The following is a 57,671-nucleotide window of genomic DNA, read 5'->3' on the forward strand; positions in this document are numbered from 1 at the left end:
GGCAGGGCTATGTGCAAGCGATGCAGGAACTCGGACAGCAGGGCGTCATCGATAGCAAGGCCGCACAGTACGGCCATGCCCACAATGAATTTATAGATGCTTTTGCCAAGCGAGGCGTGCTGGGGTTGCTCGTATTATTGGCGCTTTATCTCATTCCCATGCGCCTTTTTGCCAATCAGTTGCAGGCACAAAACCTAGCCACGCGTGCGCTTGCCACTGCAGGCGTATTGCTACCGGTTACCTATATTGACTTTGGTTTGAGTCAGGCGTTTCTGACTCATAACAGTGGAGTGATGATGTATGCATTCCTACTGGTTGTGTTGTGGGGAAGCTACGTAAATCAAAGGCATATAGACCAACGGTAGGGTGCGGCTTACCAGTGGAACAACAACCAAGAACCGGCAGAGTAGCCGGTTCTTTGGTTTTCGATTCCTGCGGTCATCTTGTGATAAAAATGAGTCAGCGCTGGGAGTACCGTCGATGTAGAGGCCCGGCGGGTAATCCCTTACAATGACGCGTGCTTTTTTACAGCGCAGATCGAGAAATTTCATCCGCACAGCGTAGGGCAAGGGAATACGCCCGTTACAATCCCTGGGCGGTAGCGTGCCTTTTTTTGGAATTTATCATGTCAAATACCCCCTTTTTGATAGCGCGGCCAGCTCGCATGCTGCTAGCTGCGCTAGGCGTTGCCTTGGTAGCTGGTTGCTCCTCCTACCCCAGGAGCCACGTACAAGAAGCCCAATACGTATTGAATAACGACCCGGCCACGCTGCTTCAGGATGAAAGCCTCAACGACTTTCTTTCCAAATCCCCAGCCGGTGCCGTGCTGAACGTAGGCCGCAGCCCCTGGGGCCACAACGTCGAAATCGTGGCTGATGCACCGTACCTGGCGGCCAGCGGGCGTGAATGCCGCAAGCTGCGGGTCGTGGAAATGGGGGCTAACGCACGCACAGCGCTGGTGTGCCAAACGCCTAACGGCTGGGTGAACCAGCGCGTGGTGGCCCAGATGGATTCAACCGCAATGCAAGGGCGCTACTAATGAACGTGTTACGCATACTCAAACGCCCGCTTGCGGTAGGTGCTTTAGCAATCGCAGGCTTCAGCGCTGCCAGCACGGCATGGGCGCAAAGCATCAGCTTGCCCAACAGCATCGTGCCCGCTCAGCAACAAAGCCAACTGCAGAGCCAGTCTCAGGATGAAATCAACGACAGGCCCCGAGCAGATTGGCGCAGCGGCACCTACGGCCCCGTCAGCCAGCCCCCGCGCGACCCGGATGCGCTGCCACCGTTTGGCGCCAACCTGTTCACCGGCGGCTTTCGCGGTGCCATGGGCGATGGCCTGAACTCCGATTACCAGGTAAAGCCCGGCGACCAGGTTACCGTTCGCGCCTGGGGCGCCTTCGAGCTCGACCGAGTTCTCCCGGTCGATGCTCAGGGCAACATCTTCATTCCCGGCTCGGGCCCGCTCAATATCGAAGGCCAGAACAGCCAGCAGGTAGACAACAGCGTGCGCCGCGCCATTACCTCCGTCTACCCGGATAACGTCGAAGTCTACACCAACCTGCAGGGCGTGCAGCCCGTGGCCGTCTTCGTGACCGGCTATGTGGAAAACCCTGGCCGTTATGCAGGCACTCCCAATGACTCCTTGCTTTACTTCCTGGACCAGGCTGGCGGCATCGACCAGGATCTGGGTAGCTACCGTCAGATTCATGTGCTGCGCAATAACCAAACCGTGGCCACGGTGGATCTCTACGACTTCCTGATCAACGGCAGCATTGCGCGTCCGCAGTTCCAGGATGGCGATACCATCGTCGTGGAAGAGCGCGGCCCGGCAATTGCCGTAGGTGGCGATGTACACCGCGAACACCGCTACGAACTACTCGGCAACCAGCTAAGTGGTGCTGAATTGGTGAATCTGGCACGTCTAAAAAGTGGCGTTTCCCATGTGCTGTTGCGCGGTAGCCGTGAAGAAGGGCCCATCGCCCAGTATTACCCCCTCGACATGTTCTACGGACAGACCATTCGCAGTGGCGATGAAGTGCTGTTCAGCGCCGACAAACGTAGTGAAACCATCGTGGTAGAAGTGGAGGGCAGTTACTACGGCCCCTCGCGCTACGCGTTACCCCGCGATGCCCGCCTGAGCGAGCTGCTGGACGCCATTGCCGTTCCTGAAAACATGACCGCCGTCGAAAGCATTTCGCTGCAGCGTGAAAGCGTCAAGGAACAGCAGCGCCAGTCCATGGAAGACAGCCTGCGCCGCCTGGAAACCACCTACCTGAGCGCCTCTTCGAGCACCAACGAAGAAGCCCAGGTGCGTGCCCAGGAAGCCGAGCTGATCCAGAACTTCGTAGAGCGCGCCCGCGAACTCGAGCCCAGTGGCCGCATGGTCGTGGCTTACGATGGCCGCATTTCCGATATCCGCCTGCAGGATGGCGATGTGATCACCATCCCCGAAATCAGCGACTCCATGCTGATCAGCGGTGAGGTACTCGTTCCCCAGGCTGCCGTCTATCGCCCTGGCATGAACGTGATCGACTACATCGAAAGCGCTGGCGGCTTTACCAATCGGGCTGACGAAGATCATATCCTGATCGTTCGTCAGAACGGCGCCGTTGAAAACGCCCGCCGAGTGAACCTGCGCCCGGGTGATGAAATCCTCGTCATGCCCGCCGCTCCCACCCACAACCTGCAACTGGCCGCCACGCTCACGCAGATCCTCTACCAGGTGGCCGTTGCCACCCGCGTAGCGGTTGATCTTTAATCGCTGCGAGTCGTGAATAGTAAATGGTAAGCGCGAGGCCTTGTAGCGCGTGGTAACGAGCAAAGCGAGGCACCCGCGAGAGGGCGGCGCCAGCCGCCCCAGCCTGCACAAGCAAAAAACGTAGGACAACCCCAATGGCCGATAACCCAACGGCACCCCGCGGCGCCCGCACCCCCTGGCAGGTAACCCGCAGCGTGTGGTACGCCATGTTCATGCGCGAAGCCATTTCGCGCACCATGGCCGACCGCATGGGCTGGTTCTGGATGATTTTCGAGCCTTTTGCGCTTGTTGCTATCATGGTAGGTATTCGCAGCTTTATTCGCGGTGACAGGCTTATAGTCAACGCGCCCTTTATTCCTTGGATGATTGCGGGAATGATGGGGTTCTTTCTAGTTCGGGAAGGAATGCTGCGTGGCATGGGGGCTATTGAAGGTAACAGCGCCCTGTTTGCCTACCGCCAAGTACAACCTGTCGACCCGGTACTCGTACGTAACTTTTTAGAAGGCATGTTACGCACGTTCGTTTTTCTGCTGTTCATCGTTGGCGGTTTGATGCTGGGCCTTGAGATGTACCCCGATAATGCCATACGCGCCATGGCGGCTTGGCTGTCGCTATGGAGCCTGGGGCTTGGGCTTGGCCTGTTTACGTCGGTTGCTGCAACTCTTGTGCCTGAAATAGGCCGCGTCATTCGTATGCTTTCACTACCCTTGCTGATTATCTCCGGCGTTATTTTTCCGCTCAATCAAATGCCCCACTGGCTTTTGGAGTATCTAATGCTCAACCCCATTCCCCATGCATTGGAAACTCTACGTCTTGGTTTTTTCGAAAACTACAAGGTGATTCACGGCACCAGCATGCTCTATTTCTGGCTGGTCACGCTCTCGCTCAATGCAATGGGGCTACTGATGCACTTACGTTTTGTTGATCGATTAAAGGCTAAATAATTCATGCAAGGCTCAATCACTCGGTTTTTCAGAAAGTCGCCTCAATGGGCAATAGCCTTGATCGCCATCGTGCTAGTGAGTTTTTATTGGTTCGTATGGGCGCAAGATCGTTATGTTTCCCGCGCAACGGTCGTGCTGGAAAGCCCTCAAGTTGCCACGCCAGAATTTAACCTTTCATCCTTGATGGGCGGTGGGGCTGGTAACACGGCTGACTTGCTTCTTCTTCGAGAGCACTTGCTGTCCGTCGATATGCTGCGCCTGCTGGATGAGCAACTCGGCTTTCGCCAGCATTACAGTGAACATGGCGATTTTTTTGCCAAGCTGCGTAATCCCGATGTCCCCATCGAAGAGCTACATAAATACTATCTTCGCCGTGTAGAGGTAGAGCTGGACGAATACGCAGGTGTGCTCAACATTCAAGTTCAAGGCTACACGCCCGAGTTTGCCCACGACATGGCCTCGCTGCTTCTGGAGGCAGGCGAAAACCATATGAATGAAATGGGGCACCGCCTGGCCGATGAGCAGGTGCATTTCCTGGAAAGGCAGATGGTGAACCTGGAGGAGCGCTTTAGAGAAACCCGCTCTCAGCTGCTGGAATTCCAGAACGAGTATGGCTTGGTATCACCCACCGCAACGGTAGAAAGTATTAACCAGGTCGTCGCGACACTGGAAGGTGATTTGGCGCGTCTTCAAGCACAGCGTAACGCGTTGGCAAGCTTTCAAAGCACCCAGTCCGCCGAGTTACGCCAAGTAGAAAGAAATATTACGGCGCTACGTGACCAAATCGAAGAGCAGCGTGACCGCCTGGCGCAAGCCACGGGGAACTCACTCAATCGTGTTTCCTCGGAATATCAAACGCTAGAACTACAGGCCCAGTTCGCCCAGGAAACTTACTCGAATGCGCTAGCCGTACTCGAAAACACGCGATTGGAAGCCGCCCGGCAGCTCAAGCAGGTAAGCGTATTGCAAAGCCCGTTAATGCCTGAGTACCCAACCGAGCCCAACCGCCTCTACAACAGTAGCGTCTTTGCCATCATCACCATCTTTCTGGCCTTCATCCTCAGCATGATCATCATGATCGTGAAAGACCACCGGGATTGATCAGGCACAAATGGTAAGGCGTAAGCCTGCGCGTTACGGTCAATCAATGAAGTACGTAAGGTATGCCTATCCCTATCACACGCTCTGTTGAGGTATGAATCAAAGCGCGTGATAACGTTTTGCGAGGCACGAGCAAATAAGGCGCCCGCGAATGGCGGCTGCAAGCCGCCCCGGCCAAGGCACCCAAGGCATGCTTTTGCATCACATCGGCAGCGCTCGCCGCGCTGCTCCCGCGGGTGCGCCTGGCGGCTTACCACGCGCTACGGTTTGCTCCTCATCAAGTGCCGGCGACAACCCCGTAGCGCGTGGTAACGAATCTCGCGAGGCACGAGCGAATGAGGCACCCGCGGATGGCGGCTGCCAAGCCGCCCCAGCCAAGGCACCCAAGGCATGCTTTTGCATCACATCGGCAGCGCTCGCCGCGCTGCTCCCGCGGGTGCGCCTGGCGGCTTACCACGCGCTACGGTTTGCCCCTCATCAAGTGCCGGCAACCACCCCGTAGCGCGTGGTAACGAATCTCGCGAGGCACGAGCGAATGAGGCACCCGCGGAAGGCGGCTGCCAAGCCGCTCGAACAAGCCACTGCGACCAATTCGCCACCAAATTGAAGGCACGCTAAACGCACCAAAATCGGAGAACGGTATGCTCGATATCATTCACCACGGTGGCGCCACCGGGGTAACCGGCAGCTGCCATCAACTGATATTGAACACCGCGCACTCGTTACTGATCGACTGCGGCCTGTTCCAGGGCGAAGATGCCGCGGAAGACTCCTTCGAGCAGTTGCAGATCGAATTCGATATCAGCACCGTTCAGGCGCTCATCATCACCCACGTACACATCGACCACGTAGGGCGGCTGCCGTACCTGCTGGCTGCTGGCTTCAAAGGCCCCATCATCTGCTCGGAGCCGTCTGCCAAGCTGCTGCCGCTCGTAATCGAAGACGCGCTTAAAATCGGCTTCACCCGTAACGCCCAACTGATCGAACGCTTTCAGGATCAACTAAAGCAGCAGATCATCAGCGTGCCTTACGGCAAGTGGCATCGCGTGGCCCATAACACTATCGGCACTACTCGCATAAAGCTTAAGCGCGCTGGGCACATTCTAGGTTCCAGCTACGTAGAAATCGCATACCAGGCCACCGGCCGCGGCGAAAACGAGTGCGTAGTGTTCTCGGGCGACCTGGGCGCACCCCATGCACCGCTACTACCCGCACCCAAATCGCCCAGCGGCTGCCACCAGCTGGTGCTCGAAAGCACCTACGGCAACCGCACCCACCCAGACCGCCGCCAGCGTCGCGCCGTGCTCAAGCGGGCTATCGAACAAGCGCTCGCCAATGGCGGCACGGTCATGGTGCCGGCCTTCAGCATTGGCCGCACCCAGGAGCTGCTTTATGAGCTGGAAGGCATCATTCACGATGCTAAAAGCACCCAGTGGAAGAAGCTCGAAATCATCGTCGATTCGCCTTTGGCCGCCCGTTTCACCCAGGTATATCGCGAACTGAAACCCTTCTGGGACAAAGGAGCCCAGCGCCGCCTGAAAAAAGGCCGCCACCCGCTGAATTTTGCCAATCTCTACACGGTAGATACCCATGAAGAACATCAGCAAACCGTAGAGTACCTGGCCAGCACTGGCAGGCCCGCCGTAGTGATTGCTGCCAGCGGCATGTGCGCCGGCGGGCGCATCATGAACTACCTCAAGGCCATGCTGAATGATGCCCGCCACCAGGTGCTGTTCGTAGGTTATCAGGGTGCCGGCACCCCAGGCCGCGCCATACAGCAATATGGCCCCCAGGGCGGCTGGGTAGAACTCGATGGCCAGCGCATCGATATCAAGGCCGGCATTACCAGCATCAGCGGCTACTCTGCTCACGCCGGCCAAGTGGATCTGATCAATTTTGTAAAGCGCATGCGCCGCTGGCCGCACACCATTCATCTAGTACACGGCGAACAAACCGCGCGCGATGTGCTCAAAGGTAAGCTGGAAGCCCTGTATCAGCGAAAGGGTAAGCACGTCAGCATTCGTAGCGCAGGCCAAGGAACGCCGACTGCTGCTCCTTATCTTCGTCATTCAAACAGTGATCTCGAGTTCTCATGAAAAATATAGCGGTAGCAGGTACGGGGTATGTAGGCCTATCGAACGCCATGCTGTTGGCCCAGCATAACCGCGTTGTGGCGGTAGATATCGTTCAAGACAAGGTCGACAAGCTAAACGCAGGGCGTTCGCCTATCGTGGATGCCGAAATCAGCAGCTTCCTGGCGCGTGACGATATCAACTTCACGGCCACCTGCGATGCCAGCAAGGCCTACCGCGAAGCCGATATCGTCATCATCGCCACACCCACTGACTACGACCCGAACACCAATACGTTCAATACTCAAAGCGTAGAAGCGGTCATCCGCCTGGTGATGGAGAGTAACCCAAACGCGCTGATGGTCATCAAATCGACCGTACCAGTAGGTTACACCCAAGAAGCTCGCAAGCGCTTCATGACGGATAACCTGATCTTTTCACCGGAGTTCCTGCGTGAAGGCAAAGCCCTTTATGACAACCTGCATCCCTCGCGTATTATCGTAGGCGAGTGTTCCGAACGAGCAGAAGCGTTTGCCGGGTTGCTCCAGCAAGGTGCCATCAAGCAGGATGTGCCCGTTCTGCTGACCCACAGCACGGAAGCCGAAGCCATCAAGCTGTTTGCCAACACCTATCTGGCCATGCGTGTGGCCTACTTCAACGAGCTGGACACCTACGCTGAAAGCAATGGCCTGGATACCCGCCAGATTATCGAAGGGGTAGGGCTCGACCCGCGCATAGGGCAGCACTACAACAACCCAAGCTTTGGTTATGGCGGCTACTGCCTGCCAAAGGATACCAAGCAGTTGTTGGCCAACTACCAGGACGTGCCCAGCAACATTATTCAAGCCATTGTGGATGCCAACCGCACCCGCAAGGACTTCATCGCCGAATCCGTATTGAAGCACAAGCCCAGGATAGTCGGTATTTACCGGCTGATAATGAAGTCTGGCTCCGATAACTTCCGCGCCAGTGCCATGCAGGGCGTGATGAAACGGCTCAAGGCGAAAGGGATCGAGGTCATCGTGTATGAGCCCACCTTGAAAGAAGAGCGCTTCTTCAATTCAGAAGTGTTCACGGAACTCTCCGCCTTCAAACAAAAGGCGGATCTCATACTCAGTAACCGCATGTCGCTAGAGCTCGAGGACGTTGCCAACAAGGTATACACCCGCGATCTGTTTGGCAGCGATTGAAAGACGAATAGACACCATCACTCCTCATGTGCAAGAGCCGTTGACGCAACCTGACATCAAGATCGAACGACCATGATCGAAATCAAGAACCTCTACAAGCGCTACCACAACCATCACGGTAGCGACTGGGTGCTGAAAGACATCAACCTGACTATTCCCGCCGGGATCAGTGTGGGATTGATTGGCGCTAACGGGGCGGGTAAATCCACGCTGTTGCGTCTTATCGCCGGTATGGACTCGCCAGAGCGTGGAGAAGTCATTCGCCATAGCCGTGTTTCCTGGCCTGTCGGGCTTTCGGGCGGCATGCAAAGCAATATGACAGGTCGCCAAAACACCAAATTTGTAGCACGCACCCAAGGGCGTGGAAAAGACATCAAAGAAATTATCAAGTTTGTAGAAGACTTCGCTGAAATAGGAGAAGCCTTTGATGAACCGATACGTACTTATTCATCAGGTATGAAGTCACGCCTATCTTTTGGGTTATCTCTTGCATTTGATTTTGATGTGTATATCTCTGATGAGGCTACAGCCGTTGGTGATCGTGCCTTTAAAGCAAAGGCACAAGAGCTATTCAAAGAGCGAGTAGGTAAGGCCTCATTAATTATGGTGTCTCATGGCGAAGGTATTCTTCGCGATTTATGTCAAGCAGGCATTTACCTCAAAAATGGCAGTGCGACTTGGTATAACGATATCAACGAAGCTATTGCTGACTACCATCAAGATACCGATGATAAATCGCTATTACATGAACTAAATGAGAAATCGTTTGATATCGATCCAGCTACTTTAAGTAAAGCGCAGATTAATGCAATTCAGCAAGAGTTGAGAAATACTAGACCTAGAGCAAACGGTCTGCATATACTAATTCAACAGGCTAAAGAGCTCAAGTGGGAAAAAGAAGAGTTAGATGTGCTACGTAAGGCTCATAAACACGCAAAAGCGCGAGTTGATGAGCTAGTAAATATCATTAATGCAACGCCTGATGGTATTCGAAAAGCAGCCAAAGGCGAGGTGAATAAGTTTGACCGCACCGTGATAGGCATAGAGTATGGGCTTAGTTTAGCATTACAAGAGAAATGGTCGGAAACAGAACAAATAACATTAGAGAAAGCTAAAAAACTTGCTTATCTTCGTAAAAGTGAAAAGGAAGCGGCTCTTGAAGTTATTGATGGCGACGATTAATAATCAATCTACTTAGGTTTAAAATACCGTTATGCAGCAGCAAGCGTCTATTATTATTCCAGTTCGTGCAAATATGGCAAGCTCACGTGAACTAGCTCGTCTGGAAACTCTGCTAACCTGCATTCCTGGCGGATATGAAGCAATTATCGTTAATGATGGTAGCCCACGTGCAGTAGGAAAGTGGATAGATAGGTTAGTAGAGAAGCAACATCGGGTTTCACGCCCTATCACAAGCTTGCACCTACGTACCCGTTTCAAAAAATTCTCATTAGCACGTGCACGCAATCGTGGTGCTGAAGCAGCAAATACACCAGTAGTGCTATTTCATGATGTTGATTTTTTGGCGGTAACAACGGTGTATCAACGTTTGCTGGTGTACATTGCCCAGCAAGAGCTGGCTACGAAACCAGAGAACTTCTTCTGCGTCCCTGTAGCGTTTTTAACTGAACCTGCGACACAGCACTTTATGCACGCGTTTAACCAAGGTAATGAGGCGTGGTGCTTTCGTAACCGCCAGCAATTGCCCAAAGAGAGCCTGCAATTTTTAGTGCAAGGTAGCTCTTGCATTGTGATGAACAGAGAAGACTTGCTAAGTATAGGCGGCCATGATGAGGGGTTTAAAGGCCATGGAGCCGAGGACTTTGAACTGCTACACCGACTTTCCTGCCGCTTTCCTATTGCAGAGAAACCACCGGAATACGAGCGCAATATGGGCAGTGGCATGGCTAACGAATACCGCGGTTTCAGGGCCTACTTTGCGCTTTACGGAGAGCAGTGCCGTCAGGCAGGTTGTACGCTTGTTCATCTTTGGCATCCTAAGCGCAAAGGCTTTGGTTACTATCGCCATAAACAAAATTTCAAGCGGTTACAGCAGGTAATGGTCACTCATCCGCCCGTAGAGCGCCTACCCTCCAGCCAAGTTTCTCCTACCGTGTTATTGGTTGATAACGAACATGGCTGATCTTTCAATTACTTACTTAGTATTAGCTCATGAAAGCGTCTCACGCGTTACTCGCTTGGTGGACAAGCTGCTGCTAGAAGATACTAATGGTCAAGTTATTGTTCATTATGATAAAAAATCCGGTAAGGCACCTTATGAACGGCTAAGCGATTACTATGCAAACGAGCCACGCTGCCATGTGCTTTTAAACAGGGTGCGTTGCGGCTGGGGGCAATGGAGTTTGGTGGAAGCAACCTTACGAATGTTGCGCTATGCTCAAGCGTCCTATAAAACCGATTACTACTATTTACTTAGCGAGTATTGCTATCCTACACAACCTCTAAGCGCACTCAAAGAGCACTTGAAAAAGCATCGAGGTACCAATTTCATCGAGTGTGAGAACAGTAGATGGATTAAAGGTGGTATTCGCGAAGATAGATACCTTTATCGGCACTTCCTCAATAAACGAAAATACCCGCGCCTACATCGCTGGACGTACAAATGGCAAAAATGGTTAGGACTGAAGCGCAAATTACCCGACGGATTAACTATCAGATTCGGCAGCCAGTGGTGGTGCTTAACGCAAGAAGTGATTGAGCATGTACTAGTATTAGAGCCTTATTACCAGAGTTTTTTTCGATGGGTATGGATACCAGATGAATGCTTTTTTAGTAGTTTGGTGTTTAGTAAATCAGAAGTGAATTCTAATTTACTAACCTTTTATCAGTTCAATGTTTCAGGCGCTGCTGTTTACTTAGATTCTATTGTTTCAAATAAGTATTTTTTCTATAGAAAAAGGAGGTAAAATTTATGAATAATATTACAAAAGATAAGCTGAGTCCCTTTTTTAAAGAAGTGGTAAGTTTCCAGAATGATATGAATCACAAATCCTTGATTAGTTTAGTTAATGGTTTTCTATCCAATAATAAAGTTGAATTATACCACCCATTTATTGATTGTGTTAATACAACGCTTTTTTTCTAAAAGAATACGAATGTCTAATTGTCTTTTTTTTGCTGATGATAATGGTGAGAATAGATGGTGTTTAATCCAGATTAGTCATTTCTTTAATGCAGTTTTTAACAAAGATATTATTTTTGTTTATAATAAATTTGGTAAAGTGGTCGAGTTGGTTGTTAAAGAAATTTTAGAATTACAAGTTTTAAACTTCTTTCCAAAGCGTCCAAATTCTTTTGGCGGGGTAGTAGTTGATCAAAATAGGCCTTTCCATTATTTTTACGATCAATTTATAAATTTGCCTGATTTATGTTTGTCAGAAGTGTATATAAAAGACGGCTGCTACTTAAGTCCCGAAATTTTAGGTTTTAATGTTTATAAATGCAATGAAAATAATAGTTATATTTTCCCATGTTCAGTAGGTACCCGTTTCCAGTTTGGAGATTCGATAGACTTAAACAGACCCGAAGCTTTCCGAATGGAGAATAAAATAAAAAGTAGTATTAGTCCTATTAATCAAGTTGATAAAGAAGTATTTAGTTTATGGTATGGAATTACGGGAACTAAGAGAAGTTTAGTTGAGCAGGTGGAGTTAATAGAGCTAGTGTCAGAAAAACTTGCTGAAAAATATGATGAAATTGTTTTGTATATAGATGGAATGACATCTCATGAAGCCCGAAAAGAATTATTTCCTGAAGATATGGAAGTTTATAGGAAAATCAAAAAACGTATAAAGTCAAAAAAAATAAAAATAATAAATATGATTTCTGAGGATTATAAAATAAAGATTAAAGAATGCATGAAATGTAATGCATTTATAGCAAATGGTGGTTTTGGATGCTTTGTTCCTCTACGCATATGCGGTATTCCAGGGGTAGTTCATAGCAACCTTCAATTGTTTAATTTCCCAGGAGAATACAATAAGAAAAAAATTGTTTTTCCTTCATGCGAATATGTTAGAGAACTCGGTAATGGAAAGAGAGCCGATTATACAAGTTACAGTATTGATTGGCGTTATTTGTTTAACTTGTTCTCTTATATTGTAAAGATTAATTATAATGTGGATTTGGGGGCTAAGTGTTTCCCCCATCCGATACATGATAAGTTTTTTTTAGCTAAAAGCGAAGCTACCAGTGCTGTGATTGATGGTATAAGAGATATGGCATATGAATTTTATGAGAAGGGTGACCGAAATGTGGCATTAAAGATGTTGAATCAAGCCTATATTTATAGACCCGCTGGCGATAAAATTAAAAGCACTATAATGAAAATTGAGAGAGAGGAAGGTTTTTAATGATTTCTTTAAAACTACTAGATTGTACTTTGCGCGATGGCGGTTACTATAACGCGTGGGATTTTACAGAGGAGCTCATTAATGAATATTTAAATGCCATGCAAGCTGCCGGTATTGATATTGTGGAGCTAGGACTTCGTTCTCTGCAAAATGAAGGATTTAAAGGCCCTTGTGCATTCACTACGGATGAGTTTATTCGCGGACTGACTATTCCCGATTGTTTAACAGTCGGAGTAATGGTTAATGGTAGTGAGCTAGTGGGTAAGTTGCCTCAAAAGGAAATGCTTGAAAGACTCTTCCCTAACGATGCAACTAACTCCCCAGTGGAATTGGTACGCATTGCCTGTCACGTTCACGAGTTTAGTGCGGCGTTACCAGCGGTTACTTGGCTGAAAGAACGCGGTTTTAAGGTTGGTTTCAACCTGATGCAAATCGCTGACCGGACCGAAGAAGAAGTAAAAGCGCTTGCCCGTGAAGCCAAGGCTTATCCACTGGATGCACTCTATTTCGCAGACAGCTTGGGTAGTATGAATCCAGATCAGGCAGCACGCATTATTCATTGGATACGCACGGAATGGGAAGGACCAATGGGTATCCATACCCATGATAATTTGGGCCTTGCACTTTCTAATACGTTACGTGCGATTGATGAAGGCGTTACTTGGGTAGATGCTACAGTAACAGGTATGGGACGTGGCCCCGGAAATGCTCGTACTGAAGAGCTAGCGATTGAATTAGCTGAGCGTCGTGATAAGCAGGTAAGTATGGTACCGCTAATGGCACTACTGCGTAAGCATTTCAAGCCAATGCAGGAACAATATGGTTGGGGAACTAATCCGTATTACTATTTGGCTGGTAAATACGGTATTCACCCCACATATATTCAACAAATGCTTAGCGACTCTCGTTATGACGAAGAAGATGTACTGGCAGTAATTGAGCACCTTCGTGTTGAAGGTGGGAAGAAATTCAGCGTTGATATTCTTGATTCCGCTCGTGATTTTTACCGTGCAGAAGCTCAAGGTCGATGGTCACCTAAGCAAGTATTTAATGGGCGAGATGTATTATTGCTAGGCACAGGGCCAGGTGTTGAGCAACACCGCAAGGCATTAGAACGGTATATACGTCAAACACAGCCGCTTGTAGTGGCATTAAATACGCAAAGCGCCCTAGAGGCTAATCTAATTGACCTTCGAGTTGCATGCCATCCCGTTCGACTGCTTGCTGATTGTGAAGAGCATACCCGCTTAAACCAGCCTTTAATTACACCCTACTCAATGCTACCTGAAGAATTGCAACGAGCTCTTGCTAACAAAGAAATACTCGATTTTGGATTGAATATAACCCAAGGAAAATTTGTATTTGGGGCTGTACATTGCACTTTACCTACCTCATTGGTTGTTGCTTATGCACTAGCAGTAGCTAATAGCGGTCAAGCTAATAAAATAATCATGGCTGGTTTTGATGGTTATGGAGCAGATGATCCACGTAGCCAAGAAATGCATCAACTATTTGAGCTATATCAAGCAACGGAAAAAGCGATCGATCTTGTAGCGATTACGCCTACACGTTATGGACTTCACACTGAATCCGTTTACGCTCTCTAAGCACTCAAAAGGAAAATGCAATGCGCAGTGTTGTAATGATACCTGCTCGCTACGCTTCGAGCCGTTACCCAGGCAAGCCACTTGTGAATCTACTTGGAAAACCAATGGTGCTTTGGGTAGCAGAATTATCGGCTAAAGCAGTCGGTAAAGAAAATGTATATGTAGCGACAGAAAGCGAGCGAATTTATGAAGTGGTAGAAAGTGCGGGTTTTAATGCAGTAATGACTACAGATGATGCGCTGACAGGCACGGACCGTCTTGCACAAGCAGCTGAAAAAGTCCAAGCAGATATTTATATTAACGTACAGGGCGATGAAGCACTTGTCGACCCAGCTGATATTTTAAAAGTACGTGATGCAAAACTAGATAACATGAACGATGTGATTAATGGCTTTAGCTGGATATCCGATGATGAAGATCCATATAATATAAATATTCCTAAAGTTATTAGTACCGAAGATAATAAGCTAATTTATATGTCCCGCGCTGCTCTTCCTGGCTTTAAAGATCCAAAATGCGCGCCTATACGCTATAAAAAACAGGTATGTATTTATGCATTTACCCGAGAAGAGCTGAGCTCTTTTAGGGCTTTTGGACGTAAAAGTAAGCTAGAATTCAGCGAGGATATTGAAATACTACGCTTCCTTGAAATAGGTAAAACCATTCGCTTGATTGAAACAAAATCAGGAAGCTTGGCGGTTGACGTGCCTGAAGATGTGATTAAGGTAGAGTCAGCAATGCGAAAGGTAGGAATGAGATGAAGCATGCTCTTAGTGATTATAAAACTCTAGTATTCGATTGTGATGGTGTTGTTTTAAACTCTAATCGTGTCAAGACTAATGCTTTTTACAAAGCAGCTTTGCCTTACGGAGAGGCCGCTGCTGAAGCTTTAGTTGAGTATCATGTTCGACACGGCGGTATTTCACGCTACAGAAAATTTGCTCATTTTCTTGAAAGTATTGTTAAGCCAGAACAATCTGGACCCACCCTAGAGGAGCTTCTTAAACGTTACGCAGATAATGTATGTGATGGTTTGATGAGTTGTAAAATTTCACCTGATTTGGAGCGTTTAAAAGAGGCAACAGCTAGCTCTCGTTGGTTAATTGTATCTGGGGGAGATCAGACCGAGCTTCGGCGAGTATTTACTGCAAGAGGTATTGATCATTTCTTCGATGGTGGTATTTTCGGTAGCCCTAATAGTAAGGATGAAATTCTTAATAGGGAGCTTACAACTGGTAATATTCAGCAACCAGCGCTTTTCTTAGGTGATAGTAAATATGATTACCAAGCTTCGTCTGCTGCAGGCCTGGATTTTGTATTTCTAACTGGTTGGACTGAAATGGTTAATTATGACACTTGGGTAAGTAATGAGAATCTTACTTCAGCTATAAATTTAGGTGTTTTTACTGATTTATATTCTTAATTAGCATAAAAAGTTAATTTTAATTGGATTGTTATGAAAAAAAAATTAATTGTTCATTTTGGAATGCAGCGAACAGGTACTACCACTATTCAGGCAGTATTAAATAAAAATAAGGGTATATTAAGGAGTCATGGGATTTGCTATCCGAAACTGTTTGGTTTAAATGATCATGTGAAAATCCCTTGGTGGTTAAAAAATAACAAGATACTACCGGGAGACCTTGTTAAGGAAATATTGAAAAACGATGAAAATATTATTAATACGTTTGTTTTGTCAGCAGAAGACTTTTGTCTTTTAAAAAATTACAATTTTTTAAATATATTAAAAGAAATTTTTGATTTGCATGTAGTTGTCTATCTTAAAGAGCAGTCAAGTTGGCTTGAGTCTTGGTATAATCAGCATATTAAATGGCCTTGGGATAAAAAGTTTTCAACAGCAACTCCGCAGTTCTTCGTTGATAATATAGATGATTTTTACTGGATCGACTACTTAAGTTTCTTAAATAATATTCAGGGTAAAATTGGAAGCGAGCGACTTCATGTGAAAGCTGTTGCGCCTGGCTATGTTAACGATACTGTTAAAGATTTAATTGAAGAGTTAGGTTTAAATGTAGAAGCCTTGCATTCCTATAAGCATACTAATGAATCGCTGAGTGCAGGTCAGCTAGAAGTATTACGAAGAGTTGATCTCTTTGATAGTTCTGGTAGAGAGAGAGCAAATATTCTAGAAGCATTGAAGAGTATTGATATTGAGGGAGATATATACGGAAAAGCAGTATTTACACAAAAACAAATTGAAAGCATAATTGATCGCTACCGTGTAAGTAATAAAAAACTATTTGATGAGTTTTTTGATTCAAATCAAGTCTTTGATATTTCGTCTTCACGCGATATTACTCCAATTGTAATAAGTGATGATAAAGTTTTTAAAGAGTATATTCCTGCTTTGTGCAAAGTACTAGCGTCGCGCTAAGTTTTCTATGTTGATATTTAGAGTGAACCTATGACTAGAAATATTTCATGGATTAAAGAACTAACACCCTTTTTTCGAGCTGCTTACCGAAAAGGGCAGGAACTAACTATACAGAAAGATAGTAAGTATAGAGTTAAAAAGAGCGATGTTTTGCTTTTTACTACTATGAAAAACGAAGGACATCGACTTCTTTACTTTTTAGACTATTATCGAAACCTTGGGGTTGATCATTTTTTTATTGTTGATAATAGTTCTGATGATAATACGGCTGCGTTGCTTGCTGACTGTGCTGATGTGACTCACTACTATACTGAAGGAAGTTATAAAGACTCTAATTTTGGTATGCATTGGCTTAACTATTTATTATTTAAATATGGGCGTGGGCATTGGTGCTTTACTTGTGATCCTGATGAGTTCTTCATATACCCGCATATGGAAAATCGGGATCTTAAAGATCTAACACAGTATATGGAGTCTATAAAGCAAGACTCTTTTTTTACGTTGATGTTAGATATGTATAGCGAAAAGCCCGTAGCTGAAACTTACTATGAAGAAGGAACCAATCCTTTAGATGTTTGCCCTTATTTTGATGGATACGGGTATACAAAACAATACAATCCAAACTATCGAAATCTTTATGTTCAAGGGGGCGTTCGCCGTCGCGTTTTCTCGAAAGATAAGCCAGCCCAAGCTCCTGCGTTAAATAAAGTGCCTTTAGTTAAGTGGAAATGGAATTATATGTATATTTCATCTATGCACATGATGCTTCCACGGCGCTTGAATCGATGTATTGATGAACGTAAGGTAACAGGTGCACTGCTTCACTATAAATTTATTAGCCAGCTTGATGAAAAGGTTAAGCAAGAAATGCTTGCTAAGCAACACTACAATGATTCAGCGGAATATAAGCAGTACGGTTCTATTATTGATAAAAAAGGTGTGCTTTATAACGAGAAAATTTCAGTTCCCTTCAAAGGATGGAAAGATCTGGCGAAACGTGGGTTAATAAATCTTGGAGGTTGGTAATAGTGAAAGTGTCGTTTGTTTTGCTCGCCCACGAGAAGCCCGAACAGTTAAAGGATTTGCTTGGCTCATTATTAAATGCAGGTAGCAACGTGTATGTACATCATGATGCTACCACATCAGGAGATTTACCCGCCGCGGTAGCCCGCTGGGGGTATGATCAACTGCCTGGGAAGATTTACTTTTCCAAGCGTGTAAAAGTAGTGTGGGGAGAGTGGTCTATCGTTCAGGCGACTCTTAACTGCATGGAAGCAATACAGCAGCATGACACTGATAGCGATTACTTCATGCTAATTTCTGGCTCCTGCATGCCGATAAAGCCCATACATCTGCTCGAACAGTACTTAGCTAAAACTGCGAAGGACCATATTGAAGCCGTTAATGCGGAAAAACATACTTGGGTAACGGCAGGCTTGCAAAAACAACGCTGGTCAAAATACCACTTTTTTAACTGGCGTTATCAGACATTTCTTTTTGATACCTCTTTAAAGATTCAGCGTAAACTTAAAATCAAGCGTGTATTACCCTTAAAGCATACCGCCCATATGGGCTCGCAGTGGTGGTGTTTGCGTCGTAGCACGTTGGATAAGATATGGTCACTTTACCGTAATAAGCCCATTTTAAAGCGTTTTTATCGACGTACATGGGTGCCAGATGAGCTTTTTTTCCAGACCATAGTGGCTAATTTGGTGCCTGAAGCTGAGCGCAGTTCCGAGCTGATGACCCGGTACACTTTTAACGGCTGGGGAGTCCCACGTGTTTACTACGACAATGACTACGCAGAACTGCTGGGTGAGAACCGTTTTTTTATACGTAAGGTAAGCCATCGGGCAGCTAAACTGCGGGCAAAACTGACGGCAATTGCGCCTATGCAAGTTGATGAGTTTGCCACGCTGCTTGAAGCGGCCGAGCCCGAGCGTTTACAGCTGCAAGCAGATGCCATGTTGGCCAAGCATATTGAGCTTAACCGTTGGCATAGTTTAGCAGCGAGTCTTGAAAACCCTTACGACTACATTAAAAGCATCCCTAACCCCATGCTTGTGTTAATTGGCTCTGATCGCGAAGCAAAGGCCCAGGCACTTTCTGAGCTAGACCGCCTAGACCAAACCATAGTTTACGGCGATCTTTTTGATAAGTATGAAGTTGGAGCCGGCTACGCTAATCGCCAGGGTTTGATTGCTGAGAGAGGCGATGTAGAGCTCATTCGACACAGATGGTACCTGCAACTAGGTGATATTGCGCATAATAACCCTGGGAAAACACTCGTGTTTTCATTAGGGGCCAATGCGCTTGAATATCTTGAAGTACTGCGCTGGAATAGTGCTTGCCATATGGTTATGGTTGACCGTAACCCTGGGTGCGTTATTAATATTGATCTGATGTCTGATCTCTACCTTAAAAGCAAGGTATTACACTTGCTGCTTGATCGCCATTGCGAACTCAGCAGGGTATCAACACTTTGGGTTGAAGAGTTGACCAGTATCTTACAAGAGCAGCAGTGGAGTATACGCTCATTTAACCGGATGCTAATTAATTATCAAGAAGGTGTGCGCTGGCCAAGCCTTCTTACAAAAAATCATAACTATTTAGATTTTTTGGAATCTGTTTATTCAAAGGTTATCGTGCTCGTTTACGTAGATAAAAGTGCGCTAAAGGAGGTTGAATACTACCTTAACAATGCGCTGTCTACGCCCCTCTATCATGATCTATTCTCTGTCATTCCAGATAATGATAACACGTTAGATTGGCATTATTATCTTGCTGATGTAGCTCATTTAAACGCCCGTTTGCATACGGGAGTTTTAGCTATGGCGATTGATATATCTTCCATTAAACATTTGGAAACTTTGCGATGGAAGAAAAATCTTTTAGTCATTTCTTTAGAAGATGAAAATGCGCAGTTTGCAATTGAGAGTGATTTGAAATTCAGTGTTTATGGCAAGAAAGATAAGTTTTCGGCGTCAGCTATGTTGGCATTCCGCGATGTTGATATCTTGATGAAAAACAGGTCATGTGACTATATAGCATTGCCGTCTTCGGAACAGGGTTGGATCGAAGCGGAAATCAACGAATTCCTTCAGTTTATGCCTTTAAAGGGATGCTCAAGCGCGCTAGATTATCTTTAAAGTCTTTTAATGGTAGGTATGATATGAAATTACTAGTAGTAGGTGGGGCCGGATATATTGGCTCACATATGGTGAAGCAGCTTAACCGCCAAGGACATGAGGTTATTGTACTGGATAACTTAAGCACCGGCTTTCGCGAGTTGGCGCGTTATGGCGAGCTGGTCGTTGGGGATCTGTCTGATACACCACTCCTGGAAGATCTATTTGCCTCACACTGCTTCGAAGGTGTCATGCATTTTGCAGCATGTAGTTTGGTGGGTGAATCCGTCAATAAGCCGGGCAAATACTATCGTAATAACGTTGCCAATACGTTAAACCTGCTGGACGTTATGGTTCGTCATAACGTTTACCATTTCATTTTTTCTTCTACTGCAGCGACATTTGGTGAGCCGGAGTACATACCTATTGATGAGGCGCACCCCCAGCAGCCGATTAACCCATATGGCGCCGGTAAGTTGATGGTTGAGCGTATATTAAAGGATTACGCCAGCGCTTACGGCCTTAATTCAGTGTGCTTACGCTATTTCAATGCCTGCGGTGCTGACCCAGAAGGGGAGATTGGGGAGTGCCATGACCCCGAAACGCACCTGATTCCCTTAATTTTGCAAGCGGCATCTGGACGTCGCAAGTCAATTACTGTGTATGGTCGAGATTATGCAACTGAAGACGGCACCTGTATTCGCGATTACATCCATATCGAAGATCTCTGTTCGGCGCATGCTTTGGCTTTACAAGCGCTTGTAAATGGATATCAGACCGGCGCTTTGGGCTTTAACCTTGGCAACGGTTTAGGTTATTCGGTGCAGCAGGTTATTGATGCTGTCCAACAAGTGGTAGCAGAGGATGGCTACAGCTTGAAGGTAGAAGAGGGCGAACGGCGCGCTGGAGACCCTGCACGATTGGTAGCAGACGCGGCATTGGCCAAACTTGAGCTGGGTTGGCAGCCAAAATATGCAGACCTGTCCATTATAATCCGTCATGCCTGGGCGTGGGAAAAGAAGTTGTCGCGTATTGACTAAAATTAAATTGTGCTTTGTCATTATTTAAAAAGGAAATACCAGCGGCGTGATGATTAATACCGCCGCTGAATAGACCACGCTGACAGGTAAGCCAATTCTTAAAAAGTCAGTGATGCGGTAACGGCCGGGCGAGTAGACCATTAAATGAGTTTGGTAGCCAAACGGAATGAAAAAGCAGGCACTGGCACCATAAGCGACTGCCATGACGAATGGTAGTGGATCGGCACCAAATGCTTGTGCAGTACTCCAGGCAATGGGAAAGGCCAAAGCGGCAGCGGCGTTGTTGGTGACCGTTTCCGTGAGGACTAACGTCAATAAGTAGCAGCCGATAAAGGCTGCATACATGCCATAGCCGCTGAACACGGCCTCCATGCCATGAGCCAATAGCGCAGCGGCACCGGAATTTTCTAATGCTTGCGCAATGGCCAGAGCAGAGCCAATGATTAACCACAGCTCGAAAGGGAATCGTCTGCGAAGTTCAGCCATGCTGATCACTTTCAGCAGCAGCAGCGCTCCTAGCAGCATCAGTAAGCCGTGGAAAAGCGGCAGCCAGTTGGCTGCTGCTAAGCCAATTACCCCAGCAAAGCCGCCCAAAGTGACCAGGCTCTCATTGCGGTTGAGCTGTGGGCGTGTAAAACTGCCGCTTAATAGGTGGAAGTTGCGGTCCAGGTTGCGGTGCTGACGAAAATCCGCGCTTACCGCTAATAGCAAGCAGTCACCCACCCTCAGAAAAATTTTGCCTAGTTGCCCCTCTAAACGCTTATCACCTCGCCGAATACCCACTACACCTGCGCTGAACATGCTGCGAAAATCGACGTCTTGCAGTGTTTTACCCGCTAACTCCGACTCATGCGAGATCACCACCTCGACCAGATTGGTGGCGAGCAGGTTGTCGGCTTGGTGCCCAAACAGGTTGAGACCGGGAAAGCGCTGCAGTGCCTGTACTTTGCTCACTTCGCCGGTGAACACCAGCGTGTCATCAGCCTGTAGCTGTTCATCTGGTGCGACTGGGCTTATCAATCGACCTTTTCGCTCTATTTCCAGCAGGTACAGGCCGTCCAGACTACGTAAACCGTTTTCTTCGATGCTTTTTCCAACCATGGGTGATTCGGTTTCTACATCGGCAGCAAGAAAATAGGAAAGCTTCTCTTCAGTATCTTCCGAGCGGTGATGGGGAAGCGCATTGGCTCGCCATAGCAGTACGGTCAGGGTCACCAAGGCGACAGGGATTCCCACCAAGCTAAACTGAAACATGCCCAGTTCGCTGCCGCTGGCATTCAAATGAAAAGAGTTCACGACGAGATTGGTTGAGGTGCCTACTAGCGTGGTAATGCCGCCGAGGATCGAAGCGTAAGAAAGTGGAATCAATAGCCTGGAAGGGGCAATCCTTTGTTGGCGTGTGATGGCCCCCAAAAAAGCAGCCACCACTGCAGTGTTGTTCAAAAATGCGGATAGCAAGGCGGTGCTACACATCAGCCGTGCGGTTGCCAATTTTGGGTGGCCCTTCAACAGGTGCTGAGACAGCCAGTCCAATAGCGGCGAACGCTCCAGCGCGAGCGATACCAGCAACAGCAGCAGTAAGGTGGCTAGTGCTGGGTTAGTGTACTGCACCAGTAGGGTGCTCGTGTCGATGAACCCTGCCAACAGGTAAACGCCTGCCAATGCTACGAATGCAATGGCAGGCTTTACCTTGCCGCTAATCAAAAGAACTAATAATAACGTAATAGATAACAGTACGGCCCAAGGGGTCATGAGGAGTCCTTATCAATCAAGAAGCCTTCCACGCTTGCTGGATTTTACGCAGGCTTTTATGATGGTGTCTAATAATTACCTCAAAGAGTGTTATTTGTTGTTTGTTTTTTTTATTTAAAACATAGGTTTGAGTAAATTTTTGAGCACTAAACATTTGTCGCCTGAGGTATTGAGCGAGCGTCGTAAAAAAGCCGTTAGGCTACGTTTGGATGGCCATACAGTCGCGGTGGCGAGCCAACAAACGGGGCTTTCTGCACCTACGGTATCGGCGGCTTGGAAAGCTTTCCGTGAAGGCGGGTGGGCAGCCGTACCCGTGAAGCCGCGCGGCCGCTCTAAAGGACAAGGCAATACGTTGAGCGCTGCAGCACAAGCCTTGCTGTGGGATGGGCTGTATGCTCCAGCGCCTAGGAGAATGCCAGGGTGGAGCAGCGCTGCGCTGGCTGATTTAGCAAATGAGCGTTTAGGACTTCGTTTGACCCAGCGTGCTATCGAACACTGGTGGGAAACTGAGGAGTTGAAGCACTATCCTTGGGCGTTGGCTGCATTAGCTAAAAAACGCACTCTCGCAGGGCGGTGGTTCGATAAAGCGGTGGCGCCGGCATTTTTGCGTTGCCAAAACGCTGAGCAGCGTTGGCAAGGAGGTGTGCGGCGTGTCGCTCACGCTCATCGTGCGCTTTATCAGATTTATTTGCATGGAGTGCGCGGAAAACTCTACATGCGCTGTTTTGAGCATCCGCCCACTGCCTGTGATTACCAGACGATGCTGAGTAGGCTTACTCAGCCAGCTGTTGTCGTGTTTCATGGCGCAATGTTTTCGGCTAACCAGGAACTTGCGGAGTGGTTGGCTAGCCAGACGAGTCTTACGGTTGTAGCGGTGCCCGCGGATTTAGGCCTGGAGCACCGCTAGGGCTTGCTTTGTATCGATAGGTTTTTAAGGCAGCGCCGTTAAAGGCTTCTTGAAAACGGTTTTTTCACACAACGTTGGGAAAGATGATGACGTCACTCACCCATTTACAGCGGCTGGAAGCGGAGAGCATCCAGATCATGCGTGAAGTGGTCGCCGAGACCGAAAATCCGGTGATGCTCTACTCCGTCGGTAAAGATTCAGCGGTGATGCTGCATCTGGCGCGTAAGGCCTTTGCTCCTTCTCCGCCGCCTTTTCCGCTGCTGCATGTGGATACGCGCTGGAAATTCCAGGCGATGTACGATTTCCGTGACAAGATGGCAGAAGATATTGGAATGGATTTGATCGTACATATCAATCCGGAAGGGGTGGAGAAAGACATCAATCCCTTTACTCATGGCTCGGCCATTCATACGGATGTGATGAAAACCGAAGGCCTGAAGCAAGCGTTGGACAAGTACGGCTTCGATGCGGCATTTGGCGGCGCACGGCGCGATGAAGAGAAGTCGCGTGCTAAAGAGCGTGTATTTTCTTTCCGCACCGCGCAGCATCGTTGGGACCCAAAAAACCAGCGTCCTGAGCTTTGGAAACTTTATAACACTCGTAAGCATCCCAAAGAGTCCATTCGGGTGTTTCCGCTGTCGAACTGGACTGAGCTTGACATTTGGCAATACATCCACCTGCAAAATATTCCCATCGTACCGCTTTACTACGCTGCCGAGCGCCCAGTGGTGGAACGTGATGGCGCGCTGATCATGGTCGATGATGACCGTATGCCGTTGGAGCCGGGTGAAGTACCCATGATGCGCAAGGTGCGTTTCCGTACCTTGGGCTGCTACCCGCTGACCGGCGCTGTCGAGTCTGAAGCCGACACGCTGCCCGCGATCATTCAAGAAATGCTGTTGACCAAAACATCCGAGCGCCAGGGCCGTGTGATTGACCATGACAGTTCGGCCTCCATGGAGAAGAAGAAGCAAGAGGGATACTTCTAATGTCGCACTCATCCGGTTTGATTGCAGAAGATATTGAGGGCTACCTGAAGTCCCACGAGCATAAAGGCTTGCTGCGCTTTATTACCTGCGGAAGCGTGGACGACGGTAAAAGTACGCTGATTGGTCGTTTGCTGTTCGAATCCAAGCTACTATTCGAAGATCAGCTTGCCGCCATTGAAGCCGATTCCAAGAAGTACGGAACTCAAGGCGGCGATATGGATTTTGCGCTGTTGGTCGATGGCTTGGCCGCCGAGCGTGAGCAGGGCATTACCATCGATGTAGCATACCGCTTCTTCTCTACTGAAAAACGCAAGTTCATCGTAGCAGACACCCCAGGGCACGAGCAGTATACCCGTAACATGGTGACAGGGGCTTCCACTGCCGATGCGGCAATTCTGATGGTGGATGCGCGCCATGGTATTCTGACCCAAACCCGCCGCCATAGCTTTTTGATGTCGTTGATGGGAATGCGCCACATCATCGTCGCCATCAATAAGATGGACTTGGTGGATTACTCCAAAGCGCGTTACGACCAAATTGTCGATGAGTACCGCGGGTTCGCCAAGCAGTTAGGGCTAGAAAACATCACCTTCATTCCGATGTCGGCATTGAAGGGTGATAACGTCATTGAGCACAGCGCGAAGATGCCTTGGTATCACGGCACCACACTGATGGGCTACCTGGAAACCGTCGAGGTGGACGACGAGCGCTTGCAGCGTTCACCGTTCCGAATGCCCGTACAGTGGGTCAACCGCCCGAATCTCGATTTCCGGGGTTTTACCGGCATGATCGCCAGCGGCGTCGTTCGCCCTGGTGATCAAATTCGCGTCCAGCCCTCGGGTAAAACCAGCACGGTATCGCGCATCTATACGTTCGATGGCGATTTGGATGAGGCGGTTGCTGGACAGTCTATCACGCTGCTGCTTGACGATGAGATCGATATCTCCCGTGGCGATATCATTTCTGGCATCGATCAGCCTGCACACACTGCCGACCAGTTCGAAACCACGCTGGTGTGGATGCATGACGCGCCGCTGCTGCCGGGCCGTCCTTACTTGATGAAACTGGGTACGCAAACGGTGACCGCCACCGTGACCGATATCAAGTATCAGGTAAACGTCAATACGCTGGAGCATACGGCAGGTAAGCAACTGGACTTGAATGGTATCGGCGTGTGCACGATCAGCTTGAGCCGTGCCGTCGCGTTCGATGCATATAAAGATAATCAGGATACTGGCGGCTTCATCCTCATCGACCGTATGACGAACAATACGGTGGGTGCTGGAATGCTGCACTTTGCGCTGCGCCGTAGTCAGAATATTCATATGCAGCATGTGGACATCGACAAACAAGCACGCGCTCTAGCCAAAGGTCAAAAGCCTGCGGTGCTATGGTTCACGGGGCTCTCTGGCGCGGGTAAATCGACCATTGCCAACTTGGTCGAGAAAAAGCTGTTTGGTAGTGGTCAGCACACTTACCTGCTGGATGGTGATAACGTTCGTCATGGTTTGAACCGTGACCTGGGCTTTACCGATGCCGACCGTGTGGAGAACGTGCGCCGCGTGGCGGAGACCGCCAAGCTGATGGTCGATGCAGGCTTAATCGTCATGTCGGCTTTCATCTCCCCTTTCCGCAGCGAACGTCAATTGGCTCGCGACCTTTTGGAAGAAGGTGAGTTCATCGAGATCTATGTTGATGCGCCGTTGGACGTGGTGGAAGCGCGAGATCCAAAGGGCCTCTACAAAAAGGCGCGCCGAGGTGAGTTGAAAAACTTTACGGGCATCGATTCCGCTTATGAAGCGCCTCAAGCACCGGATGTCCACCTTAAGACGGCCGAGATGAACGCAGAAGAAGCCGCCGATGCGGTGATTGATGCGCTGCGTGAACGCGGTCTAATCAGCTAAGTAGTCATGGTTGTCAGGAAATAATTTATTTAGTCATACCGCCAACGACCTAACTCTTCTGTTGTTGGCGGTTTTTTTATAACGGTTTGAAAGGGTGAGTAAGATGATCAATCAAGCGCTGCTGGATGCGGTGGAGCGTATTGCTCACAAGGCGGGTGATGCCATCATGAACATTTATGCTCAAGATTTCAGCATCGAAGAGAAGGAGGACAAAAGCCCGTTGACCGAAGCCGATCAAGCGGCTCATCACATCATCGTGCGAGGTTTGAAGGCGCTGCCAGTGCAATTGCCCATTCTTTCCGAAGAAGACATGGAAGGCTTTACGGGCGTAGATGACGAAGGTCGTTATTGGCTGGTCGACCCGTTGGATGGAACCAAAGAATTCATCAAGCGTAATGGTGAATTCACCGTGAATATTGCGCTGATCGAAAACGGTAAGCCAGTCCTTGGTGTGGTCACTGCTCCTGCGTTGGGGACTGCTTATGTGGCGGCTGAAGGTGTTGGCGCGTTCAGGATTGATAAAGACGGCCAGCGTCATGCTATTAGGGTGGCTGGCAAACCTACTAGTGGAGCAGCGTGGCGAGTCGTGGGTAGCCGCTCTCACCCAAGCCCCGAATTGGCAGTATGGTTAGAAAAACTGGGTAAGCATGAGATGCTATCTATGGGAAGTTCACTAAAGTTATGTTTAGTAGCAGAAGGTAGGGCCGATGTTTATCCTCGCCTAGGCCCCACTTGTTTATGGGATACTGGTGCTGCCCACGCTGTGTTGCTTGAAGCGGGTGGTCGCATAGAAACATTGAACGGAACTCCATTAAATTACTCTAACCCTCACGAAAAGCTTAATCCCTTTTTTTTAGTATGGGGTTTCAAATAATTATATGTTAGCAGTCTAGATATTTTTTATTATATTATTGATTTTTTGATGTAAATTTTTTAGATATTTATCACGTCTAAAAATCTATAATTAGATGCAGTTAAAAAAAATTAAAAGGTGATCTTTGTTACTCAAAGAAAAACTATTCCTGGCCAACTGCGATTCAGTGCGCCAATTGAATGAACAGGAAGTCAGCGCACGCTTCATGGCCGGGGTTCTCTTTGCCGATGGCGTCGTGCTTTCGCCAAATTTGCTGTTGGATAATCCAGCCATTATGTCGATGCTGGCCTCGCCTGCGGTGCAGCGGTGGTTCAAAAGCGATAAGCACGGCGAAAGCAAGCTGATGATTCGAGGCTTCAATCTGGAAGAGGGGTTGTCGCTGGTCGATTACTTTGATCACCTGGGCGATAGCTATGTAATCTCTCAGTTGGGGGGTGTACATAAATCCCACCTTACCGGTGAGCAACGGTCTCGGATACAGCGCCACCTCGAAAAGGCCGATACCGTTCTTCGCAGCTACGAGCCGGACATCGTCTCCTTGCCCAAGCGCCCCGGTGCATTAACGGAGCAAATTCGCTCTCGCCTGGCTGTACCTGCAGAATCCGCTGAACCCGAGCATCAACGTATGGCTCATCAGCAGGTACTGGCGCTGGTGGAGCAGGGTGGTTTGCCTCTTGGGTCGCGTTCGGAATGGTACCGGGCGTTGGGCGAACTGGAACTCCCTACCGAGCAGTGTGATCGTTTTCGGCTTGAGGTAGTGGATGCCAGTTATAACGCACTATTCGTCGATACGGGCGAAGCTTTTGTCATGGACCGTATGGTAGGGCTTTCCAGGTTGCCGAACTGGCTTTTGCAAACGGGTGTTTCCATTACCAGCCGCCGTGAAGAAATACGCACCCTGAAAGCGGGTTATGAGCTGTTTAACTTGATTTCCACCTTGGGTAGCGAAGAAATTATCAAGGTAGTGGCAGACAAGGCCCTGGAGTACGCCGAAGACAAGGCGAAGAAGCATGGTATTTCCTGGTGCGAGCGGCGCAACTGGTTTGGCCTGTATCCCAAGCTTACCCGAGTAATGGGTGTGGAGCTGAAATCGTGACTGAGTATGAAAACCCCTGGTTCAGGGTGCAGCGGGAAGGTAGCTTCTTTTTTGTCGACGAACCGGGTGCGCATGCTGGTGCCGCTGTCTTACCCCTGGTGGGCGATACTTTCTGGTTGCTCGAAATGGGTCGTCCTGCACAGGCAGGAGCCGTTACGTGGGAAATTCCGCGGGGTTATGGTGAAGCCTCTGAAACGTCACTTGAGTGCGCGCTCCGTGAGCTCGAAGAAGAAACGGGCCTGGTGGCCGAGCCATCCCAATTGGAGCTATTGGGTAAAATGCGCCCCAATACGGCTATTCTTACCTCCTGTATCGATATTTACATTGCCCGGTTACCAGCCGATACCGTGCCAACCAAGCGAGACGAGGAGGCCAGAGGGGTCATCGAAATTCCCATGGAACTGATGCCTTTACAGCTTGCTCGAGGCAAACTCGAGGATAGCTTTACGTTGGCTGCTTTAACTTATTACTGGGCAGCGCTGAAATAAAGGTATGTTAGGATATCTGGCTATTTATCTAACTGCTTGTGATGGGAGTATTGCGCTCGCGAACGGATATATCGCAGCAGTCAAAGGAGAAGCACATGGAGTCTATCGTAGCGGCATTTGTTGACGAAAAACCAGATGCCAGCGTTCCCAGGGAACGGGTTGCCTTCGGCACCTCCGGCCACCGCGGTCGCGCCACCGAGCGTACGTTCAACGCCGCTCACATCTACGCCATTACCCAGGCGGTTGTGGATTACCGGCAGCAAGCAGGCTACCAGGGGCCGCTGTTTCTGGGGTTCGATACCCACGCACTTTCCCGCCCTGCCTGGGAGTGCGCGCTGCAGGTGCTGGCCGCCAACAAGGTGCCGGTGCTGGTGGAAAAGGATGAAGGCTACACTGCTACACCGCTGGTCAGCCACGCGATTCTGCAGCACAACCACTCTGAAGGGCAGCCGCTGGCTGATGCGGCACTGGCCGATGGCTTGATCATTACGCCTTCGCACAACCCGCCGGAAGATGGCGGTATCAAGTATAACCCCCATCACGGCGGCCCGGCGGATACCGAGGCCACCACCTGGATCGAACAGCGCGCCAATACCTACCTGCTGCGCCAGCTGCAGGATGTGCCGCTGGTCTCGCTGGAACAAGCCAAGGCCCACGCCCAGGAGTACGACTTCACCGCGCACTACGTGGCCCAGCTTGGCAAGGTGGTGGATATCGCCGCCATCCAGAAGGCCAACCTGACGCTAGGGGCGGACCCCATGGGGGGGACGGCCTTGCCGGTGTGGCAGGGGGTGGCCAGTCATTACGGCTTGAACCTCGACGTGGTCAACACCCAGGTAGATATGGGCTTTGCCTTCATGCCGCCGGATCACGATGGCAAGATTCGCATGGATTGCTCGAGCTCCGCGGCCATGGCGAACCTGCTCAATATAAAAGACCGCTTCGATGTGGCCTTTGGCAACGATCCGGATGCCGACCGCCATGGCATCGTGGATGCCAATGGCTTGATGAATCCCAACCATTTTCTGGCCGTGTGCATCGATTATTTGATTACCCATCGCCCGGAGTGGTCAACATCGCTCAAGATCGGCAAGACGCTGGTGTCTTCCTCGATGATCGATCGCGTGGTGGCTTCGCACCAGCGTGAGCTTTATGAGGTTCCGGTCGGCTTCAAGTGGTTTGTGGATGGCCTGCACGAAGGCTGGCTGGCTTTTGGCGGCGAAGAGAGCGCGGGCGCGAGCCTGTTGACGCTGGATGGCAAGCCGTGGTCCACCGACAAGGACGGCATTGCGCTTTGCCTGCTGGCCGCGGAAATTCTGGCCGTTACCGGCAAGACGCCCAGCGAGTACTACCGCACCCTGACCGAGCGCTTTGGCGAACCCTTCTACAAACGTGTGGATACCGCCTGCACCCCGGAAGAAAAAGCCGCCTTCAAGAAGCTGCACAGCCAGAGCGTGACCGCTGAAACCTTGGCAGGCGATGCGATCACTGCCGTATTGGTAGCCGCGCCGGGTAACGGCGCCAGCATTGGCGGTATCAAGGTCACCACCGAGAACGGCTGGTTCGCCGCGCGGCCCAGCGGTACGGAATCGCTCTACAAGGTGTATGCCGAAAGCTTCAAAGGCCCCGAGCACCTCGACGAGTTGATCGACAGTGCCACCGCCTTGCTGGCGGATGTATTGAAAAGCTGACACCGGGGCGGGGGAGTTGGCGCAAACAGCAGGGTGCGGTACCAGGGCCGGGGCGCCTTGGCAGGCGCCACCCGCGGGTGCCTCATTTGCTCGTACCTCGCAAGATTCGTTACCACGCGCTACGGGCTGTAGCCAATGCATGCTGCATCGCAAACCGTAGCGCGTGGTAAGCCGCCAGGCGCACCCGCGGGAGCAGCGCGGTGAGCGCTGCCGGGGTTAAAGTGATTGCTCTGATTTAATCACCATGTGAGGGGCAATCTTTAACATTGATGCACTATGCAAACTCCGCAAATTCGGCATATGGTAAACTACCGATTGAGTGAATCATGAAGTTGGCTTAAAGATTGCTTTGATCTGAATGGATGTGCCAACCGGTTCTACGTTCAAGGAAGATGTCATGAATATATATGCCCTATCACGTACCGCGCGTGCCTATACCCCTGTAAGCGAGCTGCAGGCCCATGCAGAACAGCTTCAGGCCCAGCCGTTGAGCGACCTGCTCACCAGCGATTCAGCCTCTTCTCGGCAGCGGGCCAGCAGCCTGGCATTTACGTTTGGCGCGCTGCATGTGGATTTCAGCAAGCAGCGGGTGACACCCCATACGCTTAAATTATTGACCGACTGGGCGCGCAGCTGCGGTGTGGAGTCCAGGCGGGCGGCGCTGTTTGCCGGCGAAAAGGTCAATACGTCGGAAGGGCGCGAGGCGCTGCACATGGCGGCGCGCTGGCCCAAGGGCACAATGCCGCCGCAGGGCATGGAAACTGCCGCGCTATTTTGCCAGCAGCAGCGAGCACGCCTGAGGAGTATGGTTTCACGCGTGCACGAAGGGCAGTGGTTCGGCGCCACCGGTCGCACAATCACTGATGTGGTGCATATTGGCGTTGGCGGCTCTGATTTGGGGCCAAAACTGATCAGCGAGGCCCTGGCGGATCGACCAAGCCATGCCAAGGTGGGCGTTCACTACGTCTCTACCATGGATGGCGCCCAGCTCCTGCCGTTGATGGAGCGCCTGAACCCGGCCACCACGCTTTTGGTACTGGCTTCCAAATCCTTCACCACGGCGGATACCCAGTTCAACGTGCGCACGGCGCTGGCCTGGCTGAGCGATGCGCTGGAAGTGGATATCCCCACCGTTTGCCGCTACCAGCTGGTGGGAGTGTCGTCCAAGCCCGAAAAGATGACCGAGTTCGGCATTCCGGATGTTCATCAACTGGTGTTCAAGGAGTGGGTCGGCGGGCGTTTCTCGATCTGGTCGCCCATCGGCGTCAGCGTGGCCATGCAGCTGGGCATGGAGGCGTTCGACGAGTTGTTGGCCGGCGCCCACGCCATGGACAAGCACTTTGTCGACGCGCCACTTGAGGATAACCTGCCCGCGTTGATGGCGCTGGTAGGCGCCTGGAACTGCCAGTTCCTGAACATCCCGACCCACGCCGTGCTGCCTTACGATGGCCGTCTGAAAAGCCTTTCGGCTTATCTACAGCAGCTGGAGATGGAGTCCAACGGCAAGAGCGTGGGGCTGGATGGTCGCTCGGTGTCGCACGCTACCTGCCCGATCATCTGGGGCGATGTCGGCCCCAACGCCCAGCATGCGTTTTATCAACTGCTGCATCAAGGCGGTCATACCGTCAGCGCGGATTTCGTGGCAGTCGCCAGCCGTGAGGTTGATGCTCCCGAGGAAATCGGCGAAACGCTCGCCGCTCAGGAGCAGCTGACGCTTGCCAACTGCCTGGCACAGTCTCAGCTTTTCGCCCTGGGCGATGATGCCATTCCGCCGGCGCTCAGGGGCCATATGGCGCAGGGGTATCGAGGAAATCACCCCAATTCGCTATTATTGCTCAAGGAGTTGAGTGCCTGGAGCATCGGGGCGCTGCTGGCGCTCTACGAGCACAAGGTATTCGTGCAGTCGGTGCTTTGGAACATTAACCCCTTCGATCAGCCAGGGGTCGAGCTTGGCAAGAAGCTGGCGACCAGCCTTTATGAGCTGCTTGCTGGTGAAGCGACAGCCCACGAAAACGTGAAAGACCCGAGTACAGAGCAGCTGCTGAGTAAAATCAACGAGTGGCGCCAGTAACGTAACCCGATAAGGAAATAAGTAATGACGCAGGTGCGTAAAGCGATTATTCCAGTAGCCGGTTTTGGTACGCGGTTGTTGCCCATCAGCAAGGCCATTCCTAAGGAGATGGTGCCCGTTGTCGACCGCCCGTTGATTCAGCACGTGGTGGAAGAGGCGCTGGCAGCCGGGATCAACGAAATCGTCCTGGTGACTCGTTCGGGCAAGTCATCCATTGAAGACCACTTCGACGCCCACGCAGAGCTTGAAGATGCCCTGGCCAGCAAAGGCAAGGATGAGCTTCTCGCTACCCTGGCGGCCATCGCACCGCCGGAGCTGAAGATCACCAGCGTGCGTCAGCCCAACGCCCAGGGCCTTGGTCATGCGGTGTACTGCGCCGCCCACCTGCTGGGCCAGGATGAGCCGTTTGCAGTCATTCTGCCGGATGTGCTGGTCAAGCCCCAGGCAAACAGCTCCACCTGTGACCTGGGCCGTATGGTCGAGCTGTGGGATGCAAGCACCGCCGCCCAGATCATGGTGGAAGCGGTACCCCAGGAAGATGTCTACCGCTACGGCATCGTGGACTGCGACGAGCCCAGCGCCGGCGAAAGCGCCGACATGCGCGGCGTGGTGGAAAAGCCCAAGCCCGAAGACGCGCCTTCGCGCCTTTCGGTCATCGGCCGTTACATTCTTCCTTACCGCGTCATGGAACTGTTGCGCGACCAGCCGCCGGGCGCGGGTAACGAAATCCAGCTGACCGACGCCATCGACCGCTTGATGCAGGAAGGCAAGCAGGTTCAGGCTTTTCGCATGCAGGGGCGTACGTTTGATTGCGGGCATATCGAAGGCTGGCTGCAGGCGAACACTACCCTGGCGCGCGAGGCCGGTTACGACCTTTAAGCGCTACCCATCCGCTTGAGCAGGAAGCCGCCCTCGTTGGCGGCTTCTTGTTTTCCACCGTGAGGTATTTCATGGATCAGTTGCTCGATCAGGTACTCGATATTGCCCGCGAGGCGGGCGAGGCCATTCTGCGCGTCTATGCCGAAGACTTCGAGGTCGATATCAAGGCCGACAACAGCCCGGTCACCGCGGCAGATAACGCCGCCAACCGGGTCATTCTGGCAGGGCTCAACGCGCTCGATTCCTCCATTCCCATTCTCTCCGAGGAGGGCGGGGAGGCGTTCACCGGGCCAGATGCCAACGGACGCTACTGGCTGGTGGACCCACTGGACGGCACCAAGGAGTTCGTCAAGCGTAACGATGAGTTTACTGTCAATATCGCGCTGATCGAGCAGGGCCAGCCAGTGCTGGGCGTGGTGCTGGCACCGGTCTTCGACGTGGCGTATATCGCCGCCAGCGGGGTAGGGGCGTTCAAGGTGGATGAACGCGGCCGGCACTCTATCCGCGTGGCTGGAAGGCCTGCCGAGGGCACCAAATGGCGGGTAATGGGCAGCCGCTCTCACGCCCACCCGAATCTCGAGCGCTGGCTGAAGCAGCTAGGCCCGCACGATACCCTGCCCATGGGCAGTTCGCTCAAGTTCGGCATCATCGCCGAAGGCAGTGCCGACGTTTATCCCCGCCTGGGGCCCACCAGCCTATGGGACACCGCCGCCGCCCAGGCCGTGGTCGAGCAGGCCGGTGGCCGGGTTGTCACCTTGGAAGGAAAGCCATTGGGTTACTCTACCCCAGCCACAGCCCTTAATCCGAGCTTTATAGTATGGGGTTGCTAATGCAAGAAAATAGATAGTAATAATATTTTAATTTTTTATAAAAACCGTTATATTTAGCAAAAATTAATCAGATGTAGTGGGGTTGTTTTTATAAATTATTTAAGCATGTTATAAGTAATAAGTTAAATATTTTAGTTTTTTATTACATAAGGGATAGGCTTTATGAGCTTTAATCATTACTGCATTTATGTTTTAACGATGCGAGATTCTAAAAGAATAGCATCTATAGAAGAACAAATGTTAAAAAGTTCGCTAAATTTCGAATATGTCGATGCTGTTGTATTAAAAGATGACCATAATGCCTATGTAAATCAGCAGTCTGTTAAGGAAAATTATGGCAAAGAGCTATCAAGAGGCGAAGTTGGCTGTTACTTAAGTCATAAGTCTATATGGGAGAAAGTAGTGTTATCAAACAAGGCAAGTGTAATTTTTGAAGATGATGCACTTATAGATAAAAAAATTGTTAATTTTTTGAATAGGTTAAGCTTGTCAGAAGTGAGTTATGATGTATTGATATTGGGGCATTCAAAGAAAGATTATCGTAATAAGAGCTTATATCACTTTCTAGAGCCTCTTAAAATAAGTGAAAAGGTTGGTGAGTTTTTAGTCGGTCGGGGGTTTAAAACTTGGCCATCGGGTACTGTTGGTTATATAATAACTCCTGAAGGAGCAAAGAAGCTATTATCGATATCAGAAGAAATTAACAGCGTATTAGACGATTGGCCATATTATGAGAGATTAGGTGTTTTAGTAAAGGAAGTCAGGCCTCTTTTGGTTTGGGAAGATTATATCAATATGGAGAGCGCAATAGAAAATGAACGAAAAACGCCGGCTAGAAAGAATATTTATTTTGTTGCAAGAATATTAAGAGGAGTATTAAGAAATATAATTGCTGGAGCGAAAAGTAAACGATGATTAAGTTTTGTTATTTTGAAAAATTACTCCCGTTTGTTACTGCCGCTACGCCAGGTGGATTTCGCATATTTGTATTGATGTTAGCAGGCTTTTTTCTCGCTAAAGACGAAGCGATTTTCTTTTCAACAGAGTATACCTTGGCCGCTTTTTTTGTAATGGTTTCAGGAATAGGTTTTTCGACGATTATAATAAAGCGTATGCCAGAGGATAATAGTTTAGCCTTATTTGTGAGGTTTGCATACTCTTCCTTGCTTGCCGGAGGGTCTATCGCTCTAGTTTTGTTATTAATTGCTTCTTTTTTAGTTCCAGTAACTAATTCCTTGCCAATTTTTTCTCTAATACTCACAACGTCTCTGTACCAAGTATTTAGAAGTTATTTAGTATTCAATAAAAGTTTTTGGAAGCTTTTTGTTAACGATGTTTTAGTAGCTGTATTTTTTGTATTCATGTTTTTAGTTTTTTTTCTCTATAATGAGAATATACAGGGAAAGCATGTGTTGAATCTTCTTTCAGCTTCCTACCTGATGGCTTTTGCTTTCATGATAGCTTTTATAAAATCAAAGGAGAAAGTGGTAACGAAAACTAAAAGAAAAGCGCTTATATCAAAAGAAGATACGATTTCAAGTTTGATAGTAGGTTTTTCTAATGCTACCAGCAGTGGTGTGGGCTTTATCCTGCCATCACTGTTTGTTGCCTTGGGAGGTAGCGAGATTGCTATTGTCGCCTCTTTCGCTGCAGCGGTCTTTAGTTCAATGTCAGCTTTGCCTAGAGGTCTGATTAATAATAAGGCATCTGCCTTGTCAACGATGGTTAAAGATAAGGAATATTCAAGAAAACTAGTTTTGAACCTTAAAATAAAAATACGCAAATTACTTTTTTTCCTTGTTCCTTTGTTGTCTATCTTTATATTCTCATATTTTTATCTAGGGGAGTTGATCAATGATTATTGGCTGGTTTTCTTCTTTATTTTAATTTTTGCTTTTAATGTGGCAACTGGACAGTTAGGCGTCATCGAATCTTTTTTAATAAACTTTTGCGGATATGAAAATTTGTCATTTATAATTAATTTAATGACGTTTTTAATTGTCATGCTTGTGTTTGTAATAATAAGTAGGTTGCCAGAACCCGAAGAATTTTGGTTTATTTTATATTTAGTGCCACTTGCGCTAGGTGTTTTTAATATCGCTAGAATGTTTTTATATAAAAATATGATTAAGCGCTATTTTAGAAAGCCATAGCGTATCTTAATTGTCATCGCACGGTAAATCATGGGAACAGCACAATTAGAGTTTGCCGGGTTAGGAGGAGTATTATGCTTGCCCCCAATGAGCAACCCCCCGGTATTTCCTGCCGGCCCCACTCCTGTCGTACCATCCCTTTTCTACACACCGATGAAAACTCGACTACTGCCAATCGCCGGGTGCCTGGGCCCAGCCGTGTTTGACCGGGTTGTAGTGGATGTAATCCATGTGCTGCTGCCAATCGTTGTCGTCGCGAATGACGTGCTCCCAGAACCCGCGCTGCCAGGCGGTTTGGGTGCCTGGGGGGAGCAGGAACTCTTTTGAGGCGTATTTCTTGATATCCCGCCAGCGAGAGGAGTAGTCCGAATCGCCTTCGGGCAGGGTCCAGAGGCAGTGCAGGTGATCGGGCAGCAGGACGAAGGCGTCCATGACGAACGGGCGCTCTTCCCGCACACGGCGCAGCGCTCGGCCGAGTGCATTGATGTTCAAATGATCGGCCAGCAGCGGTTGGCGAGCGTAGGTGACTACGGTGAAGAAGTAGGTGCCGCCAGGTACGTGGGCGCGTCGGTGGGTTGCCATGCGGGCCTCCTGCCATATCTGCTACCGGATGGGGGTATCCGTATCATGGCTTGCGAAGCATACTTGGCTCAAGTGTCTGTCGGCATGGCAAGGCCGCCTCAGGCGAGGCGGCGGCATGAATCAGCGGTGGAACTGCTTTTCGCGCTCGGGCTGCCAGAGGATGGCGTCCACGCGTAGCTGTACGGTGGCGTTGTTGGGAATCGGCCAGTGGATGACATCGCCCACCTTGAGACCGATCAAACCCGCGCCAATCGGCGCCATGACGGAAATAGCGTCTTCCACGGAATCGAGCGCGTGCGGGTAGACCAGGGTGCGGATCATCTGGCGCCCGCGGGTGAGCTCGGTAAAGCGGATCTGGCTGTTCATGCTGACGACGTTATCCGGAATCAGCTCCGGGTCAATCACTTCGCCGCGCATCAGCTCTTCTTCGAGCAGTTCGGCCACGGCCAGCTCCTTGCCGGTGGCGCTGTCGATCAGCCGCTGCAGGCGCTCGGCATCAAGCCGGTTGATAATGATCGGGGGGCGCTGCTCCATGTTTACTCTCCTTGGAAAGCAATAAAATCAATCGTATACATTAATTAAATGATAAATAAACGATTTTTGTAGCTACCAATAAAAACAGTCCTCCCCGAAAGGGAAGGACTGTTCACCATCGCCAGTGTAAGCGATCTGGCAGGGGAAGGCGATTACATTACGCCTTGCTCGATCATGGCGTCTGCCACTTTTCTGAAGCCGGCAATATTGGCGCCCAATACCAAATTGGTTGGGTCATTGAACTCTTCCGCCGTCGAGGCGCACTGCTGGTAGATATTGGCCATGATCTGCTTGAGTTTTTCATCCACTTTTTCAAGCGGCCACTGTTCCATGCTGCTGTTCTGGGCCATTTCCAGCTGGCTGGTGGCAACACCGCCCGCGTTGGCGGCCTTGCCGGGGCCGTAGGCAATCTGCGCTTCGAGGAAAAGATCCACGGCCGCGGTGGTAGAAGGCATGTTGGCGCCTTCACTGATACAGCGCACGCCGTTGGCCAAAAGCGTTTCCGCATCGGCTTCGGTCAGCTCGTTTTGCGTGGCGCAGGGGAAGGCCGCCTCCGCCTTGATCTGCCAGACGGCGTGGCCATCCTTGGGGTAGTCGCTGGCCGGAATGTAGCGGGCGCTTGGGCGCTTTTCCAGGTAGTTTTCAAGCGAGGTACGCTCGACTTCCTTTAGCTGCTTGAGCAGGTCAAGGTCGATGCCGTCCGGGTCGTGGAGGGTGCCGCGGGAATCGCTGCAGGTCACCGGGTGGGCGCCAAGCTCCAGAAGCTTTTCGATGGTATAGATCGCCACGTTGCCCGCGCCGGACACCAGGCAGGTCTTGCCTTCCAGGGTTTCGCCCCGCGCGGCGAGCATGTTCTGGGCGAAGTAGACCGCGCCATAGCCAGTGGCTTCCTTGCGGCCCATGGAGCCGCCCCAGTTAAGCCCCTTGCCGGTCAGCACGCCTTCGTAGCGTCCGGTCAGGCGTTTGTACTGGCCGAACAGGTAACCGATCTCACGGCCGCTGACGCCGATGTCACCTGCCGGTACATCGCAGGTGGGGCCGATATGACGATACAGCTCGGTCATGAAGGCCTGGCAGAAGCGCATGATCTCGTTGTCGGATTTGCCCTTGGGGTCAAAGTCGGCGCCGCCTTTGCCACCGCCGATGGAAAGCCCGGTCAAGGCATTCTTGAAGATCTGCTCGAAGCCCAGGAACTTGATGGTTCCTGCGGCCACGCTCGGATGAAAACGCAGCCCGCCCTTGTAAGGGCCGAGTGCGGAGTTGAACTGAATACGGTATCCCTTGTTGACCTGTACACGGCCAGCGTCGTCTATCCAGCTGACGCGGAAAAAGACCTGGCGTTCAGGCTCGACGATGCGCTCGATGATGCTGTGGTCATGATAGTGCGGGTAGCGTTCGAACAGCGGGCGCAGGCATTCCAGCACTTCTTCCGCAGCTTGATAAAACTCGCTTTGCGCCGGGCTGCTACGCTGCAGCCGGGTCAGGGTGTCGTGAACATAGGGCATGGATATGACTACCGTGTAATGACAGTTGAAGTTCTTGGCTGGCCAGCCCTGTGCATTATTTAACTTCTGAAGCGTTTTCTTGCATACCCTATGCCGGTTTGTAATGGGCAAAAAATATCGTGGAGTTAGACAAAAGTAGTAAGTTTTTTCGCAACGCCGCAAAAAAATGCGAATCTCGATTAACGATTTTTAAACGATTTTTAAACGATTTTGGGCCACAGGAGTGATCGAAATTGGTGCAGTAGCGCGTGGTAAGCCGTCAGGCGCACCCGCGGAAGCAGCGCGATGAGCGCTGCCGATGTGGTGCAAAAGCCAGATTGGGTGCCGCCATCGAGGCGCCTTGGCAGGCGCCATCCGCGGGTGCCTTATTTGCTCGTATCCTTGCAAAACGTTACCACGCGCTACGGTTTGCCGTAACGCGTGGCAATTCAATCAAACGGGGAGGACGGCGCCGTCGGCGCGGGGTTCGGTGCCGCCTTGGAGGATGCCGGTTTCCGGGTGGCGCAGGATGATCTGGCCGCGCCCGAAGGTGAGGCCGTCGGTGCAGCGTACGATGCGGTGGCCGCGGCGTTCGAGGGCCTGGGCGATATGGTCGGGGAAGCCGGGCTCTACTTCCACGGTCTTGCCGTCGACCCATTTCCAGCGCGGCAGATCCAGCGCGGCCTGGGGGTTGAGGTGATCCTGGAGCATGTTGGCGACGACCTGTACGTGGCCCTGAGGCTGCATGTAGCCACCCATCACGCCAAACGGACCGACCGCCTGGTCATCCTTGGTGATGAAGCCGGGGATGATGGTGTGGTAGGTGCGCTTGCCCGGACGCAGTACGTTGGCGTGCTCCTCATCCAGCGAGAACGACCAGCCGCGGTTCTGCAGGCTGATGCCGGTGCCGGGCACGACGATACCCGAGCCGAAACCCTCGAAGTTGCTCTGGATGAACGACACCATGTTGCCTTCATCGTCGGCGGTGGAGAGATATACCGTGCCGCCCAGCAGCGGATTGCCGTGCTGCGGGTCGATGGCGTCATGGCCAATCAGCTCGCTGCGCTGCTTGAGATACCCTGCCGAGAGCATCTGCTCGACGCTGAGCGTCATGTGCTCGCGTTCGGTGATATAGCGCAGGCCATCCACGTAGCCAAGCTTGGTGGCTTCGATGCGACGATGTACCGACTCCACTGGGTCGTGGGGTTCGTCGCCCAGGGCGTCCAGAATGCCCAAGGCCTGCAGAGCGATCAGCCCGCTGCCGTTGGGTGGAATTTCCCAGATATCGTGGCCGCGGTAGCGCACGCTGATGGGATCGACCCATTCCGGCGTGAAGGCAGCGAGGTCTTCCTTGCGCAGAAAACCGCCGTGCTGTTGCGAGAAGGCGTCCATGGCGTCGGCCAGCTCGCCCTCGTAGAACGCCTTCGCGCGGGTGTCGCCGATCGCGCGCAGGGTCTTGGCCATCTCCGGCGAGCGCCATACGTCGCCGGGTTTGGGGGCGTGGCCGTCAGGGGCGAAGTGCTCGAACCAGGGCGCGAACTCTGCGCCATCGTACTGGCCGTAGCGCGTATGTGCCTGGGCCCAGAGTCGGCTGGCGGTGGGCAGTACCGCGTAGCCTTCATCGGCAAGCTCGGCGGCCGGCGCCATCAGTGCTTCGAAGGGCAGCTTGCCGAAACGCTCGGAAAGCGCGGCCCAGGCGCCCGGCGCGCCGGGAACGGTCACCGGCACCAGGCCGTGGGCGGGCATTTCCGTGTGGCCTTTTTCACGCACGCCATCGCAGGAGATGCCCTGAGGCGCGCGGCCGCTGGCATTCAGGCCGTGCAGCTTGCCCTTGACCCATACCAGAGCGAATGCGTCGCTGCCGATACCGTTGGAGGTCGGCTCGACCACGGTAAGGGCGGCGGCGGTGGCAATTGCCGCATCGATGGCGTTACCGCCCTGGCGCAGAATGTTGACGCCTACCTGGGCCGCCAGTGATTGTGAGGTAGCCACCATGCCGCGCTTGCCGAAGGTAACGGTGCGCCTGGAGGCCGCCGGGTAGTAGTGAGGGTCGAGATTCATGGTCGATTCCTTATTCTTGAGAGACGTCATCTTGGTAGGCGCCATTCTGTGCCGCTTCAGCGCGCTGCGCCAGCAAGCGGCGCTGACGAATATAGCTGTAGATACTGTAGGCCACGGACAGCACGGCCAGGGCCAGCAGCAGCGCCGAGATCGGCCGGGTGAAGAACAGGCTCCAGTCGGCGCTGGTCTGGAAGGCCCGGCGCAGATTGGTTTCCGCGATGGGGCCGAGCACCACGCCCAGCACGAGCGGGGCCAGTGGGTAGTCCAGCTTCTTCATCAAGTAGCCGATGGTGCCGATGGCGGCCAGCAGATACAGATCCGAGAGGCGATTGTTGAGCGTGTAGGTGCCGATTGCACAGCAGGCCAGCACCACCGGCACCACGATGTACTTGGGCACGTTCAGAAGCCGCATGAAGGCGCGCATCATCAAGATGCCGATGAACAGCATGAAGAACGACGCCACCGCCATGGCGATGAACATGCTGTACACCAGATCCGGATGATCCAGAATCAGGCGTGGCCCGATGCTGATTCCGTGCACCATGATCGCCGCCATCAGTACGGCATCGGCAGGCGAGCCGGGGATGCCCAGCGAAATCAGCGGAATCAGGCTGCCGCCCACGGTGGAGGAGTTGCCGGCTTCAGAGGCGACCACGCCTTCCGGCTCACCCTTGCCGAAGGTTTCCGGGTGCTTGGAAGCGCGCTTGGCCTGATCATAAGCAACCAGGTTCGAAATCGAGCTGCCCGCGCCGGGCACGGCACCGATGAAGACGCCCAGAAGCGACGAGCGCAGGATGTTGAATGGCTTGCGCAGGGTGCTCTTGATCACGTCCCACAGGTGCGGGCGCATGTCGCCACTGACCAGCGACGAGGACGACACTTGCTGGCTGGACGAGCTGGGTTCGAGTTCAGACAGCAGCTGGCTCATGGCGTACATGCCGATCAGCACCACCAGAAAGGGGATGCCCGCCGTGAGCAGCTCATAGCCGAAGGTGAAGCGTTCGCGGGCCATCAGCGGGTCGGGGCCGATGGTGGCGATGCCGATACCGATCAGCCCGGCGATCAGCCCGCGCATCACTGAATCACCCACCAGGCTTGCGATGATCGTGAGGGCGAAGACGATCAGGGCAAAGTACTCCCAGGGGCCAAGCTTGACGGCCAGCAGCGCCAGGGGCGGGGCGGCCACGATGAGCACCACGATCGAGATCAGCGACCCCACGAAGGAGGCAAACAAGCCCAGCGAGAGCGCACGGCCCGGCTGGCCGCTGCGCGCCATGGGAAAGGCATCGAAGGTGGTGGCCACCGCCGAAGGGGTACCGGGAATGCCCAGCAGCGCGGCACTGAACAGGCCACCGCTCAGTCCGCCGACATAGACCGAGAGCATGACCGCAATGCCCTGCATGGGCGGCATGGCAAAGGTGAGCGGCAGCGTCAGCACGATGGCCATGGTAATGGTGAAGCCCGGAATGGCGGCGGCGACGATACCGGCAAAGGTTGCCACCGCCATCAGCATCAGCGTGTAGGGCTCGGTGACGCCGCCAAGGGCGAGTAAGAATGCATCCATCATGAAATCACCTGTTTACCACTGGGCACGGGGCAGGTAGATGCTGAACACGTCAGCGAAGAGATAGTACGGGCCGACCGAAAACAGCAGCGCCACCCCCAGCACGATCAGCAGCGTGACCGGGCGCTTGGGGGCCAGGAACAGCTGAGCGAGCAGCAGATAGGCAAACGTGCTGAGAATGAAGCCGGCAAACGGCATCGCGATCATGTAGGCAATGAACAGCCCCAGGTTCACCAGCACGCTCTTCAGCGCGCCAAGGCGCTGAAAGGCGCTTTGCAGGGTGGTTCTGGGAATGCCGCGCTTGACAAGTTCCATGATGAACGCCGCCACGCACAAGACGGCGATGGATGAAAAAACGAGCTGCGGGAAGGTACCGGCACCCATGGGCTCCCAGCGAGAGGCCGGCAGTGAGCCGGCCCTGGAGGCCATGAATATTGCACCTATCGCAAGCACCACATACGAGGCTAGCTGCAGCGTGGGCACTAGCGCGGCGTCTGGGGTCTTACGCTCCATGAGGTCCTCCTGTAAGCGCGCTGATTAATCGAGCAGTTGAGCGTTCTCTTCGATGAATTGATCGTTACGCTCCAGGTAGTCGATGTAATCGGCCCGGTTCATGAAACGCGCGGTGCCACCGATGTTGACGATGTCGGTCTGGAATTCATCGCTTTGCGCCACGGTTTCCAGCGCGTTTTCCAGGCGTTCGATGATCTCGTCGGGGGTGTCCTTGGGAACGACGATGCCGCGGGTCACCTGGAACTCGAGGTCATAGCCCAGTTCGTGCAGGGTGGGCACCTCGGGCATCTCGTTCAGGCGCTCTTCGGTGGCGGCGGCAAGCACGTTGACGTCACCGTTTTCGATGAAGGCCTTGGCCGACTGATAGTCTTCGATGGTCATGGTGATATGCCCACCGGCCAAGGCGCGCAGGCGCTCGCCGGTGCCTTCATAGCCCACGTAGCCGAACTGGGTATCGGTGGCCTGTTCGAACTGCACCGCCCACAGGTGCGGAATGCCGCCCAGCGTCACCCCCATGCGGTACTTGCCAGGCTCGCCCTGTACGGCTTCGAGCATGTCGTCGAGGGTTTCCCAGCCGCTGTCGGCGCTGACCATGATGACGGAGTCGTCGCTGGTCATCATGGCAACGGGCTCGAAGGAATCCCAGTTGAGTTCGGTCACGCCGGAGTGGTGGGCAATCAGCAGGCCTTCGTGGATCTGGCTGATGGTGTAGCCATCCGGCGCGCGGCGGGAAGCCTCGCGCAGCCCCACGGTGCCGCTGGCGCCGGGCATGTTGATGATGGGCACCGGCTGACCCAGCTCCTTTTCCATATGCCGGCCGACCAGGCGCATCATCAGGTCGCTGGCGCCGCCGGGGCCCCAGGGCACGACGAACTCGATCGGGCGTTCGGGGTACTCGTTGGCCGCCATGGTGAAGGTGGGAAGGGCAAGTGCCGCTGAAAGAGCAGACACGGTGAACAGCGTTTTGAACGTCATCGTTTTTTCCTTTGGCAGGTTGTTGTAAATAAGGCGATACATTCCATTACTCGCTGCGGCGCAAGCGCCGAGAGAGCAGCCTTGAAAGCAAGAGAGCGAAAAAATGGCAGACCGGAGGCGTAGCAGATCAATGCAGCCAAGCGCGAAGGTTCAGGCGCGTCAACGGGGTGAGCGCTTGAAGCCAGGCCTCGGCGTGTATTGAAAACGGCGTGTCAATCAGCCCAAGAATTCACTTCGAGTGACCATCTCGAGCCGCAGGCACGGTTGAAAATGGCGCATTCGTTGATCGTTTATTTTTTAGAAAATCGATTTTTTAACGAAGTTAGACTATAGGTGAAGGAAGAAAGCGACGTCAATAGCACGCGCAGGCCAAAAATCGACGATTGATGATTTTGTAGACATCAAGTGCCTCAAGCGCGCAAACAGGCGTTAACTTTACTGAAGATGGGGCGATGGGGAAAAACCGATACCCGAAAAGGCGGCTGAAAGGCTGCCTGCACTGCGTCATGCCACCCGCTTTTATCTCTCAGCCATTACCCTTTCGCAGTTGATCCAGCGGCACGTTCAGGTGCTGGGGGCGCTGCAGCACGTTCAGCAGCACGATGGCACGCTCTTCCCCCTTGCAGCGCTCGAAGATGGCTTCCAGGTCCTTGAAGGGGCCATCGGTGATGGTGACCTTTTCCCCGGCGCTGAAGTAGGTGTGTATGCCTTCCTGGCGGTGAGGCTGGGCGCGTAGTGCTTCCACCAGCGCGCTGGGCACGGAGACGGGCGTGTTGCCGAAGGTAAGCAGGCGCAGCACGCCACGGGTAGAGCGAATAGGCCGCCAGTTGCTGACGACCTGGTCCAGGCGGATAAACAGATAGTAGGGAAACAGCGGCTCGGTCGCCGTGACCGGTTTACCCTGGCGGCGGCGTTTGACATCCAGCACCGGGTGGAACACTTCGTAGCCCTGGTTGGTCAGGTGCTGCGCGGCGCGAAACGACTCGCCCCCCTTGCACTGGATAACGTACCAGTTGGCCAGGCAGCGTTGAGCGTCATCCTCGGCATCATCGGATGCCGAGGCGCCTGGGGCAGAACCATCAAGAGGCGTGCTGCGTTGGTGCATGGGTCAGCCTTGCGCTTGGGCAAGCAGCGTGGCAAGCGCATCCAGTGTCTGGTCGATATGGGCCTTGGTGTGGTCATGGGCCAGGAAAAAGCGCAGCCGGGCACTTTTTTCAGGCACTGCCGGATGGAGAATGGGCTGCACGTTGATATGGTACTGCTCGAGCAGGGTGTGCGAGAGATGCGCGGCCAAAGGCGAGCTGCCCACGATGATCGGCACTACGGCGGCACCGATGCTGTGCCCGGTATCCATGCCATGCGCCTTGGCCCGCTCCAGGAAGTAGCGCGAAATCGCGTGGAGGTTTTCCACCCGCTCGGGTTCCTGCTGCATCAGTTCGAGCACCTTGATGGAAGGGGCAGCCACCTGCGCAGGCATGCCCACGCTGTACAAGAAGCCCGGTGCAAAGTAGCGCAGGGTTTCGACCAGCGCCTTGTTGCCGGCGATATAGCCGCCGCATCCGGAGAGGGTCTTGCTCATGGTGCCCATCCAGATATCGACCTCCGTCGGGTCGATGGCGAAGTGCTCGTGCAGGCCCAGCCCCGTAGCGCCCATGACCCCGAAGGAGTGCGCTTCATCCACCATCAGCCATACCTGGTGGCGCTTCTTGAGTTCGATGAAGCGCGGCAGATCCGGTATGTCGCCATCCATGCTGTAGAGCCCTTCGATCACCACAATCACCCGCTCGAACTGGTGACGATGACGGCTCAACAGCGCATCCAGCGCGTCCGGGTCGTTATGGGAAAACGACATGCGCTTGGCGCCGGAAAGCTGAGCGCCTACCAGGGAGCTGTTGTGGATGTACTCATCGTGCAGCACCAGGTCCTTGGGGCCGAGAAGATAGCCCAGGGTAGAGACATTGGTGGCGTGGCCACTGACGAACGCCACGGCGTCATCAGCCCGATAGGCGTGGGCAATGGCCTGCTCGAGTTCACGGTGAATGGGCCGCTCGCCGGAAACCACCCGGCTAGCGGAGACCGACGTGCCGTAGCGGGCGAGCGCGTCGGCGGCGGCCTGAGTCACCCGAGGGTCGCCGGAGTAGCCCAGGTAGTTGTAGCTTGCAAAGTTGATGCAGGCGGTTCCCTGGATCACGCTGGTAGCGCCGGCGATGCCTTCGTGCACCTTGAAGAAGGGGTCCTTGAGCCCCAACTGCTCGGCACCCTGGCGCAGCATGGCCAACTGCTGGTAGCCCGGGTGGGCGTCAAACCGCGTAAAGCGCTCGGCCACGGGCGCTGGCCTGGCATGGGCAGCACCCGCGCTGTCGTTTCGAGAGGCGGCACGCGGCGCGGTGCGCTTGCGTGCCTGCTCCAGCAGCTGGCGTTTCAGATCAGAGCGATGAGCGGTCATGGTGTCTCGGTGGTCGATGAAGTAGCGGCTGATTCCGTAATGGCGTCCGCGCCGTGGCGCGCGGCCAGCGAGGCTAACGCATCCTGGGGTGCCTCCTCAACATCGTCGTCATGCTGGTGAAGCTTCTGGATCAGCACGCCCGCCAGCTTGTCCAGCGTCGAGGCCTCACTGAGCACCATGACCGGCACCTGAACGCCCAGGCGGTTTTCGATCGCGGTCATCAGCTCCACACCCATCAGCGAATCGAAGCCCATGTCGTAGACCGAGCGGTTGACGTCGATCTTCTCCTCTTCGATCAAGAGGATACTGGCAAGCTCGGCGCGCAGGAGTTCGGTGACCGTCGTGTGCAGTTCCTCCGGCGAAAGATCCGCCAGCAGGGCGCTGATATCGTCGTCGGCCTCACTGCTGCCGTCATCGTCGCTGGCGCGGGCAATCTCGCAAAAGCGCGGTGCCTCGGCGGTGGGCAAGAAGCGGGCAAGCGCGCCCCACTCAAGCTCCAGCACACCCAGGCTCGGGCCGGGGGTTACCAGCATCTGTTCGAGTACCTTGAGCGCGTCGTCCGAGCGTAGCGCCGAACCGCCCAGGCGCTCCTGCAGGGCATCGCGGGTACGGGTGTTGCGGGCCAAGAAGCCTACATCCTCGATGGCACCCCAGCGCACGCAGGTAGCGGCAAGCCCGGTGGCGCGGCGGCTGGCGGCAAAGGCTTCCAGCCAGTGGTTGGCGGCCACGTAGTTGGCCTGGCCGGGGTTGCCGAACAGCGTGGTGGCCGACGAATACAGGACGAAGAAGTCCAGCTGATCGTCCCGCGTCAGGGCATCCAGATGGCGAGCGCCCTCGATCTTGGGAGCCAGCACTTTCTGAATACGTTCGGCGTCCAGGTTGCGAATCAACCCGTCGTCGATCACCGTGGCGGCGTGCACGATACCGCGCAGCGGGCCAAGCTCGTCTTTCACGCGAGCCAGCACCTCGGCAAGCGCGCGGCGGTCGGTAATATCGCAGGCGGTAGCGAGTACCTCGACGCCTTGCGCCTGGAATTCCGCCATGGCTGCCTGGGCTTCGTCGCTTGACGGGCCGCTGCGGCTGAGCAGTACCAGCTGGCGGGCACCTTTGCTCACCAGCCACTGGGCCGTCTTGAGGCCGAAACCACCCAGGCCCCCCGTGACCAGATAGCTTGCGCTGCTGTCCAGGGTCAGGGTTGCACTGCCCAAGGCTTCGTTTTTCGGCGGGGCAATGGGCTGCTCATAGGTCACTACCACCTTGCCGATCTGGCGCGCCTGCTGCATGTAACGGAAGGCGTCGATCACCTGGCTGTGGCTGAAGGCGGTGAACGGCAGCGGGCTGAGCGTGCCGTCGTTGAACAGTGCCATCATCTCGCTGAACAGGCGCTGGGTCAGGGCGGGCTGCACCTTCATCAGCTGGTCGGAGTCGATGCCGAAGTAGCTCAGGTTGTTGCGGAACGGGCGCAGGCCGATATGGGTATTCTCGTAGAAATCCCGCTTGCCAAGCTCCAGGAAGCGCCCGAACGGGCGCAGGGCGCGCAGGTTCTGGTTGATGGCTTCACCGGCCAGCGAGTTGAGCACGATATCCACGCCTTCGCCCTGGGTGTCTTCCAGAATCTCTTCGGCAAAGGTGAGCGAGCGGGAGTCATAGAGCCGCTCGATGCCCATCAGGCGCAGGAAATCGCGCTTCTCCTCAGAGCCCACCGTGGCGTAGATCTCGGCACCCATCCACTTGGCGATCTGCAGGGCAGCAATGCCCACCCCGCCAGCGGCGCCGTGAATCAGCACTTTCTCGCCGGGTTCCAGGCGCGCCAGGTGTTTGAGCGCGTAGTACACGGTGAAGAAGGTAGTCGGAATGGTGGCGGCGGCGGCGTAGCTGACACCGTCCGGCAGCGGGGCCACCGCGTGCTGGCTGGCAATCAGGCGGTCGCTGAAGCTGGCCGGGCCGAAACCGACCACGGCCTGGCCGGGCGCAACGTGGGTCACGTTCTCGCCCACGGCCACGACTTCACCGGAGAACTCGAGGCCCAGGGTCGGCCCGGCAAAGCCGTTTTCGATGGCTTCATCGGACAGCAGGCCGAGGGTGTACATCACGTCGCGGAAGTTGAGCCCGGTGGCCTTGACGCGAATTTCCACGTCGTCGGCTTTCAGCTCGGCAAGCTCGCGCGGGCGCCACTGCAGCTGGCGCAGCTGGCCGGGCAGGGCAAAGCCGAGCGTCATCGCCTGGCGTGCCGGGGCCTTGTCCGCCTGAACCGGCGCCGGGGCGGGAAGCGTGCGCAGGCGCGTGGCGTAGCGTTCGCCGGTCGCGGTAATCACGACTTCGTTTTCGCGATCCGCGACGCTCAGCGAATCTGCCCAGGCGGTGAGCGCGGCGTCGCTGACGTCATCAGGGATATCCAGCAGGCTGGCCGTATGGCCGACGGCCTCGTTGGCAAGCGAGCGGCCAAAGCCCCAGAAAGCGGCGTCGTCGAACACCGGCGACGGTGTCGCGCCGGTTTGCCATACCGGGCTGACTCCTTGAGTGGTGAGCCAGAGCGTGGCGGCAGCCAGCCCCTTGGCTTCAAGCGCCAGGCTCCACTGCTGGGCGCGGTGGCAGCGCAATGTCTGGGCATCGGTACTGGCACCATTCAGGCCGCGCAGGTCGATCACGTTCAGGGCGCGGGCGGCATCGCCAAGCTCGGCCAGGGCCTTGTCCAGAAGCGCTGCCGGTGCCTGTTCGCCCTGTTCGATGACCACCTTTGCCTGGCGCTGAATAAGCGCATCGGCCAGGCGCTGGGCCAGCGGGTCGGTAGCCGCGTCTGCCACGATCAGCTGATGCGGCGCCGGGGCATGCTCGGCAGCGCCCGCGGCCGCAGGCATCTGGGCGTGCAGCAGGTAGGCACCGGCCATGCCTTCTTCGAGCTCGATGGGAGCCGACACCATCAGGCCCTGAGCACTCAGCCACTCGCTTAAAGTGGCGGGCTCCAGGGCGGTCTGGTCGATGCCGGGAGTGGCCAGCACGTCATCCAGCCAGCGGCTGGGAGCAATGGCCACCACCATGACCTGCGCACCAGGGGCGAGCTGGCCGGGCAGGGCCTCGATCAATTGGCGCGTATGAGCCGGCTGGGTAACGTCCGCACTCACGAACGCCAGCTGGGCTTTTTCAGCGCTCGCCAAGGTGTCGTGCGTGCCATCCAGCGGCTGCACATCGATCAGCGGGAAGCGTTCCTGAAGCTGTTCGGCCTGATGCCGGGCGCTGTCGTGGGTGGTCAGCGCCCGGTAGTGGTAAGGCGCCCGATAGTGATAAGGCGCCGTCGGGGCGGTGTTCTCCAGCATTTCGAGCAGGCGCTGGCCCAGCGCCGGCGCGCAGGGGCCGGCCTCGAGCAGCGAAAGGTGCTCGCCGCTTGCAAGCTCGTCAAGAGCGGTGCGCATCAGCTCGCCCAGCTCATCTGCCAGCAGCTGCCAGCCGCTTTCCCCGACCAGCACGCGGTTAAGGCGCGCCAGGTGCTCTGCAGAAATGCCCAGGTCCTCGAGCGGCGTGGTGCCGCTTTGCAGCGCCTGGCGGTGCAGGCCCAGGCGGCCAACCAGGTGAACCGGGGCAAAGTAGTCAGGGTACTCCTGCACCAGCAACTGCCAGATGGTTTCCGGCGCCAGCTGCTCGTCGCTGCCATCAACCGCCAGGCCCTGCTGGCTGAACGCTTCGCTCAGGCTGTCCAGCAGCGGGGCGACTTCCTGGGCATAGCGCTGGCCGGTGTGAGCCGCGTAGCGCTCGCCAAGCCCCGCCAGGCGCGTCAGCGACTCGGCAGGCAGCGTGATGGCAGCAGCGGTCAGCGGCGCCGGGGTAAGCTCGACATCCAGGTAGCTGAACGGCTGGTGGTGAGCGCGGTTCAGGCGAATCGCCTTGAAGCGGGTCTGGCTGAGCACGGCCACTGCACGCCCTTCGGCGTCGAACAGCTCGAAATCCGCAGTGAAGGAGTGCGGCGCCCGCTTGCCCATGACCGCACGGGCCATCACCGGCGCGCCGGCCTGGGTGTTCACCTGGATGCGGCCCACGCGCACGGGCACGAACGCCAGTTGGGCGGCGAACTCGCTGTGTCGGGCCAGCAGCGGAATGAACATCTGGAAGGCACTGTCCAGAATGCCGGGGTGCACGTGCAGCGAGGAGAGCTGGGCCTCGACATCGCTTGAGAGTTCGATCTCGCCGATGACGGCGTCTTCCTCGATCCAGCCGCGGCGGATCGCCTGGAAGGCCGGGCCATAGTGCAGGCCGATCCGCTCGGCCATCGCGAGATGGTCGTCTAGCGTGTAGTCCGGCGCCCGGTCGGGGCGTCGTGGCGCCTGGCGTTCGAGCAAGAAGCCGCGGCTTTCGCGCATGGTGCGGGCCACGGCATTCAACTGCCACTCGTGGCCGTTGGCGGGCTCGCGGGAGTGGATGGCCATGCGCCCGTCATTCGGGTCAAGCGACAGGCGCATGGTGCGGCCGTTGGGGCCATCCAGCAGCAGCGGCGCACGAATTTCCAGCTCTTCGACATCCAGTAGCGGGGTGTCGTGCTGGGCCAGCGCGGCGGCCAGGGTAAGTTCGACGAACCCGGCGCCGGGGAAGACCGCGCCTTCGCCCACCACGTGGTCGGCCAGCCAGGGCTCGCGCTTGGTATCCAGCTGGCTTTCCCAGGTGTTTTCCTGCTGGGCAAGCGGATAGCCCAGCAGCGGGTGCTGGTAGTAGCGCGACAGCAACCCTTGGCTGTCCTGAGTACTGTTGACCCAGTGGCGAGTGTGCTGCCAGGCGTAGCGCGGCAACTGCACGTGCTGGCCTTCCACCGGGAAGAGATGCGCCACATCCAGCGGAAGCCCGCTCAGCAGCAGCTGACTGATGCTGCTGTTCAGGTATTCAAGGCCCGGCTTGTGGCGCTCGAGCGTACCGATGACCAGCCCCGTGCGCTCCTGCTGGCGCAGCGACTCGTTGAGGTAGCGGCGCAGAATCGGGTGCGCACCCACCTCGATAAACACGTTGTAACCCTGTTCGATCAGCGCCGTGGCGGCGTGGTCGAACAGTACCGGCTCGCGGATGTTCTTCCACCAGTAGGTGGCGCCCAGCTCGCTGCCCTGGCTGATCTGGCCGGTAACCGTCGAGTAGTAGGGGAGTACTGTCGGGCGGGGCGAAATGCTGGCCAGCGCGTCGATCACCCCGGCCTGGATGCTGTCCATGGCCGGGCTGTGGAAGGCGTAATCCAGCGGCAGGCGTTTGGCGAAAACGCCCTGGTCGCTCAACTGCGCTTCAAGCGCGCTCAGCTGTTCGCGCTCGCCGGCCAGGGTGATGCCTTTGGGGCTGTTGACCCCCGCCAGGCACACCTTGTCGAATTCGGGCCGGGCAAGCCAGGGTTCGATCTCCTCGGCGCTCATGGCCACGGCGGACATTTCACCCAGCCCGCGGGTCTTGCCCTGGTAGTGGCTGCGGTAGTAGATCACCTTCACCGCGTCTTCAAGGCTCAGGCTGCCTGCGGCCCAGGCGGCGGCCACTTCACCCACGCTGTGGCCAAATACCGCCGAGGGCGTGATGCCCTGGGCTTTCAGCCACTCGGTGAGGGCTACTTGCAGGGCAAACAGCGCCGGCTGGGCAATCTCGGTCAGCTCGAAGCGGTGTTCGCCATTTCTGCCCGCCAGCTCGTCGCGCAGTGAAAAGTCGCCGTACTGCTGGAACAACTGATCGACCCGGTCGATGGCATCGCTGAATACCGGGGCGGTGTCGAGCAGGTCGCGGCCCATGGTTTCCCACTGGCAGCCGTTGCCGTCATATACGAAGACAGGGCCACGAGCATTGTCCAGCCGCTCCAGCGTGACGACGCTTGCCGGGTTTTCGCCTTCGGCAAACTGCGCAAGCGCCGTGGCGGCCTCCTGCGGGGTTTCGGCGAAACAGAGCGCCCCGAAGGCGTGCTGTTCGCGGCGGTGGTAGAGCGTGTGGGCGATGTCGTAGTAGGCGCTATCGCTCTCTTGCAAGAACGCGGCCAGGGCGCGGGCGTTGGCGGCCAGTGCCTCCTGGCTCCTGGCGCTCAGGCGTACCGGCAGGGCATGGGCGGGTGCCACCGCCGGCGGCGCGCTGTTTTCCGGCGCGCTTTCCAGAATGACGTGGGCGTTGGCCCCGCCAAAGCCGAAGGAGTTGATGCCGATGACCAGGCGGCCCTGCTTTTTCAGCGGCTGCGCCTTGGTGACCACGTGCAGGTTCCACTCATCGAACTTGATGCGCGGGTTCAGCTTGCGGATACCGATGGTGGCGGGCACTTCACGGTGCTGCAGGCTGTACAGCGCCTTGGCAAGCCCGGCCACGCCGGAGGCGGTTTCCAGGTGGCCCACGTTACTCTTGATCGAGCCGATGGGAAGCGGCGACTGGCGATACTGGCCCAGCGCCTCGCCGATCGCACGGGTCTCGATGGGGTCGCCCACCGCGGTGCCCGTGCCGTGGGCTTCCAGGTAGTCGATCTCGTCCGGGGCGATCCCGGCCTGTTCGTAGGCGCGGCGCATCAGCTCGATCTGGGCGGTGGGGTTTGGAACCGTCAGGCCGGACTTGTGGCCATCGGTATTGACCGCCGAGCCTGCCACCACGGCCAGAATGTGATCGCCATCGGCCACGGCCTGGTCATAATCCTTGAGCAGGAACAGCCCGGCCCCTTCGGAGCGCACGTAGCCGTTGCCCGCTTCATCGAACACCTGGCAGCGGCCGGTGGGCGAGAGCATGCTGGCCTTAGAGAAGATGATGAACCCGTAAGGGTGCAGGTGCAGGCTGATGCCGCCCGCCAGGGCCATGTGGGTCTCGCCACTGCGTATGGACTGGCAGGCCTGGTGAAACGCCACCATGGAAGACGAGCAGGCGGTATCCAGCGACATGCTGGGGCCGTGCAGGTCGAACACGTAGGAGAGACGGTTCGAGGCGATGCTCGAGGTGTTGCCTGTGGCGGTCGAGGCATCGATGGCCGCCATGTCATCGGCCATCCGGTAAGAGTAATCAAGGCTTGCCACGCCCAGGAAGACGCCGCACTGGCTGCCGCGCAGGCTGGCAGGCTGGATGCCCGCGCTCTCCATGGCTTCCCAGGCAAGTTCCAGCAGCATGCGCTGCTGGGGGTCCATGTTGGCCGCCTCGCGGGGCGATATGCCGAAGAACTCGGCATCGAAACCGCTGATGTCGCCCAGGCTGCCGGCGGCAAAGGTCACGCTGGTGCCAGGATGACGTTTATCCGGGTGCTGGAAAGCGTCATGGCTCCAGCGGTCGGGGGCCACTTGGGTGACTAAATCCTTTTCGGCTTGCAGGTCCTGCCAGAACGTTTCAGGGGTCGTACCTGGAAAACGATGGGCGGCGCCGATGATGGCAACGCGTTTAGTCATTCTTGCTCCTGAGGTTCTGGTTCTGCCTTGATCACATCGCTACTTATATCGTGTCCAAACGCTTGTTCAAATAGCTGGACGCCCAGCTCGCTGGCGGCCAGGGCACGCTGGCCTGGCTGCCCGGTCGATGGGGCGTCTGGCTCGTGAGCCGCTGTCGGGCCCTCGGCTTGCCCCTTTACGCGCTGGCGCGAAGATGTTGACCATAACATGTAGGGAGTAGTGCCGGCAGGCGGTGAAAAATACTGATACGCTGCGGGCAGTATGGGCACGTGGTCACCGTACCAGCCCAGCACCCCCGGCCGCTTCGCCGCATTCAGGGCGCGCTTGAGGCTGTCGAGCATCCTGTCGGCCTCGCCCAGGTGGCGCAAGTATACGGCCAAATCGCGCAAGTGGGTGGGCAGCGGCCAGGGAGCCGTAGGCAGCGCTGTTGCCAGGTTTTCCTGAACCGGCGCTTCCAGATGCAGTGGCCCGTGGTTTTCCATGGTGATCACGAACACGAAAAGCGGCCTATTATCACCATCCTCGAGCAGGCGTCCAACTTTTCTTGCAACGGCCATGTCGCCGATGTACTGCCCCTGGCGGTCGCTGCTCTCGAAGCTCTCGATATCGATGAACGTCTCGAAGCCAAGCTGTGGAATCACCTTGTGGCGCATGTAGAAACTGGCAGGGTAGGGGTGAATGCACACCGTACGGTAGCCAGCGGCCTTGAAGGTGCTGGCAAGGCTTGGCAAGGGGTGGCGCGACAGCGTGCGGTAGGGGTTGAACTGGCGCGGGCCCCAGGCGCTGGGCGCAAGGCCGGTGAGCACCGCGCATTCGGTACGCACGGTGTTGGCGCCCCAGGCAGGTACGCTCAGCTCGCCATGCTGCAGGGCTTCTGCGCGCGTGGTGTCGAAGTGGGTCAAAAGGCTATCGGCGATATCCGGATACCAGGGGCGCGGGTCGAAGAACGACTCGCTCTGCACCAGCACCACGTTGGCCAGCGCTTCATCCGAAGGCTTCTGGCCGCTGGCCGCAAGCTTCTCGGGCAATTGATGAAAAGGCGACTGCTCCGGCATTGGCGGCGCTGAGCGCATCAGCGCCACGCCATAGGCCCAGAGGCTGGCATACAGCCCCAGCCGGTCCATGTCGTCTACCGGGTTCAGCGTAATCGGCGCCAGTGCCCGCCAGCCAAGCGCTACCAGTACCGCGCCCAGCAGGGCAAGCACCCCGGCATGCAGCAGGAAGGCCGGCCCGCCCCACTGGCTTACCAGCGAAGGCTCCCAGTAGAGGAACCCGCCAATCGCCACTGCCCCGGCAGCAATGGCGGCAATCGCCAAGCCCGTGCCGAAGAAGGGCACGTACAGGCGCGGGTGCAGAATGGCGTCCCAGAAGTACTCGAAATCGTGGCAGATGAACGGCTCGTTCAGGGTGCTCGATTTGGTGTTGCTGGACTGCACCACCACCAGTTGCAGCGAAAGCACGAATATCACCGCAAACCAGGGGCGCGTGAGCACCAGCACGAACAGGCCAAACAGCAAAAGCCAGCTACCCAGGTGCACGCTATTGGCCGCTATCCCGCGCCGCCATAAAGGTTGCGGGCGGGGGCGAAGCAGCGCTTCACAGCCAAGCGTTGCCGCAAGCCCGACCAGCAGCGGCCAGAAAAGCTGTGTCGCTAACGAGGCGGTCATGTCAGGCGCCTCCCAGGTCATCGGTATGGTCGAACCCGAGGCGCTTGATCAGCCACTGGGAAATGGAGGCCGGCAGTACCGCCAGCCACCAGGTGCCGAAATTCAGCGGAAACGGAAAGCTGATGCGGGCCTTGTTGGCCTCGATGCCGCGCTTGATGACCCTGGCGGCGCGCTCCGGCGGCCATTCGAAAGGCTTCGGCCCCGGCATGGCGTTGCACATGGGGGAGGTGACGTAGCCGGGCATCACTACGGTCACGCCGATTCCAGAAGGCCCCAGCAGGCCACGCAGGCTCTCGCCGTAGGCCTTGATGCCGGCCTTGCTGGCGCTGTAGGTGGGCGTGGTGGGCAGGCCATGCCACCCCGCCAGCGAGCTGATGAACACCAGATGGCCGCTGCCGCGGGCGCGCATGGCGGGTACCAGGCGCTGGGCCATGGCGATGGGCGTCTTCAGATTGATATCCAGTAGTGCCTGCACATCCGCCCAGGGCTCCAGCTGCCCTGGCGCTTCGGGGTGGGTATTCTTCCCCGCGTTGGCAATCACGATATCCGGGGTATGCGTGGCGCAAAGCGCTTCGAGCCACTGCGCCAGCGCCGCCTCATCGGTCAGGTCGACCGAGGAGGTGCTTACCTCGGCGCCCAGCGCCTGGCAGGCATCGGCCAGGGTAGCGAGTGCGGCCTGCTGCCGGCCATGCAGGATCAGATGGGTGTGCTTGTCGGCGTAGGCCTTGGCGAGCGCACCGCCAATGGCGCCGGTGGAACCGGTAATCAGTACGCAGCGCTGGTTCAAGGCGCGATGTTCGGCAGTGCTCAAAGCAGTTTCTCCAGCGGCGACGGGCAGGCTTCCAGTATGTGGGCGGCATTGTTGACCGCCAGGTCCATGCTCGGCTGGCAGTAGAAGCCGCCGTTGACCTGTACGGTATGCATCACCGTCTTGCGAAAGTAGCCAAACAGCTGCTGGCTGGGTGGGGGTGGCTGGTGCCAGAACTCATCCAGGCTCTCCTGGCAGGTAAGCCCGGCCAGGTTGTAGATCGGGTCGCTGAGCGCGAAGGTGGGGCACTGTTTTTCGAGCGACACGAACCCGACGGTGCTGTTCACCGTGACCACGCCCTGGGCATGCTTGATCAGCGTATCCAGGTTGCCGGATTCAAGGTACACGATACGCCCTTCCAGGCCGTAAAACCGCGCAAGCCTTGCGATGACGCCCGGATAGTTCACCAGGCCCATGTCCAGGGGATGGTTCTTGATGCACAGCAGCGCATCCCCCGGCGCATGTTCGGCAAACGAGCCCATTACGTGATCCATCACCTCCTGCATGTTGGCATAGGGTGAGTGGTCGCGGATCTGGGCATCGGTATTGAGCTGCAGCGGCAGGATGAAGTAGGGCTTCTGGCTCTCGATCAACGCCTTGATGCGCTCGGCATCCCGCGGCTTCCACTTCTTCAGCAGCGTGAAGCGCTTGAGATAGCCTGCGTACTCCACCGGTGCGCTGATTGGTGCATGGTTGCGATAGCGCGGCGCTACCAGCGGGTTGGCAAGCCCGGCCAGGTGGTAGGCCACATCGTGCAGCGCCCGGATCTTGAACGATGAGCGAAAGCGCACCGGCGCGGGCAGTTCGGGCAAGGCCCGGCCGGTGTCGTAGAACCAGCTGGGGTCACGGGGCAGCAGCGAGTGCCCGTTCACCCCATCGCGCTCCAGGGTGATCCAGAAGGGGCGAAAGTAGCCCTCTTCGAACACATGGGTGCGCACCCCGGCGGCGGGGGCATTTTCCACGGCGGGACGATGGATCGGACGGCGGTCGCCGAACATGACCTGATCGGTGATGGCGTAGCGCTGCCAGAGCGACTGGATATAGGCCGGCAGCTCGCTCAGCGGCTCACGAAACAGGTGAGTTTCACTGTGGGTGCGCTGCCAGTAGGCCATGTCGCCAGCGTTGAAGTTGACCTTTATCACGCGGTGCCCATCGTCGGTAAGCCTGCGCGCCAAACGTTGATAAAAGGGCGAGCAGACCCCCTGTAAAAATAAGAATGCGCGCTTTTGCTTCAACTCAATGTCTTCCAATCAATAAATTGCGGTATTGCCGATAAAGACGCTGCTTCCATGTCAGCGTCGGTTGCTGCGCTCTGGCCCGTTCCAGCAGGCTGACGACGGTTTCTGCATTGCAGAGCTTTCGGCTCTGCGGGTCTACATAGCCGGGATAGAGAATCAGTGTGCCGGCGACCAGTGCATCGAGTGACAGGCGGCGAGATCGG

General features: G+C 54.5%; 43 protein-coding genes and 2 pseudogenes (1 of these 45 running past the window's edge). 30 read left to right on the forward strand and 15 right to left on the reverse strand.

Going from position 1 to position 57,671, the window contains the following annotated elements; translation table 11 throughout:
* From HW452_RS02755 to galE, 18 genes and pseudogenes are all read left to right on the forward strand, one after another.
* Positions 1–365: pseudogene (locus HW452_RS02755) on the forward strand (O-antigen ligase family protein); the annotation flags it as partial.
* 260 nt (positions 366–625) lie between these two features.
* A complete protein-coding gene (locus tag HW452_RS02760) occupies positions 626–1,039 on the forward strand; it encodes a DVU3141 family protein (RefSeq protein WP_224104578.1) in 414 nt (137 codons plus the stop codon).
* The gene (locus HW452_RS02765) at positions 1,039–2,760 is read left to right on the forward strand and encodes a polysaccharide biosynthesis/export family protein (protein WP_224104579.1); all 1,722 of its coding nucleotides are present in this window, start codon (positions 1,039–1,041) and stop codon (positions 2,758–2,760) included. Before HW452_RS02760 ends, HW452_RS02765 begins: the two co-directional genes overlap by 1 nt.
* A gap of 134 nt (positions 2,761–2,894) precedes the next feature.
* Complete coding sequence (locus tag HW452_RS02770) at positions 2,895–3,704, forward strand: ABC transporter permease (protein WP_224104580.1); 810 nt, start codon at positions 2,895–2,897, stop codon at positions 3,702–3,704.
* A gap of 3 nt (positions 3,705–3,707) precedes the next feature.
* Positions 3,708–4,805, forward strand: coding sequence for a chain-length determining protein (locus tag HW452_RS02775; protein ID WP_224104581.1), 1,098 nt, complete (start codon positions 3,708–3,710; stop codon positions 4,803–4,805).
* 641 nt (positions 4,806–5,446) lie between these two features.
* Positions 5,447–6,901 (forward strand): MBL fold metallo-hydrolase, encoded by a 1,455-nt coding sequence (locus HW452_RS02780; protein WP_224104582.1) that lies wholly within the window; start codon positions 5,447–5,449, stop codon positions 6,899–6,901.
* Entirely contained in the window at positions 6,898–8,067 is a 1,170-nt protein-coding gene (locus HW452_RS02785; protein ID WP_224104583.1) for a nucleotide sugar dehydrogenase, read from the forward strand. The genes HW452_RS02780 and HW452_RS02785 overlap by 4 nt, the downstream gene beginning before the upstream one ends.
* Positions 8,068–8,139: 72 nt before the next feature.
* Positions 8,140–9,249 carry an ABC transporter ATP-binding protein gene (locus HW452_RS02790; RefSeq protein ID WP_224104584.1) on the forward strand — a complete coding sequence of 370 codons (1,110 nt, stop codon included), beginning with the start codon at positions 8,140–8,142 and terminating at the stop codon, positions 9,247–9,249.
* Positions 9,250–9,280: 31 nt separating this feature from the next.
* Complete coding sequence (locus tag HW452_RS02795) at positions 9,281–10,210, forward strand: glycosyltransferase (protein ID WP_224104585.1); 930 nt, start codon at positions 9,281–9,283, stop codon at positions 10,208–10,210.
* Positions 10,203–10,994 (forward strand): beta-1,6-N-acetylglucosaminyltransferase, encoded by a 792-nt coding sequence (locus HW452_RS02800; protein ID WP_224104586.1) that lies wholly within the window; start codon positions 10,203–10,205, stop codon positions 10,992–10,994. The genes HW452_RS02795 and HW452_RS02800 overlap by 8 nt, the downstream gene beginning before the upstream one ends.
* A gap of 189 nt (positions 10,995–11,183) precedes the next feature.
* Positions 11,184–12,440, forward strand: a complete 1,257-nt coding sequence (locus tag HW452_RS02805) for a hypothetical protein (RefSeq protein ID WP_224104587.1) — start codon at positions 11,184–11,186, stop codon at positions 12,438–12,440.
* The gene (locus HW452_RS02810; RefSeq protein WP_224104588.1) at positions 12,440–14,047 is read left to right on the forward strand and encodes an aldolase catalytic domain-containing protein; all 1,608 of its coding nucleotides are present in this window, start codon (positions 12,440–12,442) and stop codon (positions 14,045–14,047) included. The genes HW452_RS02805 and HW452_RS02810 overlap by 1 nt, the downstream gene beginning before the upstream one ends.
* Positions 14,048–14,067: 20 nt before the next feature.
* Positions 14,068–14,808 carry a 3-deoxy-manno-octulosonate cytidylyltransferase gene (locus HW452_RS02815; protein WP_224104589.1) on the forward strand — a complete coding sequence of 247 codons (741 nt, stop codon included), beginning with the start codon at positions 14,068–14,070 and terminating at the stop codon, positions 14,806–14,808.
* Positions 14,805–15,470 carry an HAD family hydrolase gene (locus tag HW452_RS02820; protein WP_224104590.1) on the forward strand — a complete coding sequence of 222 codons (666 nt, stop codon included), beginning with the start codon at positions 14,805–14,807 and terminating at the stop codon, positions 15,468–15,470. The genes HW452_RS02815 and HW452_RS02820 overlap by 4 nt, the downstream gene beginning before the upstream one ends.
* A gap of 33 nt (positions 15,471–15,503) precedes the next feature.
* On the forward strand, positions 15,504–16,442 hold the full coding sequence (locus HW452_RS02825) for a hypothetical protein (RefSeq protein WP_224104591.1): 939 nt from the start codon (positions 15,504–15,506) through the stop codon (positions 16,440–16,442).
* A gap of 30 nt (positions 16,443–16,472) precedes the next feature.
* On the forward strand, positions 16,473–17,468 hold the full coding sequence (locus HW452_RS02830) for a glycosyltransferase family 2 protein (RefSeq protein WP_224104592.1): 996 nt from the start codon (positions 16,473–16,475) through the stop codon (positions 17,466–17,468).
* 2 nt (positions 17,469–17,470) lie between these two features.
* Entirely contained in the window at positions 17,471–19,591 is a 2,121-nt protein-coding gene (locus HW452_RS02835; protein WP_224104593.1) for a beta-1,6-N-acetylglucosaminyltransferase, read from the forward strand.
* 23 nt (positions 19,592–19,614) lie between these two features.
* Positions 19,615–20,610, forward strand: a complete 996-nt coding sequence (gene galE / locus HW452_RS02840; RefSeq protein WP_224104594.1) for a UDP-glucose 4-epimerase GalE — start codon at positions 19,615–19,617, stop codon at positions 20,608–20,610.
* Between the two features lie 24 nt (positions 20,611–20,634).
* Here the strand turns inward: galE and HW452_RS02845 are convergent, their stop codons facing one another.
* Complete coding sequence (locus HW452_RS02845) at positions 20,635–22,362, reverse strand: SLC13 family permease (RefSeq protein ID WP_224104595.1); 1,728 nt, start codon at positions 22,360–22,362, stop codon at positions 20,635–20,637.
* Positions 22,363–22,501: 139 nt separating this feature from the next.
* Here HW452_RS02845 and HW452_RS02850 point away from each other — a divergent pair, with 139 nt between their 5' ends.
* From HW452_RS02850 to HW452_RS02905, 12 genes are all read left to right on the forward strand, one after another.
* Positions 22,502–23,269, forward strand: a complete 768-nt coding sequence (locus HW452_RS02850; protein WP_224104596.1) for a helix-turn-helix domain-containing protein — start codon at positions 22,502–22,504, stop codon at positions 23,267–23,269.
* A gap of 86 nt (positions 23,270–23,355) precedes the next feature.
* Positions 23,356–24,258 carry a sulfate adenylyltransferase subunit CysD gene (cysD, locus tag HW452_RS02855; protein ID WP_224104597.1) on the forward strand — a complete coding sequence of 301 codons (903 nt, stop codon included), beginning with the start codon at positions 23,356–23,358 and terminating at the stop codon, positions 24,256–24,258.
* Positions 24,258–26,162, forward strand: coding sequence for a sulfate adenylyltransferase subunit CysN (cysN, locus tag HW452_RS02860; protein ID WP_224104598.1), 1,905 nt, complete (start codon positions 24,258–24,260; stop codon positions 26,160–26,162). The genes cysD and cysN overlap by 1 nt, the downstream gene beginning before the upstream one ends.
* A gap of 103 nt (positions 26,163–26,265) precedes the next feature.
* Positions 26,266–27,036, forward strand: coding sequence for a 3'(2'),5'-bisphosphate nucleotidase CysQ (gene cysQ / locus HW452_RS02865; protein ID WP_224104599.1), 771 nt, complete (start codon positions 26,266–26,268; stop codon positions 27,034–27,036).
* A gap of 166 nt (positions 27,037–27,202) precedes the next feature.
* The gene (locus HW452_RS02870; RefSeq protein ID WP_224104600.1) at positions 27,203–28,132 is read left to right on the forward strand and encodes a hypothetical protein; all 930 of its coding nucleotides are present in this window, start codon (positions 27,203–27,205) and stop codon (positions 28,130–28,132) included.
* Complete coding sequence (locus tag HW452_RS02875; RefSeq protein WP_224104601.1) at positions 28,129–28,620, forward strand: NUDIX hydrolase; 492 nt, start codon at positions 28,129–28,131, stop codon at positions 28,618–28,620. The genes HW452_RS02870 and HW452_RS02875 overlap by 4 nt, the downstream gene beginning before the upstream one ends.
* Before the next feature lie 41 nt (positions 28,621–28,661).
* Complete coding sequence (pgm, locus tag HW452_RS02880; protein ID WP_224104602.1) at positions 28,662–30,311, forward strand: phosphoglucomutase (alpha-D-glucose-1,6-bisphosphate-dependent); 1,650 nt, start codon at positions 28,662–28,664, stop codon at positions 30,309–30,311.
* Between the two features lie 397 nt (positions 30,312–30,708).
* Entirely contained in the window at positions 30,709–32,382 is a 1,674-nt protein-coding gene (pgi, locus tag HW452_RS02885; protein ID WP_224104603.1) for a glucose-6-phosphate isomerase, read from the forward strand.
* A 24-nt stretch (positions 32,383–32,406) separates the two neighbouring features.
* A complete protein-coding gene (locus HW452_RS02890; RefSeq protein WP_224104604.1) occupies positions 32,407–33,261 on the forward strand; it encodes a UTP--glucose-1-phosphate uridylyltransferase in 855 nt (284 codons plus the stop codon).
* Between the two features lie 71 nt (positions 33,262–33,332).
* Positions 33,333–34,091: a 3'(2'),5'-bisphosphate nucleotidase CysQ gene (cysQ, locus tag HW452_RS02895; RefSeq protein ID WP_425348081.1), complete on the forward strand. Its 759-nt coding sequence runs from the start codon at positions 33,333–33,335 to the stop codon at positions 34,089–34,091.
* A 162-nt stretch (positions 34,092–34,253) separates the two neighbouring features.
* Positions 34,254–35,006, forward strand: coding sequence for a glycosyltransferase family 25 protein (locus tag HW452_RS02900; RefSeq protein WP_224104605.1), 753 nt, complete (start codon positions 34,254–34,256; stop codon positions 35,004–35,006).
* Positions 35,003–36,244: a hypothetical protein gene (locus tag HW452_RS02905; protein ID WP_224104606.1), complete on the forward strand. Its 1,242-nt coding sequence runs from the start codon at positions 35,003–35,005 to the stop codon at positions 36,242–36,244. Before HW452_RS02900 ends, HW452_RS02905 begins: the two co-directional genes overlap by 4 nt.
* A gap of 28 nt (positions 36,245–36,272) precedes the next feature.
* Here the strand turns inward: HW452_RS02905 and HW452_RS02910 are convergent.
* The 14 genes and pseudogenes from HW452_RS02910 to HW452_RS02975 form a co-directional block, all read right to left on the reverse strand.
* Positions 36,273–36,826 (reverse strand): annotated as a pseudogene (locus HW452_RS02910) (REP-associated tyrosine transposase).
* Positions 36,827–36,946: 120 nt separating this feature from the next.
* On the reverse strand, positions 36,947–37,360 hold the full coding sequence (gene rnk, locus HW452_RS02915; protein ID WP_106373301.1) for a nucleoside diphosphate kinase regulator: 414 nt from the start codon (positions 37,358–37,360) through the stop codon (positions 36,947–36,949).
* Between the two features lie 152 nt (positions 37,361–37,512).
* The gene (gene gdhA / locus HW452_RS02920) at positions 37,513–38,865 is read right to left on the reverse strand and encodes an NADP-specific glutamate dehydrogenase (protein WP_224104608.1); all 1,353 of its coding nucleotides are present in this window, start codon (positions 38,863–38,865) and stop codon (positions 37,513–37,515) included.
* A gap of 432 nt (positions 38,866–39,297) precedes the next feature.
* Complete coding sequence (locus HW452_RS02925) at positions 39,298–40,905, reverse strand: gamma-glutamyltransferase family protein (RefSeq protein WP_224104609.1); 1,608 nt, start codon at positions 40,903–40,905, stop codon at positions 39,298–39,300.
* 10 nt (positions 40,906–40,915) lie between these two features.
* Positions 40,916–42,472: a tripartite tricarboxylate transporter permease gene (locus HW452_RS02930; RefSeq protein WP_224104610.1), complete on the reverse strand. Its 1,557-nt coding sequence runs from the start codon at positions 42,470–42,472 to the stop codon at positions 40,916–40,918.
* Positions 42,473–42,484: 12 nt separating this feature from the next.
* On the reverse strand, positions 42,485–42,982 hold the full coding sequence (locus HW452_RS02935; RefSeq protein ID WP_224104611.1) for a tripartite tricarboxylate transporter TctB family protein: 498 nt from the start codon (positions 42,980–42,982) through the stop codon (positions 42,485–42,487).
* A gap of 24 nt (positions 42,983–43,006) precedes the next feature.
* Positions 43,007–43,957, reverse strand: a complete 951-nt coding sequence (locus HW452_RS02940; protein WP_224104612.1) for a tripartite tricarboxylate transporter substrate binding protein — start codon at positions 43,955–43,957, stop codon at positions 43,007–43,009.
* A gap of 526 nt (positions 43,958–44,483) precedes the next feature.
* Positions 44,484–45,062, reverse strand: coding sequence for a transcription/translation regulatory transformer protein RfaH (rfaH, locus tag HW452_RS02945; RefSeq protein WP_224104613.1), 579 nt, complete (start codon positions 45,060–45,062; stop codon positions 44,484–44,486).
* Positions 45,063–45,065: 3 nt separating this feature from the next.
* A complete protein-coding gene (locus HW452_RS02950) occupies positions 45,066–46,403 on the reverse strand; it encodes an aminotransferase class I/II-fold pyridoxal phosphate-dependent enzyme (RefSeq protein WP_224104614.1) in 1,338 nt (445 codons plus the stop codon).
* Entirely contained in the window at positions 46,400–53,755 is a 7,356-nt protein-coding gene (locus tag HW452_RS02955) for a type I polyketide synthase (protein ID WP_224104615.1), read from the reverse strand. The genes HW452_RS02950 and HW452_RS02955 overlap by 4 nt, the downstream gene beginning before the upstream one ends.
* Entirely contained in the window at positions 53,752–55,422 is a 1,671-nt protein-coding gene (locus HW452_RS02960; RefSeq protein WP_224104616.1) for an LTA synthase family protein, read from the reverse strand. Before HW452_RS02960 ends, HW452_RS02955 begins: the two co-directional genes overlap by 4 nt.
* A 1-nt stretch (position 55,423) precedes the next feature.
* A complete protein-coding gene (locus HW452_RS02965) occupies positions 55,424–56,233 on the reverse strand; it encodes an SDR family NAD(P)-dependent oxidoreductase (protein WP_224104617.1) in 810 nt (269 codons plus the stop codon).
* A complete protein-coding gene (locus HW452_RS02970; RefSeq protein WP_224104618.1) occupies positions 56,230–57,465 on the reverse strand; it encodes a capsule biosynthesis protein in 1,236 nt (411 codons plus the stop codon). The genes HW452_RS02965 and HW452_RS02970 overlap by 4 nt, the downstream gene beginning before the upstream one ends.
* A 1-nt stretch (position 57,466) precedes the next feature.
* On the reverse strand, positions 57,467–57,671 hold the end of the coding sequence (locus HW452_RS02975) for a capsular polysaccharide biosynthesis protein (RefSeq protein WP_224104619.1). Its footprint extends 1,799 nt past the window's final position; 205 of the gene's 2,004 nt are visible here — the last part of the coding sequence; the start codon falls outside the window, past its right edge; it ends in the stop codon at positions 57,467–57,469.

The organism is Vreelandella aquamarina, from assembly GCF_020075495.1.
GTDB classification, from domain to species: Bacteria; Pseudomonadota; Gammaproteobacteria; order Pseudomonadales; family Halomonadaceae; genus Vreelandella; species Vreelandella aquamarina_A.

Excerpts from the sequence above, each read along its gene's own strand:
- HW452_RS02760 (WP_224104578.1), top strand. The coding sequence starts at position 626 with ATGTCAAATACCCCCTTTTTGATAGCGCGGCCAGCTCGCATGCTGCTA.
- HW452_RS02765 (WP_224104579.1), top strand. The coding sequence starts at position 1,039 with ATGAACGTGTTACGCATACTCAAACGCCCGCTTGCGGTAGGTGCTTTA.
- HW452_RS02770 (WP_224104580.1), top strand. The coding sequence starts at position 2,895 with ATGGCCGATAACCCAACGGCACCCCGCGGCGCCCGCACCCCCTGGCAG.
- HW452_RS02775 (WP_224104581.1), top strand. The coding sequence starts at position 3,708 with ATGCAAGGCTCAATCACTCGGTTTTTCAGAAAGTCGCCTCAATGGGCA.
- HW452_RS02780 (WP_224104582.1), top strand. The coding sequence starts at position 5,447 with ATGCTCGATATCATTCACCACGGTGGCGCCACCGGGGTAACCGGCAGC.
- HW452_RS02785 (WP_224104583.1), top strand. The coding sequence starts at position 6,898 with ATGAAAAATATAGCGGTAGCAGGTACGGGGTATGTAGGCCTATCGAAC.
- HW452_RS02790 (WP_224104584.1), top strand. The coding sequence starts at position 8,140 with ATGATCGAAATCAAGAACCTCTACAAGCGCTACCACAACCATCACGGT.
- HW452_RS02795 (WP_224104585.1), top strand. The coding sequence starts at position 9,281 with ATGCAGCAGCAAGCGTCTATTATTATTCCAGTTCGTGCAAATATGGCA.
- HW452_RS02800 (WP_224104586.1), top strand. The coding sequence starts at position 10,203 with ATGGCTGATCTTTCAATTACTTACTTAGTATTAGCTCATGAAAGCGTC.
- HW452_RS02805 (WP_224104587.1), top strand. The coding sequence starts at position 11,184 with ATGTCTAATTGTCTTTTTTTTGCTGATGATAATGGTGAGAATAGATGG.
- HW452_RS02810 (WP_224104588.1), top strand. The coding sequence starts at position 12,440 with ATGATTTCTTTAAAACTACTAGATTGTACTTTGCGCGATGGCGGTTAC.
- HW452_RS02815 (WP_224104589.1), top strand. The coding sequence starts at position 14,068 with ATGCGCAGTGTTGTAATGATACCTGCTCGCTACGCTTCGAGCCGTTAC.
- HW452_RS02820 (WP_224104590.1), top strand. The coding sequence starts at position 14,805 with ATGAAGCATGCTCTTAGTGATTATAAAACTCTAGTATTCGATTGTGAT.
- HW452_RS02825 (WP_224104591.1), top strand. The coding sequence starts at position 15,504 with ATGAAAAAAAAATTAATTGTTCATTTTGGAATGCAGCGAACAGGTACT.
- HW452_RS02830 (WP_224104592.1), top strand. The coding sequence starts at position 16,473 with ATGACTAGAAATATTTCATGGATTAAAGAACTAACACCCTTTTTTCGA.
- galE (WP_224104594.1), top strand. The coding sequence starts at position 19,615 with ATGAAATTACTAGTAGTAGGTGGGGCCGGATATATTGGCTCACATATG.
- HW452_RS02845 (WP_224104595.1), bottom strand. The coding sequence starts at position 22,362 with ATGACCCCTTGGGCCGTACTGTTATCTATTACGTTATTATTAGTTCTT.
- cysD (WP_224104597.1), top strand. The coding sequence starts at position 23,356 with ATGACGTCACTCACCCATTTACAGCGGCTGGAAGCGGAGAGCATCCAG.
- cysN (WP_224104598.1), top strand. The coding sequence starts at position 24,258 with ATGTCGCACTCATCCGGTTTGATTGCAGAAGATATTGAGGGCTACCTG.
- cysQ (WP_224104599.1), top strand. The coding sequence starts at position 26,266 with ATGATCAATCAAGCGCTGCTGGATGCGGTGGAGCGTATTGCTCACAAG.
- pgm (WP_224104602.1), top strand. The coding sequence starts at position 28,662 with ATGGGAGTATTGCGCTCGCGAACGGATATATCGCAGCAGTCAAAGGAG.
- pgi (WP_224104603.1), top strand. The coding sequence starts at position 30,709 with ATGAATATATATGCCCTATCACGTACCGCGCGTGCCTATACCCCTGTA.
- HW452_RS02890 (WP_224104604.1), top strand. The coding sequence starts at position 32,407 with ATGACGCAGGTGCGTAAAGCGATTATTCCAGTAGCCGGTTTTGGTACG.
- cysQ (WP_425348081.1), top strand. The coding sequence starts at position 33,333 with ATGGATCAGTTGCTCGATCAGGTACTCGATATTGCCCGCGAGGCGGGC.
- HW452_RS02900 (WP_224104605.1), top strand. The coding sequence starts at position 34,254 with ATGAGCTTTAATCATTACTGCATTTATGTTTTAACGATGCGAGATTCT.
- HW452_RS02905 (WP_224104606.1), top strand. The coding sequence starts at position 35,003 with ATGATTAAGTTTTGTTATTTTGAAAAATTACTCCCGTTTGTTACTGCC.
- rnk (WP_106373301.1), bottom strand. The coding sequence starts at position 37,360 with ATGGAGCAGCGCCCCCCGATCATTATCAACCGGCTTGATGCCGAGCGC.
- gdhA (WP_224104608.1), bottom strand. The coding sequence starts at position 38,865 with ATGCCCTATGTTCACGACACCCTGACCCGGCTGCAGCGTAGCAGCCCG.
- HW452_RS02925 (WP_224104609.1), bottom strand. The coding sequence starts at position 40,905 with ATGAATCTCGACCCTCACTACTACCCGGCGGCCTCCAGGCGCACCGTT.
- HW452_RS02930 (WP_224104610.1), bottom strand. The coding sequence starts at position 42,472 with ATGATGGATGCATTCTTACTCGCCCTTGGCGGCGTCACCGAGCCCTAC.
- HW452_RS02935 (WP_224104611.1), bottom strand. The coding sequence starts at position 42,982 with ATGGAGCGTAAGACCCCAGACGCCGCGCTAGTGCCCACGCTGCAGCTA.
- HW452_RS02940 (WP_224104612.1), bottom strand. The coding sequence starts at position 43,957 with ATGACGTTCAAAACGCTGTTCACCGTGTCTGCTCTTTCAGCGGCACTT.
- rfaH (WP_224104613.1), bottom strand. The coding sequence starts at position 45,062 with ATGCACCAACGCAGCACGCCTCTTGATGGTTCTGCCCCAGGCGCCTCG.
- HW452_RS02950 (WP_224104614.1), bottom strand. The coding sequence starts at position 46,403 with ATGACCGCTCATCGCTCTGATCTGAAACGCCAGCTGCTGGAGCAGGCA.
- HW452_RS02955 (WP_224104615.1), bottom strand. The coding sequence starts at position 53,755 with ATGACTAAACGCGTTGCCATCATCGGCGCCGCCCATCGTTTTCCAGGT.
- HW452_RS02960 (WP_224104616.1), bottom strand. The coding sequence starts at position 55,422 with ATGACCGCCTCGTTAGCGACACAGCTTTTCTGGCCGCTGCTGGTCGGG.